Origin of the sequence: Oerskovia douganii, from assembly GCF_015142735.1 — a bacterium.
Classification (GTDB): domain Bacteria; phylum Actinomycetota; class Actinomycetes; order Actinomycetales; family Cellulomonadaceae; genus Oerskovia; species Oerskovia douganii.
This window is the reverse complement of sequence record NZ_JACSPN010000003.1, coordinates 1-57671: the sequence shown is the minus strand read 5'-3', so window position 1 is coordinate 57671 and position 57671 is coordinate 1. Positions and strand designations below refer to the sequence as shown.

Genomic DNA, 57671 nt, shown 5'->3' with positions numbered 1-57671 from the left:
CCAGGGAGGCGAGCGCCGCGACGGGCACCGAGGTCGGCGTGATCGTGGCCGCGTCCCGCATGCGCCACCCGCTCGACGCCCGCACGCTCGCGCGCCTCGCCGCGCAGTACGTGGGCGACGGCCCGGGCGAGGTGCTGGGCTTCGGGCTGAGCAACGACGAGCGCCGCGGGGACACCGCGGCGTTCGCCCCGGCCTTCGCGATCGCACGCCGTGCAGGCCTCGCGCTCGTCCCGCACGGCGGCGAGCTCCTCGGCCCCGACCACGTGACCGAGGTCCTGACGGACCTGGACCCCGACCGGATCGGGCACGGGGTGCGCTCGGTCGAGGACCCTCGGGTCCTCGAGGAGGTCGTCGCGCGCGGGGTCGCGCTCGAGGTGTGCCCGGCGTCGAACGTGTCGCTCGGGGTGTACGACGACGGCGCCCAGGTCCCGCTCGGGGCCCTCGTCGACGCGGGGGCCCAGGTCGCGCTCGGCGCCGACGACCCGCTGCTGTTCGGGTCACGCCTCGTCGCGCAGTACGAGTCGGCGCGGACCGAGCACGGGTTCTCCGACGAGGAGCTCGCCGACCTCGCCCGGTCCTCGATCCGCGCGAGCCGCGCGGGCGCGAGCACGCGGGCCCGCCTGCTCGGGGGTGTCGACGACTGGCTCGCGCAGGATCCCGCCCCGTGACGTCGGGCGACCACGACCACGGAACGGGTGACACACGCTCTCATTCCCCTCTCATGCGCGCCCGTGATACTCGCGCCATGCGACGGACGACGATGTGGGTGATCGCGCTCGTGGTGGTCGCACTCGGCGCGGGCGCCGGCGCCGTGGCACTGGTCTCGGCGAGCCCGCCCGACCGTGACCTGCGGGGGCTCGTCGTGCTGACCCCCGCCCCGACCCCCGAGGAGACCACCTCGACGCCGCCGGTGCCCACGCTGCCCTCCGACCAGGAGACCGACGAGGAGCCCGGGGCGCCGTCGGACGACGGCGAGCAGGACACGCCGAGCGCACCCCTGGTGCCCGTGCAGCCCGCCCCGCCGCGGATCGGGAGCGACACGGTGGACAAGACCCCCGAGCCGCCGTACGACGACGGCATGTACCACCCCGGGGACGAGTACGACGACGGCATGTACCGGCCGTCCGACGAGTACGACGACGGCATGTGGACGCCGGACACGGGGAACGGCTGATGGCTCACCACGGCCAGGGGACCGGTGCCGCCCCCCGTCGCGCCCCCTCCCGCCTCCAGACCGTCCGGGCCCGGATCCTCGGGGCCGTCCTCGCCCTCGCCGCCCTCGGCCTGATCATCGCGGGCGGCGTCGCCTACACCGCTCAGCGCGCGCACGTCGACGACCGGATGGACCAGTCCCTCACGCGCTCGCTCGAGGAGTTCGAGGCCCTCGCCCACGACGGAGTGCACCCCTCGACCGGGGAGCGGTTCACCTCGTCGGACGACCTCGTCAACACCGCCATGCGGCAGACCGTGCCCGCACCGCACGAGGGCATGGTCGGCTTCCGTGGAGGCCGCACCCAGTGGATCGCGGCCACGCCCGTGCCGCTGCGCCTCGAGGACGACGAGGCCCTCATGGAGGAGCTCGAGCCCTACACGACGGGGCGGGTGGTCGTGCTCCGCCAGATCACGACCCCCGAGACGAGCTACCGGGTCCTCGTCATCCCCGTGACCGACGGCGACGTCCCCTCCGCGCTCGTGCTGGCCTTCGACCGCAGCGCGGAGCACGCCGAGTTCGACCAGGTGTTCCGGACCTACGCGATCATCGCCGTGGTCGCGCTCCTCCTGATCGCGGCGGTGGGCTGGCTGGTCGCCGGTCGGCTCCTGCGCCCGGTCCGCCTCCTCGGCCAGACCGCCCGGCGCATCAGCGACACCCACACGTCCGAGCGGCTCCCCGTCACCGGCAACGACGACGTCTCGGACCTCACGCACGCGTTCAACGAGATGCTGGACCGTCTCGCGGCGGCGTTCGACGCCGAGCACGAGCTCCTCGACGACGTCGGCCACGAGCTGCGCACCCCCCTCACGATCGTGCGGGGGCACCTCGAGCTCATGGACCCGGAGGACCCCGAGGACGCCGGGAGCACGCGCGACCTCGCGCTGGACGAGCTCGACCGGATGCACCGGCTCGTCGACGACCTCATGACGCTCGCGACGGCCGGCAGCCCGGGGTTCGTCCGGCTCGAGGAGACGGACCTCGGCCGGCTCACCGACGACATCCTCGACAAGGCCCGCCTCCTGGGCGACCGTCGGTGGACCGTGGACGCCAGGACCGGGGCCACGGCGAACGTCGACGAGCAACGACTGACGCAGGCGTGGTTGCAGCTCGCGTCCAACGCGGTGAAGTTCTCCGCCCCGGGCTCGAAGATCACGCTGGGGTCCGCGGTCCGCGACGGGCGGATCCGCCTCTGGGTCCGCGACGAGGGCATCGGCGTCTCCCCCGACCAGCTCGAACGCATCTTCGTCCGCTTCGCCCAGGCCGAGCGGGACCCCGCCTTCCGGGACGGAGCGGGGCTCGGCCTCGCGATCGTCAGCGCGATCGCGGGCGGTCACGAGGGCCGGGTCGAGGTCTCCTCGACCCGGGGCTTCGGTTCGACCTTCACCCTGGACCTCCCGCTCGAGCCCGGCCCGAACCCTCCCGCCCACGAACCCGACGACCTGTCGGGCGCGAGCGGCAGCCCGCTCGCGCCCAGGTCCTCCCCGGGCGTCGTGGCGGAGACCCCGCTCACCATGGAGATACCTGTCGACTCTCGGGCGCGCCTGGGTGAAAGGACGTCGTCGTGAGCCAGATCCTCGTCGTCGAGGACGAGACCCGCATCTCGTCGTTCGTGACCAAGGGGCTGCGCGCCGCAGGCTATGCGAGCGTCGCCGTGACCACCGGGAGGGAGGGCTACGACCTGGCCCAGACCGGCGACTACGACCTGATGGTCCTCGACCTGGGGCTGCCCGACCAGGACGGGTTCACCGTCCTGCGGCGCCTGCGCTCGGCCCGCAGCACCATCCCGGTCATCATCCTCACGGCCCGCTCGTCCGTGACGGACACGGTCGCCGGCCTCGAGGGGGGCGCCGACGACTACATGATCAAGCCGTTCCGGTTCGAGGAGCTCCTGGCCCGGATCCGGCTGCGCCTGCGGACGGAGCCCGCCGGGGAGGTCACGGTCCTCACGCACGGCTCCCTGAGCCTCGACCTGCGCACCCGCAGGGCCCGCACGCAGGACCGGGAGGTCGATCTCTCGGCCCGGGAGTTCGCGCTCGCCGAGACGTTCCTGCGCAACCCGGGCCAGGTGCTGAGCCGCGAGCAGCTGCTCTCCCGGGTGTGGGGGTACGACTTCGACCCGGGTTCCAACGTCGTGGACGTGTACGTGCGCTACCTGCGCAACAAGCTCGGCCCCGAGCGCGTGGTCACCGTCCGCGGCATGGGGTACCGGCTGGCGGACCCCGCGGCCTGAGCCGGTCGGCAGGGCCGACCCCACGTCGTACGACGTACGACGGGTGCGGTCCCGGAGTGTCGACAACCTCGGGCATGGTCCGGCACGGCCCGTGCGGCGGGGCTCGACGGCTCGACGAGAGGGCGGAGGCCCGTGTGCCTCCGCCCTCTCCGTGCGGCCGGTGACGCGCCGACCGCCGAGTCGCCCCGTCAGGGCACCCGCCCCCTAGGGGGTGGCTGCCGACGGGGACGTCTGCGCCGAGACCGGGCTCAGCGGGCTCACCGAGCTTGCCGCGGTCCGGGCGGTGTTCGTGGAGACCGTCGTCGTGGAGGTCGTCGGGTCGACGTCCGACGGGCTCGGCACGACGCCCGCCCCCCGTGCGGTCGACGCCGCCGAGCGCTCGTCGACGGTCACGACGGTCGGGCCTTCGGCGCCCGCGCGGACGTGCGCTGTGGCCACCGTCGCGCCGAGCCCGGCGCCGAGCACGCCGAGCGTGCCCGTGGCGATCCAGATCCTCCGTGCGTCCATGTCCTGCCTCCTCAGACGGTGGGCGGCACGTTCGCCGCCCCGTCGACCCGAGCCTCGTCGCGCCGGATGAGAGCAGCAGGAGCCTGGCGTGAGAGGACTCTCAGACGGGCCTCGGCCCCGGCGAGGAGTTCCTCGGCGACGGAGAGCCAGGCCTCTGCGAGGGCGTCGCGCGGGGCCCCGGGCAGCAGGGAGAGCACGACGGCGGCGCTGCGCGCGCGCAGGCCCACCGGGTCGGTGGCTTCGCCGAAGGCCGCGAGGCAGCGGTCGACCAGGCCGGCGACGCCCGGGTAGACCTGGGGGGCGAGCGTCTCCAGCACCGCGAGGTGCCCGGTCATGCAGGCCAGGTCGTCGATGCGGTGACCTGGGCCCAGGGTGTCGACGTCGAGGACCGCGGCCACCCGTCGGCAGCCCGCCCCGCCCACCAGGAGGACGTTGGCCTCGTAGAAGTCGCCGTGCGTCGCGACGACGGGCCCCGGGTCGCGGACGGCCACGATCCTGCGGACCGAGCGCTCGAGGGCAACGATCCGGTCCGCACGGCCCGGCAGGCGCCCGACGGCGGCGCGCGCGTAGTGCTCCGAGCGGTCGGCCCAGGCGGCCCGGTGGTCGAGCAGGACGGCGTCCTGCGGGAGCGCGCACAACGCCCTGAGCAGCTCGCGCGGGTCGATCGTCAGGGGCTGCTCGTGCCGGGGCGTCGAGGCGATCGCGGAGGCCAGCGTCTCCTCCGGCCGGGCCGCGAGCACGAGGATGCCCTCGCCGAGGGAGGCGAGCACGCGGGGCGCGGCCGGCGGGGCCGTGAGCGCATAGCCCATGGGAGCCGCCTCCGCGACGCGGAAGAGGTCGTGGCGGATGCGGAGGTCCGTGACGCGGTCGGGCCGGACGACCTTGAGGTAGACGTCGCCGTCCGTGGTCCGCGCGCGCAGGACGGCACGTCGCAGGGGCCGGTAGGTCACGAGGTCGAGCCCCAGGACGAGCGGGGCGTGCGGGTCGAGCGAGCGCCACCGGTCGGTGAGGGCCGCGGCGTCGCAGGCCGTGGCCAGCCCGGGCAGCAGGGGGTCGACGGGGTGGCGCCAGACGTGCACGGTCTGCTCACCGTCGCCGAGCCGCAGGATCCCGCGTCGTTCGACGACGTCCGCCGGGAGGTCCGCGGTCGTGGCCACGAGGTACTCGGGCCGTCCGGTCGGCGTCCGGGCGCCGCCGGGACCGCTGCGGACCGTGACCTCGTACCCGACGCTGACCTCGGCGCCGGGGCGGGCGTGCACCTGGTGCACGCGCCACGACCCGAGGGCGACGTGGTCCACCGCGAGCGCCGCCTCGAGGAGGTCGCCCGCCCGTGGTCCGGTGAGGAGCTGCGTGGCGGTGTCCATGGCCAGAGGGAACCGTCCGGTCGTGACGTGCACATGAGGACTGCGTGAGAGTCCTCTCACGCAGTCGTTGACAGCCCGCCCCGCCCCTGCCATTGTATCGACATGGCGATACAAAGTCTCCGCACGGAGCTGTTCATGCCCCCTCTCTACGACCTCGCCTGGTCGGTCGTCTTCCTGCTCGCCCCGCTGCTCGTCGTGATCGGTGCGACCGCCGCCGTGACCCTCGCGCTCACGAGGGGCGCGACCCGCCGTCGGGCCGCGGAGTCCGCGACGCCGGTCGCGGCGGCGACGGTCGTGGCCCGAGCGCGCGCCACGACGACGCACGTCGCCGCCTGGGTCGTCGCGCTCCTGGTCACCCCGGTGCTCCTGTCCGTCGGAGCGATCGCCTCCGGCGCCCACCTCGCGCCCCGCTTCGCGGACTACGCCCCCGACACCGACTACTGGATGACCACGTGGAACCCCGTGCCGCTGGCCGTCGCCCCGGTCGGGATCACCATCGCCTACCTCGCCGTCCTCCTCGTCGGCGAGGCCACCTGGCGCGCCGCCGACGGGACGGTCCGCCGAGCAGGGCTCGCGGCCCGCAGCACGGACCTCATCGCACCGAGGTCCCTGCGCAGGGCCACCTGGGCCTGGTCAGCACTCCTCGTCGTCGCAGCCCTGTTCGGAGGACTCACGGCGACCCGCACGGGGACGCTCCAGCGCAGCACGGTCTCCTCCCGGCCCGGGCGGGAGAACCTCGTCGAGCTGGTCACCGCGACGCCCTACCCGTCCTGGGAGGCGGCCGTCCCCCTCGCCGTCGGCGCTCTGGTCCTGGTGATCGCGGTCGAGCTCGTCCTGCGCCGCGTCACGAACAGGCCCGTGATCGACGCGGTCGACCCCGCCTGGGACATGGCGCTGCGCCGCCTGACCGCACGCCGCGTCCTGCGTCTGCCGCAGCTCCTCGCCGGGCTGACGCTCTGCGTCGTCCTCGTCTGGATCGGGCGCTCGTTCCTGACCGTCGAGGAGCCCGTGACCGGGTGGGTGCTCGTCGCGCTGGGGTCCGCGGCGGGCCTGGTCGCGCTCGTCCTCGCGGTCGTGCCCGGGCGCCTGCTGCCGCTCGTCGGGCCGGACGTCGCCCCCGCGGTGGAGCCGGTCACCGCTCCTCGGAGGGCCTGAGGTGGCCGGGACAGAGCGGCCCCCCGTGGGCGGGGGCCTGCACCTCGAGATCGACCTCTCGTCGGGCGTCCCTCCCTACGAGCAGATCCGCTCCCAGGTCGTGGCGCACGTCGCGTCCGAGCGCCTCCTGGTCGGCGACCGGCTCCCGACGATCCGCGCGCTCGCGGCCGACCTCGGCCTCGCGGCCGGCACCGTCGCGCGCGCCTACCGCGAGCTCGAGGCCGCGGGGGTCACCACGACGAACCGGCGGGCGGGCACGGTCGTGTCCGACGGCGTGGCCCCGGCCGACGTCGTCGCCCGGCAGGCGGCGAGCGCGTTCGTCGCGTCCGTGCGCGAGGCGGGCCTCGACGACGAAGCGATCCTCGACCTCGTCCGCGGAGAGCTCCTGCGCCGGCACGACGGCTGACCGCAGCAGGCCCGTCGGTGTCCGCCCGGACCCCGGACCTCCGCACGCTTCACAACGATTGCGCAACCTGTCGCCACCCGGTGTGTGGTGCACCGGGCCGGCGTGGGACGGTGGGACGACGGGGTTCCACCGAGGAACCCGACGGCGAGGGGCGCGTGCATGACCGATCGACCGAACCGACGGGTCCTGGCGGCCGCGACGGCCGCCCTGCTCTCGTTCGTCCTCGTGGCGGGCTGCGACGCACCCGACCCCCAGGCCGGCAGCGGTCCGGGGGGCTCGGCGTCAGCGGAGAGCTCCCCGCGCGCGACGCCGAGCCCCTCCACGTCGCCCACACCCACGCCGGCACAGACACCGCCCCCTTCCCCGACCCCCGAACCCCCCGCTCCGACCCCGGAACCCCCTGCCCCGACGCCCGTGCCTCCGGCCGAGCCCCTGCCCGTCGAGCCGCCCGCACCCACCCCGGACCCGGCGACCGTCGAGCTGGCCCGCGGGAGCACGGGCGACCGCGTCGTCGCGCTCCAGCAGCGGCTCGTCGACCTCGGGTACTGGGGTGCGTCCCCCGACGGCGTGTTCGGCCCGGGCACGCAGCAGGCCGTCTGGGCGCTCCAGAAGGCCGCGGGCCTCAGCCGCGACGGCCGCGTCGGCCCTCTGACCCAGGCCGCCCTGGACCAGGGGGTCCGGCCTGCCGCCCGGAGCACGTCGGGGCACGTGATCGAGATCGACATCGACCGACAGCTGGTCGTGGCCGTCGACGACGGGCAGGTCACCAAGATCTTCAACGCCTCGTCGGGCAACGGCGAACGGTACGAGGCCAAGGGCAGGACGTACGTCGCCCGGACGCCGCGCGGCTCGTTCCAGGTGGGCCGACAGGTCGATGCGAACTACGAGTCGTCGCTCGAGCTGGGCAGCATGTGGCGCCCCAAGTTCTTCACGGGCGGGATCGCCCTGCACGGTTCCGGCTCGGTGCCGCCGAGCCCCGCGTCGCACGGGTGCGTGCGCGTGACGAATGCCGCGATGAACTGGATCTGGGACGTGTGGGGTGCCCCTGCGGGGACGACCGTGCTCGTGTACTGACGCGTCCGGCCGCCCGCACGGTGGGGCCTGCCGGGCCGCCGCACCCGCGCGCGGGCGCCCTCAGAGCGCGACGCCCACCAGCACGGGCTCGGGCACGAGCTCGATCCCGTAGGCGTCGAGCACGCCGTCGCGCACCGTGCGGGCGAGCTCGACGATCTCCGCCGCGCTGGCGCCACCTCGGTTGGTGAGCGCGAGCGTGTGCTTGGTCGAGAGCGTCGCGGCGCTCGACGGCCCGTGCACCCCGTAGCCCTTGGTGAAGCCCGCGTGCTCGATGAGCCAGGCGGCCGACGTCTTGACCAGCGTCGGGTCGATCTCGCCCAGGCTGGGGCCCGTGGTGCGGGACGGGAGCGGGGAGCGGACGGGGAAGCGCGGTGCGTCGGGCGGCAGCAGGTCGGCCTGGTCCGCGGCGACGACCGGGTTCGTGAAGAAGGACCCGGCGCTCCAGCGGTCGTGGTCGGGGGCGGCGGGGTCGTCGAGCAGCATGCCCTTGCCGCCCCGCAGCTCGAGGACCGCGGCCCGGACGTCGGTGCTCGGTGCGCGGTCCCCGACCTGCACACCGAGGCGGCGGGCGAGCTCGGGGTAGGCGACGGGCGCGGACAGGGTCCCGAGCCGCATCTGGAAGCTGACCTCGAGCACGACGTAGCGCGGTGACGGGTACCAGATGTCGCCGCCGTCGGGCGACGCGTGCATGCTCCGCTTGAGGAGCGAGGTGCGGTAGCCGAACTGGAGGTCGATCAGGGCCAGGGTGCGGATGCGGGCCTGCTCGCGGTCCCACACGCGCACCGAGGCGACGGCTCCGGCGACCTCCTGGCCGTAGGCGCCGATGTTCTGGACGGGGGCCGCGCCGACGGTGCCGGGGATGCCCGACAGCGCCTCGACGCCGACCCACTCCTGGGCCACGGCCTGCTCGACGAGCCGGTCCCAGTCCTGCCCCGCGGTCACGGTCATGCTGCCGCCGCCGCACGTGTCCTCGGCGTCGATCCGGATCTCGGCGCGCACGTCGCGCACCACGACGCCGCCGAAGCCCTCGTCGCTCACGAGCAGGTTGGACCCGCCGCCGAGCACGAGGAGGGGTTCCCCCGCGTCGTCGGCCGCACGGACGGCGTCGACGAGCTCGGCCTCGGTCGTGGCCTCGACGTAGGCGTCCGCCGGACCGCCGACACGCAGCGTCGTGAGCTCGGCGAGGGTGGGCTGCTCGAGCGGCCCGTCCGGTCCGGGCGCGGCGGCCTCGGTGACGTCGACGGCGGACACGCGGCGTGAAGGGGTGGCGGTCATGGGTCCAGCCTAGTTCGCGGGCCGGTCTGCTCAGCGGGTGGGGCCGCCCGTACCGGCTGCGGTCGGCAGCGGCCTGGCCGCGTCGACCACGAGGAGCCCGATCACGAGCGGCACCGCGATGACGAGCAGCGCGGGACGGTACCCGCCGATGTGCTCGGCGAGGAACCCGATGAGCGGGGGCCCGACGAAGAACGCCGAGTACCCGATGGTCGACACGACGCTGACCCGGACCGCGGCGTGTGCCGGGTCGTCCGAGGCTGCGCTCATCCCGACGGGGAAGCCGAGCGCTGCGCCCATGCCCCACAGGACGACGCCGACGAGCGCGACCCACAGGTTGGGCACGAGCGTGAAGACGAGCAGCCCCACGAACGCGAGCCCCGCCGAGATCCGCAGCACGGCGACGCGCCCGAACCGGTCGAGCAGGCCCGTCCCCAGCAGGCGCATCCCGGTCATCGCGGTGAGGAAGATCCCCAGGCCCACGGCCCCCATCGCGTCGGACGTCCCGAACCCGTCGACGACCGCGAGCCCGACCCAGTCGTTGGCCGCGCCCTCGGTCAGCGCCGCGGCGAGGACCACGAGGCCGATCAGCAGCGTCCTGGGCTCCTTCCACGCGGCGAGCGCGCCGCGCGCGCCCTTGTTCCCGTGCACGGCGGTCGCGGGGTCCTCCCCCGCGGGGTCCTCGGCACCGCCCGACGGCGTCGCACCGGTCCGGTCGTCGACCGCGCCCGCGGGGAGGAAGGACCGCACGCACCACACCACGCCCAGGAGGCTGAGCGCGAGCGCGACCGCGAGGTGCCACTGGACGGGGACGGCCGCGAGCGCGGCGAGGGCCCCGACGCCTGCACCGGCCATGGTCCCGAACGAGAAGCCCGCGTGGAAGCGCGGCATGATCGCCTTGCCGAGCCTCTGCTCGACCGCTGCCCCCTCGATGTTCATCGCCGCGTCCCAGACGCCGGTGCCGATCCCGAACAGGAACAGGCCGACGCGCACGACGTCGACCGAGCCCTGGGCGACCCCCGTGACGGCGACCACGAGGCCGGTCACGTTGACGGCGGCGAAGAGCAGGACCGCGCGCGCGGCTCCGATGCGCTGGACGACCATGCCGGAGAGCGGGAGCGCGAGGAGGGACCCGACCGCGGCGAAGAGGAGGAGGAACCCCATGCTGCCCTCGCTGAGCCCGAGCGCGTCGCGCACCGCGGGCAGGCGTGAGGCCCAGCTCGCGAAGTTGAACCCGTTGAGGAAGAACACCGCGAACACGGACCAGGTCGCGACCTGGAGGGCTCGGGAGGCGCTCACGGCGCCCGGGCCGCGAGGGGTCGGGGGCGGGGTGGTCATGCGGAGGTCTCCTCGCGTCGGTGGGAGGTGGAGCTGGTGGGTGCCGGCAGGACCGGCGGTGCGGTGTCCGCGGTGCGCCGACGGGCAGACCGGCGGCGACGGGTGCGCACAGACGACGGTACCGGCTGATTGCTTACCAGGCGGTCAGCCTCTTCGTGCTGGACACCCGGGGCCCCGTCGCCCTCCCCGACCGTCCGCACGACGCGGCCCGCCGCACCCGCGGGGGCTCCGCCGTCGGGCAGGGGACGCGCGACGGGCGCCGCGGCGAGCGGCGCGACCTTCGCGGACAGCAGCACGCTCACGACCATCGCGACCACGATGAGCACGAGCGCGTGCCGCGCCCCCATGGCCTCGGCCGCGATCCCGAGCAGCGGCGGCGCGGCGAGCGAGGCCATCGACGAGAACGCCGAGACGACCGAGACGCGGCTCGCCGCCTGCAGCGGCTCGTCCGACGCGGCCGCGATGCCGATGGGCACCGCGAGAGCCGCTCCCATGCCCCAGGCGAGCACACCGACCCCTGCGAGCGGCAGGTTGGGCGCGAAGCCGAACAGCAGGAGACCGCCGATCGACGCGACCCCCGAGACCCGCAGCACCGCGACGCGGCCGTAGCGGTCGATGAGGCGCGTGCCCAGCAGGCGCATGACCGTCATGGCTCCGACGAACGCACCGAAGACCACGGCCCCGACGGCCTCGGTCTGCTCGAACCCGTCGACCACCGCGAGCGAGAGCCAGTCGTTGGCCGAGCCCTCGGACAGCGCGGCCGCCATGATGACCAGGCCGATCAGCAGCGTCCGCGGCTCGCGCCAGGCGCTCAGCGCTGCCCCGAGGCGCACACGGCGCGAACGCGGGTGCAGGACCGCCGCGGCCTCGACCCCCTCGACGGTCGCCTCGCCCAGGTGACCTTCGACGCGAGGGCGCGGGGGTGTGGCGTGGATGAACATCGGGATGCTCACGAGCCGCCAGACCGTCGCGACGACCGCGGTGCCCGCGAACTGGACCAGGACCGGGACGTCGCCCGCCGCGCAGGCGGCACCGACGAGCGAGCCGACCACGGCACCGACGCTGAACGCCGCGTGGAACTGCGGCAGGATCGTGCGCCCGGTGCGACGCTCGACGCTCGCGCTCTCGACGTTCATGGGGACGTTGGCGAGCGAGAAGGCCACTCCGTTGAGGAAGATGCCCGCGGCCAGCAGGGCGACCGAGCCCGTCGCCGGGCCCACCCCGAGGAGCACGAAGGCCGCGGCGAAGAACGCGGTCGAGGCGAGCATCGTGACCTTGCCACCGAACCGGTTGACGACGGGACCCGCGAGCGTCACGGTCAGCAGAGCCCCGACCGCGCCCGCGAGGAGCACGAAGCCCAGGTCCTTGGGGGTCATGCCGAGCGCGTCGCGGATCGACGGGATGCGGGCGAGCCAGCTCGACATGGCGATGCCGTTGAGGAGGAAGATCCCGAGGAGGGACCAGCGGGCGCGGGAGAGGCCGGGGTCGAGCACGGGTCGAATCGATTCGATTCCTGCGTCGGGGGTGGCCTTCGAAACGATTCGAGACATGGGCACAATTCTGCGGGTAGTCTGGCCGCGCCGTCAACAACCGTTCCGCGCGCCACGCCGGGACCGAGAACGTCGACCAGACCGGCAGAGGGGCAACGATGACCGAGACCGAGCAGGCACCCAGGCCGCCAGGCCGCCCGACCCTCGCCCGCGTGGCTGCGCTCGCCGGGGTCTCGGTGTCCACCGCGTCCCTCGCCTTCTCGGGCGCCGGGCCCATCACCCCCGAGACGCGCGACCGCGTCATGGCCGCGGCCGACGAGCTCGGCTACACCGGACCCAACCCCCTCGGGCGCCAGCTGCGCTCCGGGAAGTCCGGGATCGTCGGCGTCGTGATCGGCGACCAGCTCAAGCGCGCGTTCCGCGACCCCGTGGCCGTCCAGGTGCTCGACGGGCTGGTCTCCACGCTCGGGACCAGCGGGCTCGGCGTGCTCCTCATCCCCGGCATCCCCTCGGACGACCCGTCCCGCGCGGTCGACCCGCTCATCGAGAGCGCCGCGATGGACGTCGCGGTGCTCGTCTGGGGCGTCGGGACCGACGACGCGACCCTCGCTGCCCTGCAGCGCCGCGGCGTCCCCGTGGTGATCGGCGAGGGGCACCCCGTCCCCGGCACGCCCCTCGTCGGCATCGAGGACCGACGCGGCACGGCGGACGCCGTCCGCCACCTCGTCGGTCTCGGCCACACGCGCATCGCCGAGATCACGCTCCCCCTCGACAACTCGCGCCGCAGCGGCATCATCGACGCCGAGCGCCTCGCCCAGGCCGACCGCACCCCCACGCTCAACCGGCTCGCCGGGGTGCGCGACGTCGTCGAGCCCCTCATCTCCTGGGAGACCGAGGCCTCGCTCGTCGAGCACGGGCACGCCGCCGCGGTCCAGATCCTCGGGACCTGGGTCCCGGCGGACGAGCGCCCGACGGCGATCATCGCCCACTCCGACCTGCTCGCCGCGGGAGCGGTCCTGGGCGCCAAGGAGCTCGGGCTGCGCGTGCCCGAGGACCTGTCGGTCGCCGGGTTCGACGGGCTCGACCTGCCCTGGCTCAGCCCCGACACCCTCACGAGCGTCCACCAGCCCCTCGCCGAGAAGGGGTCCCAGCTCGGGGACGCCGTCGTCGGCCTCCTCGCGGGCAAGGAGCCGGAGACCGTCATGCTCGACGTGGAGCTCGTGATCGGCACCACGACCGGCCCCGCGCCCGGCGCCTGACCGGGACCTCCCTCGGGAGGGCACGGACGCACGAAGGGCGCCGCTCCGGCGGGAGAGGCGCCCTTCGACGCACCGTGGGACGGAAGGCCCTAGAGGCGGACGACCGCCTGCGCCTTCATGAGGACCTTCGCGCCCTCGAACGTGACCGTGAGGTCGACGCGGACCGTCCGGGCCTCGAGGTCGATCGCGCCGATCGCCCCCGACACCGAGATCACGGCCTCGCCCGGGTTCGGCACGGGGACGGGGCGCGTGAAGCGCGTCTGGTAGTCCACGACCGCGCCGGGGTCCCCGGCCCAGTCCTCGACCAGCGCGACGGCCGCACCCATGGTGAACATGCCGTGCGCGATCACGCCCGGCAGGTCCACGCTCTGCGCGAAGACGTCGTTCCAGTGGATCGGGTTGAAGTCGCCGCTCGCGCCGGCGTAGCGGACCAGGCGGGCCCGGTCCACGAGGACCTCACGGGTCCCGACGACATCGCCCACCGCGAGCGCGGCGAGGTCCGGGCGCGGGGTGCTCACCGTGGGCGCTGCGTGCTCGGTCATGCGTCCTCCCCGCGGACGACGAGGCTCGACGTGACGGTCGCGACGGGCTCGACGGCTCCGGAGCCGTCAGCCGCCAGGGCGCCGATCTCGGCGCGGGTCGTGACCATCGAGATGCCCGCCCGCTGCGTGACCGAGTCGACGTGCAGCACCGTCACGAGCTCGTCGCCGGCGACGATCGGACGGCGGTGCACGAACCGCTCGTCGGCGTGGACGACTCGCGTGAAGTCGATCCCGGCCGCGGGGTCCTGGACGAACGGGGCCTCCGCACGCTGCGCGACGATCACCGCGAACGTGGGCGGTGCAATCAGGTCCGGATAGCCCAAACCCCGCGCAGTGGCCACATCGTGGTGCGCGGGGTGGGACGAACCGACAGCAGAGGCGAACTCGCGGATCTTCTCGCGGCCGACCGAGTACGGGGCGGTCGCCGGGTACTCGCGACCGGCGTAGTCAGCGTTGATCGCCATGCGTACGGGAGCTGCTCAGCAGAGCCGCTGGATCAGCGGGTCTCGCGGTGAGCGGTGTGCTTGCCGCAACGCGGGCAGAACTTCGCCAGCTCGAGACGGTCGGGGTCGTTGCGGCGGTTCTTCTTGGTGATGTAGTTCCGCTCCTTGCAGTCCACGCATGCGAGCGTGATCTTCGGGCGAACGTCTGAGCTCTTGCTTGCCACGGTAGTGCCACCTCTCGCGCCTCCGGAGGGCGCTACGTGCTTGCTAGGCCGCACGGCGCCGGCCGCCGTACGGTGTGTTGTCAGGAAGTGGTAGCGGGGGCGGGGCTCGAACCCGCGACCTCACGATTATGAGCCGTGCGCTCTGACCAGCTGAGCTACCCCGCCGCGTGATGAACGCGGGGTCGTGTCGCCAACATTGTAGCGAGACGACCCCACGTCACTTCACAGAGCCCCGAAAGGGAATCGAACCCTTGACCTTCTCCTTACCATGGAGACGCTCTGCCGACTGAGCTATCGGGGCAGCGGTGAAAAGATTACACGGGTTCCGGCCTCGTGCGAAATCGACTCCTGCGACCACCCGAAACCCCAGTGATCAGGCCGATCCTGCCCCCTCGCCGCGCTGGGCCCCGCGAGCGTGTCGACCCCCGCGCAGGACGCCGGGAGCGCCCGACATGTCGTGAAGCGGGTGCATGTCACACCCGGGTCGCCCTGCCGGCTCGTCCCCTGTCGGCTCGCGAGCCCCGGACGAGCCCGTGGCGCCCTCGAGCGGACCGCGGCGAGCTCCGGCGTCGGGTCGGGGCGAGCAGCAACACGAGGGCGCGTGCACCGGGCACCGGCTCGACCCGGTCGCACCACGCGAACGAGGCGCCACCCCGGGGGGTGGCGCCTCGTCGAGGTGCGTGGCAGGTGAGGGATTCGAACCCACGAAGGCTATGCCGTCTGATTTACAGTCAGATCCCTTTGGCCGCTCGGGCAACCTGCCATGTTCTGTTGTTCACTCTCGTCGGACGTCCGCACCCAGGCTGCGCCGAGGCGCAACCGCAGGACGCTTCCGAACTGCGGGAGCGTGGCAACAGTACAACCGATCGGGCTCCGGTGGAAAATCGACCCCTCCCTGATCGCCCTCGGACGCCTACAGTGAACCGTGAGCCACTCCCCTCGACCCTCCACGGACGACCTCTCCGCGGCCACCGGCGCCCCGAGCCCCACCGCCCCGGACACCCCCGGCGGCCCCGCCCCGGTCGACCGCCTGGGCCTGACCCTCGGCGCGAGCGCCTACGTCCTGTGGGGCGCCATGCCCCTCTTCTTCCCCCTGCTCAAGCCCGCCGGTCCGCTCGAGATCATCGGGCACCGCGTGGTCTGGAGCCTGCTCTTCTGCCTGCTCCTGCTCGTCGTGATGCGCCAGCTCCCCGCCTACCGCGCGGCGTTCCGCTCGCGCCGGACGGTCGGTCTGCTCGCCATCGCCTCGGTGCTCGTCGCCACGAACTGGACGGTCTACGTGTACGGCGTGCTCTCCGGGCACGTGCTCGACGCCGCACTGGGCTACTTCATCAACCCGCTCGTCACGGTGCTGCTCGCGGTGGTCGTCCTCAAGGAGCGCCTGCGCCCCGCGCAGTGGGTCGCGCTCGGGATCGGGACCGCGGCCGTGGTCGTCCTCACGTTCGGCGTCGGCCGGCTGCCGTGGATCGCGCTGACCCTCGCGACCTCGTTCGGGCTGTACGGGCTCGTCAAGAACCGGGTCGGCCGCGACGTCGAGGCCCTGCCCGGCCTCGCGGTCGAGACCACCCTGCTGTTCCCCGTGGCGCTCGGCTACCTGGTCTACCTGGGGGTCACGGGCGTCGGCACGTTCGCCACCGAGGGCCCCGGGCACGCGCTCCTGCTCGCGTCGAGCGGCGTCGTCACGGCCCTGCCCCTGCTGCTGTTCGGCTCCGCGGCCCGCCGCCTGCCGCTGAGCCTCGTGGGCATGCTCCAGTACCTCGCGCCCGTGCTGCAGTTCCTCGTCGGCCTGCTCGTGTTCCACGAGACCATGCCGCCCGCCCGGTGGGCCGGCTTCTCGCTCGTGTGGCTCGCGCTGATCGTGCTCAGCGTCGACGCCCTGCGGTCGATGCGCGTGTCCCGGCTCGCGGCCCGCTGACGGCGGACCCGTGGCGGGCGGGCCGCGTGCGGCAGCGCCCGTCCGCGCGGCGCACCCGACCACGACCCGAGGCGACGCCCCGGGCGCCCGCGCACTACCGTGGACCCCAGACCACCCCCACCTACCGCGTCAGGAGAGCACCGTGGCCGATTCATCGATGGACATCGTCAGCAAGGTCGACCGCCAGGAGGTCGACAACGCCCTCAACCAGGCCGTCAAGGAGATCGCGACCCGCTACGACTTCAAGAACATCGGCGCGTCGATCGCCTGGAGCGGCGAGAAGATCGTGATGGTCGCGAACTCCGAGGAGCGCGTGCTCGCGATCCTCGACGTGTTCCAGACCAAGCTCATCAAGCGCGGCATCTCGCTCAAGGCGTTCGACACGGGGGACAACGAGCCCAAGCTGTCGGGCAAGGAGTACCGCCTCGAGGGCGTGCTCAAGGAGGGCCTCGCGGGCGAGAACGCCAAGAAGGTCACCAAGATCATCCGTGAGGAAGGCCCCAAGGGCGTCAAGACCCAGATCACGGGCGACGAGGTCCGCGCGACGAGCAAGTCGCGCGACGACCTCCAGGCGGTCCAGGCGCTGCTCAAGGGAGCGGACCTGGACTTCGCGGTGCAGTTCACGAACTACCGCTGACCAGCTCCTGACGGGCGCGTCGCCGGCCGGGCTCCTGCCCGACGGCGGCGCGCCCGTCGGCGTTCTCGGGCAGGTCTGGCGTCGGCCCCGCCCGCGGGTGGGCGTGTCGCCCGCCCGCCCGACCTACACTCACGGCGTGGACACTCACCGGCTCCCGTCGCCCGACGCTCTTGCGTGGGCCGGGCGCGGGCAAGGAGCCTCTGCATGACCGCCTCCCCCCGTGTGGTCGCGACCGACCTGGACGGGACGCTCCTGCGCTCCGACGGCACGGTCTCGGACCGGACGCGTGACGTCCTCAGGGCCCTGGACGAGGGCGGGACGCACGTCGTGTTCGTCACGGCCCGCCCGCCGCGCTGGCTCGGGGAGGTCGGGCGCCTGGTCGGTGGGCACGGCGTCATCATCTGCCTGGGCGGGGCGTGCGTGTACGACGTCGGCACGCGCCAGGTCGTCGAGTCGAGGGGGTTCGCGCCCCTCGCCCTGCGCGACGTGGTCCGTGACCTGCGTGCGGCGGTCCAGGGGGTCGCGCTCGCCGTCGAGCAGGTCGAGGGCCCGGTGTTCGACCCGGAGTTCCGTCACGACGAGGACATGCCGGACTCGTGGCGCGGGCCGGTCGAGCGCGCTCTCGACGCCCCGGTCGCCAAGCTGCTCGCGCGCACCGACGACCTGGGCCAGGACGCGTTCTTCGAGCAGGTGCTCGACACCGTGGACGACCGGGCCCTGCTCGCGTTCTCGGGGGCCGAGGGGCTCGCGGAGCTGCTGCCCCCGGACGTCACCAAGGCGGGCGCGCTGGCTGCCTGGTGCGCCTCGCACGGCATCGACGCCGACGAGGTGTGGGCGTTCGGCGACATGCCGAACGATCTGCCGATGCTCGCCTGGGCAGGAACCTCGTACGCCGTAGCCAACGCGCACCCCGAGGTCCTCGCGGCCGCGACCCACGTGACGGCGTCGAACGACGACGACGGGGTCGCGGTCGCCCTGGAGCGGCTGCTCGACGGGGCGGCACCGCGTCCGGCCCCGCCGATGGACGGTCGCGAACGGTGATGCGCTCGCACCGGACGGCCGGGCAGGTCCCCCGCTCCCGTCGCCGCCTCGTGGGGGTCGCGCTGGCGATGTCCCTCACCGTGGCCTCCGCGGGGTGCACAGCCCCCACGCCCCCCGACTCAGGCACGTCGACCCGGCCCGGCGCGTCACCCCGACCGGTCGAGCCCGACGACGCGACGCTCACCACCTTCGCCTACGGACCACGTCCCGCCCAGGCGGCCGACCTGATCCTGCCTGCCGCTCTCGCCGGAGCGTTCGAGGAACGGCGTACGCCGTCCGATGTCGCGCCCGCGCCGCCGCCGGACGGTGGTGGTCAGGTCGTCGACGTCGTCGTCCTGGTCCACGGCGGCGGCTGGGACGCCTCGTACGACCGCTTCTCCGAGACGGCCGTCGCCCGGGACCTGACCGACGACGGCGTCGTGGTGTGGAACCTCGACTACCGCGGCGTGGGAGCGCCCGACCCCGCCGACGACGGGGGCTGGCCCGGGACGTTCGAGGACGTCGCCGCCGGCCTCGACCTGCTCCCCGAGGCGCTCGGGAGCGTGGGCCTGACGCCCGGGCGCGTGGCCGTCGTCGGGCACTCCGCCGGCGGGACCCTGGCCCTGTGGCTCGCCGCCCGGCACACCCTGCCCGACGGCGCCCCGGGCGCGAGCCCGGTCGTCCGACCGGACCTCGTGGTCACCCAGGCCGGGGTCAACGACCTGGTGGCGGCCGGGGCGGCGAGCGGGAACCGAGGGGCGGTCGAGGCCCTCATGGGAGGGACGACGAGCGAGGTCTCCGACGACCGGTACGACCTCGCCTCCCCCACGGCCCGGCTCCCGCTCGGGGTCCCGACGCTCGTGCTGACCGGCGACCTGGACGCCGTGGTCCTCCCGTCGGTGGCCACGGACTACGCCGCGGCGGCGCAGGCAGCCGGTGACGACGCGACCCTCGCCGTCGTCCCCGGCGACGACCACCTGTCGCCCCAGAACCCCCGCTCGGCCTCGTGGGCCACGGTGCGCGGCTGGCTGGCCGACCGCGGGATCTCGCCGAGCGCCCCGGCGACGTAGGCGCGAGGGGTCGAGGCGGGGGAACCTCGGCATCGACCGCGGGGCTCCCGGTCGTCAGTACCGCGTGATGCCGCCCTGCTGGCCCGCCATGCGCTCGAGGCGCTGGATGCGGTCGGCCATGGGCGGGTGCGTCGCGAACATCTTCGCGACGCCCGCCCCGCGGAACGGGTTGGCGATCATGAGGTGCGAGACGTCGACCAGGTCCCTGTTCTGCGGCAGCGGGGCCCGCGCGGTCCCCTGCTCGAGCTTGCGCAGCGCCGAGGCGAGCGCGAGCGGGTCGCCCGTGAGCTTCGCGCCGTCCTCGTCGGCGTCGTACTCGCGCGTCCGGGAGATCGCGAGCTGGATCACCATCGCGGCGACGGGCGCGAGCAGCGCCATCGCGATCGCCGCGAGCGGGTTGCCGCCCCGGTCGCGGTTGCCGCCGAAGATCAGCAGGAACTGCGCGAGCGACGTGATGACGCCGGCCATGGCGCTCGCGACCGACGAGGTGAGGATGTCGCGGTTGTACACGTGCATGAGCTCGTGGCCCAGGACCCCCCGCAGCTCGCGCTCGTCGAGCAGCGTGAGGATCCCCTCGGTGCAGCACACCGCAGCGTTCTTGGGGTTGCGCCCCGTCGCGAACGCGTTGGGCGCCTGCGTGGGCGACACGTACAGCTTGGGCATGGGCTGACGTGCGGCGGTCGAGAGCTCGCGCACGATCCGGTACATCGCGGGCTGCTCGAGCTCGCTCACAGGCCGCGCGTGCATGGCCCGGATCGCGATCTTGTCCGAGTTCCAGTAGCCGTAGGCCGTGGTCACGAGGCCGACCGCGACGAAGATCCACAACGTGCTGGCCGACCGACCGAACACGGCCCAGAGGCCAAGGATCACGACCCACATGACGCCGAAGAGCCCCGCGGTCTTCAGTCCGTTGAAATGCTGGTGACCCACCTCAGTCCTTCCGTCGAGCGCAGGATGCCGTGGTGCGAGCATCCACCGGGAGAACGCTCGGTGCACCCGGAGCGTTCCCGTCGTCCGCGCGGCGGCGCCAGGACGGAGGCATGGTGCCCCGAGCACGACGACGGCGCCCCCACCCGGGTAGGTGGGGGCGCCGTCGTGTGGTGCGTGCGTCAGTCGGGCGGGGTCAGAGCGTGTCGTCCTGCGTGGCTGCCTGGGTCTGACGGCGGGCGATGCGGAGCATGTCCTCGCGGGGCACGACCTTGATGCGCTCACGCCCGTGCGGCTCGCCCAGGGTGCGCTCGTGGGCGTCCAGGACCTCCCAGTCGGCCCACTGCACCACGTCGACACCGCGCTCGGCCAAGAACTCCAGCACGGCCTCGGGCGAACCGTGCGGCGCGACGCGACCGGCTTCGACGTCTCCCTCGACCGCCTCGCCACCCTCGCTCGCCGGGACCGCGCCGGTCACGTCCTCGACGAGGTGGCGGACGGTCTCGGACGCGTCGGACTTGGTGTGCCCGATCAACCCGACCGGGCCACGCTTGATCCACCCCGTGGCATACACCCCCGGGATCTGCTCACCATCGATGTCGATCACCCGACCCTCCCGGTTGGGGATCACACCCTTGAGATCATCGAACGGGATCTCCGGCAACGGCGACCCGAAGTACCCCACGGCACGGTAGACCGCCTGCACGGGCCACTCGTGGAACTCGCCGGTCCCACTCACGGTCCCGTCCCCGTTCAACCGGGTCCGCTCGGTGCGCAGCCCCTCGACCTTGCCCTGCCCCAGCACCGCGACCGGCGCGTGCAGGAAGTGCAGGTGCAACCGGCGCGAAGCCGTGAACTGCGACGGATCCTTCAACGTCCAGTCCGTCAACGTCTTGACGACCTGCTTCGTCTGGTTCGACGAGTTGATCGCGGCCATCGACCCCTCGTCGAACTCGAAGTCCTCCGGATACACGATCACGTCGACGTCGGGCACGTGACCGAGCTCGCGCAGCTCCAACGGCGAGAACTTCGCCTGCGCCGGACCACGACGCGCGAACACGTGCACATCCGTGACCGGGGAGTCCTTCAACCCCTGGTAGACGTTGTCCGGGATCTCCGTGGGCAACAGGTCATCGGCGTGCTTGGCCAGCACCCGCGCCACGTCCAACGCCACGTTCCCCGCCCCCAGCACCGCGACCTGCCGGGCCTCGAGCGGCCACGTACGTGGCACGTCCGGATGCCCGTCGTACCACGACACGAAATCAGCCGCCCCGAACGACCCCGGCAGATCGATCCCCTCGATCGGCAGAGCCGCATCCCGGATGGACCCCGTCGAGAAGATCACCGCGTCATAGAACTGCCGCAGATCATCCAGCTTCAGATCAACCCCGTACTCCACGTTCGCCAACAACCGCACGTCACCCCGAGCCAACACCTTGTGCAACGCCACGATGATCGCCTTGATACGCGGATGGTCCGGCGCCACCCCATACCGGACGAGCCCGAACGGCGCGGGAAGACGCTCGAACAGGTCGATACTCACCTCGACACCCGTCTTCGACAGGATGTCCGCCGCATAGATCCCAGCCGGACCAGCACCGACGATGGCCACACGCAAAGGACGAGAGCTGCTCACAGGAAAGAACGCCTTCCGGTCGAGGAGGGGAGGTCGAGCCGCAGGACTGGGCGGACCGGTCGCCCGGGGCTGTCCGGGAGTTCCACGGCTGCCAACGGGAGAACTCGATTGTACGACTCAGGTGCATCTCCACACTGACAGCGGATCTCGCCAGGTGGAATCACGTCTCAGGATCCGGCCGAATGTTACGAGCGAGGGCACAGTCACGGACCGAGCCCCGGCCGCCTCCTGGCGGTGCCGTGGGGCGCTCACACGGCGATGCTCAGGCTGTCCTGGATCGTACGGATCTCCGGCAGGGTGCTCTGCATCTGCGCGCCGGTGCACGAGCCCGTCACCTGCACCAGGTCCTTGACCGGCCCCCGGTCCACGAGGACGATCCGCACGGCCTGGACGAGCATGCCGAGCGTGGGCTCCGCGAAGATCCCCTCGATCCGAAACCCGCCGTGCCCCTGCACCTCGATCTCCGCCCGCCCGAGCTCCTGGTACTGCGGGAGCCCGGTGAGCCGCGCGACGACCTCTCCGACGGCCTGGTCGAGCGAGTGCTCGGCCCGGACCCTGTTGAGCACCGTGATGACGTTCGCGCGAAACTCGCCGTCGGCGGCGTCCTTCGCGAGGGCGAGCGGCAGGCCCACCTCCGGCAGGGGCTGCCACCCCTCGGGCTGCACGAGACCCACCCCGGGATAGCCAGGGAACTGCTCGCTCGGGAACTGCAGGATCGACGGCACGGTCACTCCTCCTCGGGGGTCCACAGGGCCAGAACAGTCTAGGCGGCGCGTGTCTCGCGCCGCGGCGAGCCCCCGGATCTCGGGAACGCGCCGGACCCGCCCTTCCAGATCGCCGTCCGCAGGTCATGGCGTGCCCGCTCGCGCTGGTCCCACGAGCCACCCACCAGAACCTTCGTCGAGCGGTACGCCGGGACGAGGGCAGCGACCAAAGCCCCGTCCTGGTCCCATACCCCGACTGCCTGGACCTTCCGCGGCCCGTAGCGTCCCGACAGGTTCGCCACCGCGCCGACCGCGGCGAGCGGGATCGTCCACCGCGGACTCGAGGCGTTCCCCGCCCAGACCTCGAGGTCCGCCGAGGTCACGGCGAGCGCCACAGGCTGCCCACCCTGCAGAGCCCATGGCCTCCGGGGCACCCCACGGTCGCGAGCGACCGCGACCATCACCGCGACGACGCATCCCGGGACGACGACCGCACCAGGGCGCGCCGCGGCGACGCGCCGCCTGAGCAGACCGACACGCAGCACCATCCACACCAGCACGGCGCCGACGAGAACGCCCGCCGCTCCGGACACGACCAGCACGACGGATCCCGCAGTCTCCCCGGCTCGGACGAGGACCACGACGCGGACGACGGCCAGCACCGTGAAGACCGCGAGCCCGACGACGAACAGGGGCCAGCCGGCCCACCGGTCCGAACGCTCTTCAGCGGCCCGCGCGAGGATCACGACGAGACGTCCGGTCGCGTGAGCTCGAAGAGGGCGACCTGCGCGTCGTAGACCGCCATCGCCGAGTCCTCGACCTGTTCCGTCATGACCCTCACACCCCCGCCGAGGAGGATCACGACGCCGAGTCCGCCCGCGGCGACCAGAGCGAACGTCCGGACCGCCCCCTGAGGGTCAGCCGTGCTGGCGTACCACCGCGCGCCCCCGACCAGAACCGTCACCACGACCAGGCACACGACCGCCGCCAGGACGATCGTGACGAGGGTCAGCCCTGGCCAGACGGACTGCGGCGGGACGTACGACGGGGCATCCGTCGCTGCCAGCGTCCCTGACGCGTAGGCGGTCTCCACGTCACTCTCGAAAGCCGACCACTGCGACCGGGCAGCCCGCTCGTCGAGCTCGCTCACCGCGAGGACGCCGCCGGCGAGCAGCACGGCCGGGACGAGGGCGAGGAGAGACCCCTTCAGATGTCCTCGCGGACCACGCATCGCCCGGAACCAGCGTCGCCCCCAGAGCACCACCACCAGGTAGCCCAGGAGGGACGCCACGGCGAGCAGGAACAGGGCCGCGGGAACCGTGCCCGTGTACTCAGCCGGCACGCGCACGTCCTGGACCGCCCCCATCACCACGCCCACCTCCCCGGTCAGGGATCGAGCACCACTCATGAGACCTCCTCCTGGGAGTGATCGAGGCATCGCAGAGAGGCGACGACCGCGTCGAAGACTGGCACCAGCCCCTCCCGCAGTGGAACGAGAGGGGAGGTGATCACGATGTAGAGGAGAGTCCCCAGGCCGTGCAGGTCCACCCAGTAGTCGAGCCGCAGCTCTGGGAGCAACGGCTGACCGTCGGGCCCCGTGCGGTGGATGTCCGATGCCGTGACCGACCGTACGACGTGAGCGAGCGCTCCGTCGACCACCAGGACGTCCTCCGGGACCGTGACCCTGGCCTCCGCCGCCCTCCGGGCGGCGCGAAGGTCATGGCCGTCGCGCGCGATCTCATAGACCACCATCGTCCCCGTGACGGGGATGTCGGCGACCTCCATGGTGATCACCACGAGCAGCGACCCGCCGAGTTCCGCGCTCTGTTCCGCGACGGCCCCGAGGTCCGCCCGCAGCCTCCGACGGTCCGTGGCCCGCTCGTCGGACGGACCGAGCCGACGATCGACGAGCTCGGCGACGGACGACTCCCGCACCCCCTTGTCCCGGAGCGGGATCCGCCACCAGGAATCCGGGAGAACCATGACCCATCGGGCCGGCTGTGGTCGTCCCGTGGAGCTCACGCGACGCCCTCGTAGGTGAGCTGTCCGACGATCTGAACGAGCTCGTCGGACAGCTCGTCCTCGACGTCGAGGTGAACGGTCTCGAAGTCGAGCACCACCACCTCCTGGACGTGGTGCGGGAAGACCGTGAACCTCGACGTCTGGGTCACCGTGAAGTCCGGACCGGACGAGGTGTCGAGGCACTGCAGGAACGCCGGGCCGAGATCGCTGTCGACCTCGATCCCGCTGTAGGCCAGCACCGTCAGACCTGAAAGACGGGGAACGGCAGCGAGGTCGCGGGCGAACCGGCGAGCAAGTCGGCGGGCCGGTCGGTCCGCCGACATGATCCGCACGACCACGCTGGCCCGCGCCTGGTGCTCCGCGCTCCGCGGGAACCACAGTCCCGCCGTCCAGACGTCGCCGGCGGCGACCGCCTGCGCGTCGACGGATCGGACGGCGTCGAGCCCGCTGATGCTGTTCCCCCCGTCCCCGGGGATCTGGCGCCCCACCTCGACCAGCTCTGCGTCGGACAGCCCGGCGCCCCACAGGACCCAGTCATCGAGGACGGGTATCCGGAGCCTGGACATGACGGGCCCCGTCACTTCTGCCCCTCGGACACGTGGGCCCTCACCTGGTTCGCCACCCAAGCGCCGGGGCCGACGACCAGGCTCGTGGCCGCTCCCCCGGCGTACTGCACCCCGACGCGCGAGAGGCCGGAGAGCGCCAGCGGGGCGGCCGTCCCGTTTCTGGCGAAGGCCGCGACGGCCTGCGCGTTCCGTAGCGCCTGCGACGCCTGAGCAGCCCCGCCCAAGCCGAGGAAGTTCAGCGCCCACGACCTGCCGGTCAGTCCGCGGAAGGACCTTGCCCCCTGGTTGAACCAGGTGTTCCATGACGTTGGCTCGAACCAGCGGGCGCCCGAGCTGCGCAGCGCCGGCGAGACCGGCGGGAAGAGTCCCCGGACCACCCGCCGGTTGGCTGGGCTGCCCAGGCGCTGCGCGATCCGCTGGGACCGGGCGGCCCCCTGCACGAGGCCGGTGCGCGCCAGGGTCCTGGCGCTCCGAGCGAGGGCAGTGCCGACTCCGAAGGTCAGCAGACCCGCAGCGCCGAGCAGGACCGCGCCCAGCGAGCCCTCGCCGGAGGCCCACAGGGCGAGGTCCGCGACGAACGCGATCGCACCCGCCACCACGGCTGCGATCGCGAGCACCTGTCCCAGGACGGGCACCCACGCCAGCACGAGCGCCAGCACCCCGAGCACGGCGGCGATCGCGCCGAAGACCTCTGAGAGCCAGCTCGCGGCGCCCGATCCCCACTTCTCCCACCAGCCGTCGTTGAGCCCGTCCGACTCCACGACGCGGTCCACGACCGTCCGGGCCGCCGACGCCGCGGCCCGCCACGCCTCGATCACCCCGGGGAGCTCTCCCTTGACGGTAGCCAGCGACGCCGCCGCGTCCGCGTGCGCGGAGTCGGCGTTGCGGGCGGCGGTCTCGACCCAGGAATCGACGGGTTCACCGCCTTGCTGGGACGTGGTCCGCGCCTCGTCGAGCCGCTCGTTCGCCCGGAAGCGCGCCAGCCGGCTTGAGTCGACGGCCTGCTGCGCGGACACCGCACGGTTCAGGAGATCGCGAGCCTGCGCCTGCGCCTCACCGTGCTTCTCGGCGTACGTGACCAGCGCGTCGCCCACGTCCTGATACCTGTCCTTGGCCTTGATGACCTCGGCGCGGATCTGCTCGGCCTTCTCGCGCAGCTCGTCGATGGCGTCCGAGGTCTGCGAGTCGTATCTCGCGATCTTCCCGAGCGACGCGTGCGCGTCAGCCATCGCCTCGCCGACCCGCTGCATGCGTTGCCCGCCGGTTCGCACGAGGTCGGGGTCTCCGGGAACCGGGTCGGCGTCCGTCAGGGGATACCAGCTCACGACTCGGACTCCAACGCTGAGGCAAGCTCGCCGTCCGCCTCGGTGAAGCTGTCGGCGACGGCTCGCGTCAGCTCGTACAGGTCGTCGATTCCCTCGCGCATCTTCTCCCGACGGTTGCTCCAACTCGTCGAGAATCCCCGGACGGCTTCGGCCAGACCGGCGTCGCCGACTGCATCGGCGATGCCGTCGGCGCGGGCATCCGCCTGCGCGAACTCCCGCGAGACCGTCCCCAGATCGCTCGCGGCGCTCTCGAGAAGGTCGCCGTCCACCTTCAGGAAAAGGCTCATCGCAGCTCCTCAGTTCAGTTGGTGACGAGCGAAAGGGTGGCCACGGTTCCCGTGGCCACCCCGTCAGGAGTGCTCGTTCGTCAGCCGCGGATGCCCTGCGCGAGCTGGGCGTCCGTCTGCTGCAGCGTGTCAGCAGCGGTGACCAGGTAGGTCGCCATCCCGTCGAGGCCCTCGAGGACCTGCGCGGCACCCGTGGCGAACTGCTCGTAGGACGCCTGGAAGGCACCCGACGCCTGGTCGGTCACGAAGCCGCTCGAGACCAGGGCGTCGACCTGGGACTTGAGCTCGACCAGCAGGATCCGGGTGGCGTCCTCCTGGCCCTGGCGGAGGCGGGTCGCGGCGTCGCGCATCTCGTCGAACGTCACGTTCACGTTGGCCATGGTGTTCCCCTTAAGTTCGTGGAGCCCGCTCGTCCGCCGGGCTCGTCGTGCCCTGCGGGCCTGTCGTTGCGGCATCACCCTAGCGGGACCCCCAGGGCGGGCGAAATGGGGAGATGTCCCCATCAGCCCGTCATGCAGGCATCAACGGCAGCTGGACCCGGGCGGCGGTCCCGCGAGCGACGTAGACCCCCCGACCGGGCGGGAACTCGGACCTCTGCGCCCGGGCTGTGGGTGTCTTGAGGAGCAGCTCGCTCTCGGCGCCGTCCGGCTGGAGGATGAGGCCTCGACGCGCATTCTTGAACTCGGTCATGAGCGGCCAGGCCGAGCTCCACCCGGAGGACTCCGCCTCGGCGACGACCAGGTGCCCGTGCCGCTTGATCGTCTTGACGAGCTCCACGAGCGGAGCATCGGCCGGCGACTGGAGATAGTCGTTGATCCCCTCGACGAAGACCGCGACCCGCTCCCCCTCGGCGCCCTCGGCGACCCGGGCCGAGATCCGCTTCGCGAGCGCCACGGTGTCGTCGGTCGAGAGCGCCACCTCGGTCCAGCCGGGCGCGCCTGCGAGCGGCGACCGCGGGTTGCTGACCAGATAGGTCTGCACCCCCGGATCGGCGCGACGGACGGCGCTCACGACCGCCGCCAGAGCATTGGTCCGTCCCGATCCGGGAGATCCCGCGATCAGGCAGGACCCGGTGGGCTCGAACCCGAGCGGGGCGAGGTCCGCGTCGCCGAGCCCCAGCACGGGGTAGCCCTGGAGCGCGTCCGGCAGGACCTCGGGCCCGTACTCCTTGGGCAGCGACTCGATGCGCGGTGCCGCACGGACGCCCGCCTCGACCATCGCTCGCGCCAGCCGCTTCGTCGCGAGCGACTGGTCGGCGACCACGCGACTGCCCCCGATGATCGCGACCTGAGCCTCCGAACCATCGACGATCGCACGACCGGGGGGCGAGGACGGCCCGAGGATGTCGCCCGGGACGTCGAACAGCCCGTAGCTGTCGTCGGCGAGGCGCAGGACGATGTTCCGCTGCACGTTGGACCGTACCGACGACGGCACGGCTCCTGACCGGTCCGCCGTGAAGGCCACGTGGATGCCGAGGCCGCGCCCGTCCGTGAGGACGTCCCGGAACACGTCGTACCAGGCGGCGCGCCCGGCCCCGACCTCGAAGTCCTCGCGGAACGTCGGGAACCCGTCGACGAGGAGCAGGATGCGCGGCTCGTCCGGGACGTTCGCCAGCTTGCGGTACTCGGTGATCGACGCGGCGGAGACCTGGGCGTAGGCCTCGCCCCGACGGTCGAGCTCGTGGCGCACCATGCGCAGCGTCCGCACGACCCGCTCGACGTCGTCGGAGCCGACGACCGCCCCGACGTGCGGGAGCACCTCGAGCATCCTCAGCCCGCCCGCGGCGAAGTCGAGCGCGTAGACGTGCACGGGCCCGCTGCGCGGTGTGATGCCGGCCGCGATCCCCAGGGTCCGCAGCGTCGTGCTCTTGCCGGACCCGCCGGTGCCGTAGACGGCCACGTGCCCGTCGACGTCGGGCTCGAAGTAGACGGGCGTCTGCACCTGGCGCTCGGGGACGTCGCCGACCCCGATCAGGAGCTCGGTGTCCGTCCGCTGGCGCAGCCTCGAGAGGTCGTAGGTCGTCGCGAGCTCGTCGAGCCACGGGCGGCGCGGGCTCGGGATCTCCGCGCGCCGGCTCGCGGCCCCGATGCACGCCACGAGGCGCTGCTGGTCGTTGGGCCCCAGGTCCTTCTCCTCGGGCACCACCGCCGGCTGCGGGGCGTCCCAGAGGATCTCCCCGCCGAACCTGAGCGCCGCGACCTCGATGCGCAGCGGCTGCGCCTCGTCGGAGGTCCACCCCCCGGCGTAGGCCGACTGGAACGGACGGACCCGGCCGGGTCCCGTCTTCGCCAGCCCGCGACCCGGTAGCCCGGGATCGAAGTGCGCCGCATCGGGGGTCCCCACGACGTCGGACGAGTCGGACTCGTCGGCCATGCGCAGCGCGACCCGGAGGTTCGTGTTGGCGCGCAGGTTGTCCCGGATGACCCCGGCCGGACGCTGGGTCGCCATGATGAGGTGGATGCCGAGCGAGCGCCCGCGCTGCGCGATGTCCACGACGCCGTCCACGAAGTCGGGGACGTCCGAGACGAGCGCCGCGAACTCGTCGATGACGATCACGAGGGCGGGAGGCGTGTCCACGTCCCCGCGCTTCTCGAGCTCGAGGATGTCCTTGGCCTTCTTCCGGTTGAACAGGTGCTCGCGGTGGTGGAGCTCTGCTCGCAGGCTCGTCAGGGCACGCCGCACGAGGTGCTGCGAGAGGTCCGTCACGAGGCCGACGCAGTGCGGGAGCTGGACGCAGTCCGCGAACGCCGACCCGCCCTTGTAGTCGACGAACAGGAACGTGACCCTGTCCGGGCTGTACTCGGCAGCCATCCCCAGCACCCATGCCTGGAGGAACTCGCTCTTGCCCGAACCCGTCGTCCCGCCCACGAGGGCGTGCGGCCCGTGCGTGCGCAGATCGAGCTGCATCGCGTCGGACCCGGCCGAGCCGACGAGCGCGCGGAGTCCCCCGGCGCGCCGACGCCTCGGGACGGCTCCGGGGGTGCGGTCCGTGATCGAGAGGTTCTGGTTCCAGCGGTCGATCACGGCGTCGCTCGAGACGGCCATGTCCGTACCCAGCAGGGTCAGCAGGGAGACGGTGCGCGGCAGGTCGCTCGCGTCCTCGTCGACCACCCCGGCGTCGAACACGGGCGCCATGCGGCGGCCGTACTCGACCGCGGAGGGTGCGTCGACCGTCTCGAGCTCCACGTCGTCCACCGTCAAGCCGAGGCGGACCATGCCGACCGTCGCGCGGTCGGGCTCGACCTCGACGTAGGTGCGGCACGTGGCGGGAAGCCCCCGCACGGCGTCGGCGACCCAGACGGGAAAGACCCCCGCGTCGGGCCCCGTCTCCGCGAGCTGCGCCAGCCGTGCACGGTCGACGTCGGCCTCGGAGGACACCAGGACCACGACCGCGGGGAGCGGCGAGCTCGTCCCCTCGACGGCGACGCCCCCGCTCTCCCCGACGCTCGCGCCGCGCTCGAGGGCCGCGTCCCGTGTCCGGGCCGCTCCCCGCCGCGTGACCCGATCCCGCTTCTCGGCGAGCCGGCTACGGATCAGCTCCTCGAGCTGGGCCAGGAGGACAGCACCGCTGCTGGCGCTGTCGGCGAGGTGGTTGCCGTCGATCGGGCTCGTCGTCGTCGACGTGTGCGGCATCCACTTGAGCCACTCGAGCGACCGCGACCAGGTCGGTGTCACGAGCGAGCAGACCACGAGGTCCGCGGGCGAGTGCAGCACCGTGAGCTGGACGAGCACCGAGTTCAGGACCGGCTCGACCAGGTTCTTCGGCCCGGCCAGCCCGAGCGCGCCCGCGTCGTGCAGGTTCTCGACCACGGGGACGCCCGCGACGCGTCGGTGCTGGTCGACCAACGTGTCCAGGCGCTCCTGGAACTCGGGGAGCATCTCGCCGCGCCCGGGGAGCTCGACCTCGTTGCGCGAGGGCATCGAGCCGAGCCCGAGCCGGACGTTGAGGAAGGACCAGTGCTCCGGGCGGCGCGTCCAGAGCAACGGACCGCGCCGCAGCCCTTCTGCCAGGGTGAGCGGCGTCGCCGGCGCCTCCTGGAGCCGCGCGGCACGCTCGGCCACCTCTTCGTCGCGCAGGGCGGTGCGCAACCCGTCGAGCCGCTCGTCGAACCGCTTGACGTCCCGTTCCCGGCGGCGGCGGCGACGCTTGCGCTCGGTCACGTAGTTGCCGATGAGCATGAGGGGGCTCATGAGGATGAACAGCAGCGCGGTCGGCCGCTGCGTGACGAAGTACATGGCGAGGCCCAGCACGACCGGAGCGATGAGTGCGAGGACGGGGAAGGTCTGCGGCTCCTCCTCCTGCGGGGCCGTCGGCGCCGCGAACTTCTCCCCGGCATAGCGCGGCTCGACCTTGGGCGACCGGTTGAAGGGCACCGGGCCCGCGACGGGGCCGCCCACCGCGCTGCCGAGCGGTTCGACGACGAGGACGGAGTCACCCAGGACCATGGTCTGCGGCCGGTCGACCCGCAACCGGTTCACGAGGCCCCCGTCGACGACGATGCCGTTCGCGGAGCCCAGGTCGACGACCTCCGTGCGGTCCGAGGCGTCGATCCTGGCGTGCTTCTTCGAGACCAGGGGGTCCGACAGCACGAGGTCGCACCCCGCCGCCCGACCGACCGTGTAGCGGCCGGCGACGAGATCGCGTCGCAGCCCGGTGTCGGGCCCAGCGACGACCTGGACGCGGGCCATGACGTTCTGGACGTCGCCCGTGGACCCGGCGGCGCGAGCCGCGTCGAGGAGGTGCACGACGGCTCCCGAACCGAGCCATGCCTCCCCGATGGGGATGTCCGGTTCCAGCACGACGGACTGCTCCTGGCCGGGAAGCTGGGCCCGCAGCGTGAGCGGGGGAACGTCCACCAGCGAGCCCATGTTCCTGGGGTCCCGTACGGCGATCGCCCGGGCGACATCGCCCACCGAGCTCCCGGCGTCGGCCGTGACGACGATGTCGTCGGTCGTGCCGTCGTGGCGCACCAGGGTCATCTTCAGACGCACAGGGCCTCTTCTTCGTCGCGGGGTTCGTGGAGCAGGTCAGGCGGTCTCGTCGACCAGGTCGAGCAGGGGCAGGTCCTGGGCGGTGACCAGGCGGGACGCGACCGCGTACTCGACGAGGCGTGCTCGCCGGTTGGTGGCGAGCGCCCCGACTCCCCCGCGCAGGCCCTTGACGCCCATGCGGTCGAGCTTCTCGCACACGTTGTCGAGCTTGCGGTTGAAGCGCGTGGTCGCCCACCCGAGCCTGCGGGCCGCGTCGGCCGAGGTCGGGATCTCGGAGAGTCCCGTCCCGTCGCGGCGCAGGACCGACTCCGCGAGTGCCAGGACGAGCTGCTTCTGGGTCGTCGTGAAGGCGACGGCGCCGATCGTCGTGGCGCCGTCCGGGGTCTCCGCGGAGCGGATCTCCTGGTAGGGCGCACCCTGGAGCTGGACCAGGAGCTCGTAGGTGGTCGGCCCGGCGGTGAAGACGACGGACATCGAGGGGAACACGAGGGGCAGCCGGTTGCCGGGTGACAGCCACGACTGCACTCCACCACCGGTGTCGCAGACCGTCGCGGAGATCAGCGAGCCCACGTTCGCGAGCCACCAGATGCCGCTCTCGTGCGTGACCCGCAGGAAGTGACGGTGCAGGTAGGGGTTGTCCTCGATCTCGAGGTCACCGTCCCGCCCGATGTCGAACGTCCCGCCCTTGGCGGGCCGGAACCACTCGCCGCAGAACTCGATCGCAAGGTCGCTCATGGGTTGTTCACACATTCCTGGACGGGTTCCGACGGTCTGCCGTCCTGCACGGCGCGGACGGCGACACAGACGGTCTCGGTCGCGCCGGCGGGGATCTCCAGCGACGACGTGCCGGCGGGCAGGGGGACGGGGACGGTCTCCTTGGTCACGTCGAGGCGTTGCCAGGCGTAGGAGAGGTCGGCTGCGGCTCCCTCGGGCGGCTCCCACGTGAAGACCGCGTTGCCCGCGGCCTCGTCGTAGCGGGACTGCATGTCCTGGGGAAGCGGCACCAGGTCGCCGAGGTTGTCGTTGGGGGGCGGCACGAGGTCGGGCTCCTCGACTGCGGTCGTACCTGGTGCGCCGGGCCCGGCCCCCTCGCCCGTGAGGAGCGCGACGGCTCCGACGATCACGAGCAGCACCACCCCGAGCCCCCCGAGGAGAGGCCAGAGCGCGCGCCTGTGCGTCCGCGGGGCCGGCTCGGCGGTCGGTGCTGCCTCGGGGGCGCGATGCACGGTGTCGTCGGCGGGCGGGCCCCACGGGGCGACGGGCGCGAGCCCTGTCCCGGCATGGCCGGACCCCCGTGCGTCGGGCCGCGGCGGGGCGTACCCGGTGCCCGACGAGGCCGCACGGGTCGGGTGCGCAGGTGCCGGGCCGAGGAGCACGGCCGGGGCGGCGTCGGCGAGACGCCCGGGCCCCGCGGACGCGTCGGGTGCGAGGCTCCCTCGGACCGCTGCCGCGGCGGGGACGCCAGGGTCGTGGCGGACGACGGGGGCCGTGCCGCTCGTCGTCGACGCACCGCCGGCAGGAAGTCTGCCGCCGAGGCCGGGACCGCGCGGGTCGATCGACACGACGGCACGCAGCCGCGTACCTCCGTCGTCGTCGACCTCCTCCTCCTGCGCGAGCCCCGAGTCGGCGAGGACGTCGAGCGGGGTGACCGCCAGCGAGAGCTCGTTCTGGACCTGCTGGAGCGCTCGCGCGAAGGCGAGCATGGTGGGGTAGCGCGAGGCCGGGCTCTTCGCCATGGCCGTCCCGAGGACCCGCTCCAGGGAGGCGGGGACGTCGGTCCGGCCCGTCGGGACGAGCGGCGTCGACTCGATCCGGGTGATGAGGCTCGCGCTCGAGTTGGACCCGCCGGGGAGCTCGAACGGCGCCCGCCCCGCGAGGAGCGTGTAGGTCGTGGCCGCGAGCGCCCAGACATCGGTCTCCTTGCCCGCCCACGGGTCGTCGGCGAAGGACTCCGGGGGGGACCACGGGATCGACATGCCCTCGGCACGGGAGGCGTCGTCCATGGTCGAGGAGATGCCGAAGTCCGTGAGAGCCGGGTGCCCGTACTCGGTCACGAGGATGTTCGCCGGCTTGATGTCGCGGTGCAGGATCCCGGCGCGGTGCGCCGTCTCGACCGCACCGGCGATCTGCACCGCGATGCGCAGCGCCTCGGCGACGCTGAGCCGCTCCGACCGGTAGCGGGCGCCGAGGTTCGGCCTGGAGCAGTACTCCATCGCGAGGTACGGGCGGCCGTCCTCGGCGACGTCGGCCTCGTACATGGTGACGATCGACGGGTGGGTCGACAACGTGGCCATGAGGTCCGCCTCGACGTCGAACGCCGCGCGCTGCGACTCGCTCGACCACTCGTGCAGGAGGACCTTGACCGCGACCCGACGTCGAGGGCGCTGCTGCTGGTAGAGGAAGACGTCGGAGAAACCCCCGGACCCGATGACCGACACGTACTCGTAGCCGTCGATCAGCGGTGGCGCAGACGGCGCACGCTTGCTGCTCACAGCAACCCCTCGAGGACGAACGTGACGCCGTCACCGACGTCCACGACGTCGTGCGACGCGACCATGGTGGGCTCCCCCGGGTGCAGACGCCGGGGCGGCTGGCCTGGACGCAGCAGCGTGGTGCCGTTGGTCGTGCTGAGGTCGCAGACCAGCACGTGCCATCCCTCGAGCTGGATCTCCAGGTGCGAGCGGGAGATGTCCTGCTCCGGGCTGGGGACCGCGACCAGACGGGGAAGGTCGTTGCTCTGTGCTCGGGTGGTGCGCGGTCTGCGCCCGAGCACCACCGGCCGGTCGAGCTCGACCACCTGGCCGGTGGACAGCACGATGCGCCCCAAGGAGGGTCGGGTCACCAGCCGGGCGTCGCCATGGAGAGGGGCGCCGCACACCCCGCAGACGTCCCGCGACGGAGGGTTCGGGTGATCGTCCGGGCACGCACGGGCCAGGATCTGCTGCGCCCCTGGCGGCGGGGGTGGGGTGAAGGTCGGACCGACCGGCGGCGGGACGGGATTCGGGACCCCGGCGACCTGGGCCCGGAGATCGGCGATCACGGACGAGAAGACGGTGTGGCCGTCGTGGTCGACGGTGTCGGTCACGCCGTCCACCGGCAGCTCTGCGGCGCCGTCGCTCTCGACCGGGCCGTGGACGTCGCCGCCCACGGAGACCGGCACGGGATCGCCGGACGTCCCAGCCCACTCGCGGGGGATCCCGTCGATCAGGGTCGTGCACGAGGCGGCCGTCTCGACGACCTGCGCGGGCGGCTCGACCGGCGCTGCCGGCGAGACCGACGCTGCCGCCTCGGTCACCGGTGCGGGGGCGAGGGCGCCCGGGGTCGCGTGCTCCTCGTCCTCGTCCTCGTCGATGCGCACGGCCGCGTCCTCGACGGCCCGCAGGACCGTCGACTCCCACAGGTGACCGTAGCCGTCCTCGACCGCCTCGGCCGCCCCGCGGGCGCCGTCGGGCGCGACCGTGCGCTCGAGAGCCGTGTCGAGCGAGATGATCGTCTCGACCGCCCCGAAGGACGCCCCGAACGACTCGGTCGACAGGCGGGGGTCCGGCTGCGGCGGCGCGGGCTCACCGTCCTCGGCCGGCACGTGGGCGTCGGGTTGCACGGGCGCGGGGTCGCCGTCCGCGAGCGCGACCGGCTCGGACCACGCGACGAGCGCCGGCGTCGTCGACCCGGGCGCGAGGGCCCCGTGCGGGTGGACGGGAGCGGGCGTGGAGGTGCCCGCTGCGGGGGCCGGCTCCGGTCGGCCCAGCTCGTCCGTACCGACCTCGGGCGGGCGCGCCACCGGTGCACCGACGAGATCCCGGAGGATGCGCGAGGCCAGCACGACCCCTTCGTGGAGCGGCAGGCCGACCAGGGCGACCTGCCCCGGGCCCGCCTCGAGCGACGGCGCCTCGTCCACGCCGAGCTGGACGGACACCTCCTCGACGTCCTCGACGAGTCGTTCGGACCATGTGCTCACGTCGTCCCCGTCCACGTGGACGCTCGCTGTGGACGTGCGCAGCGTGACCGAGACCTGGCCGCGGACGGCGACCTGAGCGCGACCCTCGGACGTGACCGCCACCGCGAACGGTGGCATGGTGCGCAGCGTCGCCCCCAGGACGACGGTCAGGAGCTGGATGACCTCGATCACCTCGATCTCCGCCTCGCCCGCCGTGTCGAGACCGTCCCACAGGCGGCCGACCAGCTCGTTCGAGGCGCCCTCCGGAAGGATCACGATCGCACCGCCCCGGACGAAACCGAACGCGCTCCCGGTGTCGTAGCGCAGTCTCACGACCGGTCCCTCCTCTGCAGGTGCAACTCTCGCGGCAAGGTGTCGTCGTCCGTGTGCCCCGTGGTGTCCCGGGGGGTCGTGGAACCGTCGCTGGTGTCCTCCCATGCCCCGGTCGCGTCCACGACGACGACAGTGATGTTATCCCGCCCACCGGCCACGATCGCCTCGTTGACGAGGTGGTCGGCTGCGACCTGGGGATCGGGTTGAGCGAGCAGGATCTCGGTGATGCGCTCGTCCGAGAGCTCGCCCGTCAGGCCGTCGGAGCAGACGAGCATCCGGTCCCTGGACTCGATCGGGATCCAGCAGAAGTCGGGCTCGGGCGGGAGCGACGCCCCGACTGCGCGCGTGACGACGTGGCGCCGCGGGTGGGTCACCGCCTCGGTCGCCGTGAGGGTGCCCGCGTCGACCATCTCCTGGACCTCCGAGTGGTCCACGCTCAGCTGTTCGAGCGTGCCGCGGGACATCTGGTAGGTGCGGGAGTCGCCGATGTTGACCACGAGCCAGTACGGCATTCCCTCCATCTGGGCGACGACGACGCCCGTGACCGTCGTCCCGGCGCCCCGACCCGGCTCCGTGCTGATGGCCCGGACGTCGTCCTGAGCCACGACGAGCCGACCGCGCACGTCCTCGGGCGAGACGGTCGTCAGCTCCCCGAGGGGCCTGAGCGCGTCGATCGCCGCAGCGCTCGCGACCTCTCCGGCGTCGTGCCCACCCATGCCGTCGGCGACGAAGAACACCGAGCGGTCCGCGAGGAAGCTGTCCTCGTTGAGGAGCCGCCGCACCCCACGGTGCGAGCTCGCTCCCCACGCGAGCCGCAGCCCGGTGCCCGCCCGGTTCATGCGGGTCGACCAGGATGCACGACGATGCGCCGGTCGCCGACCTGGATCACGGATCCCACAGGTACGGGAACACGGACGCCCGCCTCGAGCACGACCGGGGAGGCGTCCGGCCGGGCAAGGACCGTGCCGTTCGTCGACCCTCGGTCCTGGACCCACAGTCCTGAGGCGTCGAACCCCAGCTCCGCGTGCGTCTTGGAGACCGAGCGCGTCGGGTCGTCGACACGGACGAGCGTGCTCGGGCCCTCGTCCTGCGTCTGCGGGTTGCGTCCCACGAGAGCGGACCCCGAGACCGCGACCCGGAGCCCCGACTCCAGCTCGAGCTCGACGCCGGCGGCGACGGTCGACACTGAACCGCTCTCCCGCCGGAGGTCCTGCGCGCTCAGCCGGGTCGAGTCCCAGTCCGGCTCCTCGACCGGCACGATCGTCGCTGCGAGGGCGGCGGACGCAGCGGCCCGGTCGACCTCGACCCCCGTCGGGGACGCCGCGGACACGTCGGACGCCCCGGTCCCCTGGCGCGCGGGCGGTTCCGCCGGTGCGGCCGGGGTGAAGACGGGGGCCTCGGTCCACGCCGCGCCCTGCGGCAGCGCGGCCACCTCGAGGTCGACCTGCGCCGGAGCCGCTGGTCGTCCGCTCCCGGGCACCCCCGTGATCAAGGGACCGGGGCCGTCCGTGGCGTCCGCACCCGCCTGCGGGAAGGCCCACGGGTCGGGGGACGTGCCCGGAACCGGGACCGGCTCCGCGGGGGCCCGGCCGGAGGGAGCCCACCCCTGCGGCACCGGCTGGGCCGGGGGGTGCGCGGAAGGATGCGGCCCGCGCCCTGCGCTCACCCTCGTCTCGGCAGCCGTTCCGCCGGCCAGCATCCCGTAGGGTCCCGACGCGGCCGCGACCTGCGACGGCTGCGGCCCCTGCGCCCCTCGGGCGTCGAGCACGAGGGCGTCGGCCGCCTTGTCCTGCCAGCCCTGGTTCCGCCGCGCACCGTCGAACGCCGGGGACAGGACCACCAGCAGCTCGCCCACACCGAAGGCGAGCGCGCCGAGGAACGTCAGGATCCACCGGAGCGCCGACCGGCCGAACCCGAGCGGTGCCCGGTCCCCGGCGCGCACCGTCCGGATGCCCGTCACGAGGTTGCCGAGCGTCCTGCCCGTCCGCCCCTCCCAGAACCAGGAGCCGAGCCAGTAGACGAGGCCCAGTCCGCCCGCCACCGCGGACACTGCCACGAGCCCGCCGACCGGGGCCGCCTGCGGAGCCGCCGTCCAGGTCGCGACGTCCGTGGACGAGAGCCCGGTGGCAGCCGCGCCCCCCAGCAGGGCGGCCCCCACGACCAGGAGGGACGCGGTGCGGTCGACGAGGTACGCCACGAACCGGCGCCCCGTCCCCGCGAGCGGGGCGCGGTCGAGCACCCCGGGCAGCTCGGCGACGCCGGATGCCCGGAGCACCGTCGCCCCGGCGCGCTGGGTCGCGGCCGCGACCTCTCGCTCGGTCGTGATCGCGATCGCCGGCTCACGGACCGGCACCGGTCCGGCAGCCGCAGGGCCCGCGCCGGGCAGGGGGGTCGTGCCCGGCAGCTTCGTGCCGCACACCGCGCAGAACGCGGATCCCCCCGGCTGCGACGTCCCGCAGGCGCTGCAGATCGTGACCTCGGACATCAGGAGTCTCCTGGTTTCGTGACGGGGCCGGGCGGCGGCGTGCTCGCGGTCCGCCCGGATGGTCGGGGATGCCGCAGCCGGGCAGGGAGCCAGGCAGGGAGCGCACCCCGCAAGGATCGTAGTGACAGCGCAGCCCGGACCCGCCGGCGACGGGGCAAGGTGGCACGCATCCCCTGCACGAGGGAGTCGACCCCGGTCCAGTAGGCGTCGACGTCCTGCGGGCTCGGGTCGCCCGCGCCGAAGACCGTGGCGTCGGCCGTGCGCGCGAGCCCGACCGTGGGCGTCGCGGCCGCAGGGAACGACTCCGTCAAGGTTCTCGCGCTCTCGCGCCTCGTGGCGCCCGAGGTGACCGGCGCACCCAGGTCCGTGGCGACGTCGAGCACCTCGCGCCACCCGCCGCTGATCCGGTCGACGGGACGCGGTGCCTCGCGCCGCCTCCTGCGCCGTCTCGCCTTGAGGGCCAGGATCAGCACGAGCGGCAGGGCGAGCAGGGCCAGAGGGATCGCGACCGAGGCGACGACGACGGCCGCCAGGCCCCAGTCGAAGCCCTTCGACTCGGCGTCGTCCTTCTTCTCGTCCTCGTCGACCTCGCCGGCGTCGGCGTCGGCGGGCTCCTCGGGCGGCTCGGGGTCCTCGAGCACGGGCGGCTTGGGGACCTGGTCGCTCTTGGGCTCGGGCTTGATCTTGTTGTCCTCCTCCGGGATCGCGTCGACCGCGACCCAGCCGTAGCCCGCGAACGGGACCTCGACCCAGGCGTGCACGTCGGCCCCCGTCGCGACGAAGGGTGTGCCCTCCTCCCAGCCCTCGGGCGGGTAGAACCCCATCACGACCCGTGCAGGGATCCCTGCCGAGCGTGCCATGAGCGCGAGAGCCACCGCGAACTGCTCGTCGTCGCCGACCATCTCGTCCGCAGCGAGCAAGGTGTCGATCCGCTCCGCGGAGTGGCCGGGGCGGGACGGGAGCTGGGTCTCGAGCCCGCTCGAGAAGATGCCGCTCGCGACGAGCCCGGTCCGCAGGTTGTCGAGCCGCACGACGGGATCCGTCTCCTCGGCCATGAACTGCGCGGCCTTGGCGGCCACCGAGTCCGGGACCTGGGTCCACGCGGGCAGCTTCTCGTCCTCGATCCTCGACGATCGCAGCGCGTCCTCGGACGGCGCAGGGGCGACGACCGCGTCGAGCCGGTACGAGTCGCCCCGCCCCAGCCCGGCGGTGACGACGCCGGTCCCCGTCGTCGAGTTGTAGTACGTGGTCGAGCCCAGCGCCTCGGTGCGCGCACCCGCGTACTCGACGCCCGCGAGCGCCCCGACGGCGGGGACCCACACGCCGCCGTAGGCGCCGATCGTGACCGTCAGATCGGTCGGTGTGCCCTGGGCGACCGTGGCGATCTGGTCCCCCGCCCGGGTGAAGACACCCGAGCCCGCGCCGGTCGACGCGTTGAAGACGACCCCGTCGTAGGCGTCGAGCGTCGCGAGCCGCACGCGCGCCCCCGCGGGCAGACCGTCGACCGTGAACAGCTCCTCCTCCGTCATCTCCTTGGCGTACTTGCGGAACGAGGCGAGCGGACTGACGTACTCGTGCAGGTCGAGCGGGGGGACGATCTGCTCACGCAGGACCACGCGCTCGGTCGCCGGCGTCACCACGGGCACCAGGACGACGGCGACGACGGCACCGAGCGCCAGCATCATCGCGCCACCGCGGGCGCGGTGCCAGCGCAGTCGCCGGGTCGCGACGATGCTCGCCGCGGTGGCGACCTGGCGCTCGCCCAGCCGTGCCTCGGTCGCGCGCCACGCACCCCACAGCAGCCCGACGACCACGAGCACCAGGCCCTGCACCACGGGGACCGCGGGGAGGATGCTGCCGAGGAGGATGACCGCGACGAACGCGACGGTGACGGGCACGAGGGCCCAGTGCGCGTCCCGCACCCGCCAGGCGAGGGTCCCTGCGCCGAGCGCCGTGACGTACAGCAGCAGGAACGGGACGACGCCGAGCTCGGGGAAGGACTGCAGCGGCAGGGCCGTCGTGACGAACTCCTTCCACCCGGTCACGGCCCCCAGCAGGAGGCCGCGGACGGTCTCGAGGGTGGGCAGCACCCCGCCGACCGTCGTCGCAGGCAGTGCGAAGGGCCCGCCCAGCAGCACGTACACCGTGATCGCGACGGCGGTGACGGTCAGGAGGTTCCATCGCCGCCAGGCGCCGCACCAGGCGACCGCGAGCCCGAGGACCGCGCCACCGACGGCGGGCAGCAGGTACGTCCAGGACCCCCATGCGGGACCGAAGCCGAGGAGCGCGGCACCGAGCATCACGACGAGCGCGAGCGCGTCGACCGCTCCGGTCGCCCGCAGGGCGCGTGGCGCGTCGGCGCCGCGTCGACGGGTCGTCGAGCGGGCCGTCGTCCCGGCGGAGCGGGTGCCCGTCCCTGTCGACGACGCCGTGCTGTGGCCTGCAGCGCTGCCGGAGTCGCCGGGCGGTGCCATCCGGCCCCGCGTGTCGTTCCCGGTCATCAGTCGTCCAGCCTCCGCAGCGCGAGGGGGAGGTCGCCCAGCTCCCCGATGGTGAGCACGACGAGCTCAGCGATCCGGTGGCGACTGACCTTCGCCCCCGGGATGCACTGGATCGCCATGACGCGGACGTCCTGCGGCAGCCGTGCCGAGGCGGCACGCAGCTCGGTGGGCGACACGACGCTGCCCACGACGAGCGCCACGACCGACGCGTCCGTGACGCTCGCGGCCGCGACGCGCGCAAGGTCGATGAGGTTCGTCCGTAGCGGGCGCGCCTCGATGCGCGCCAGGTCGTCGAGGAGCCGCACCCGGTTGTCACCGCGCAGGCTGCCGTCGTTGACGAGGACCGTGAGGCCACGATCCTCCTTGATCGCCTGGAGCCCGAGCGACCCGCACGAGCTGACCGCGAGCTCGAACTCGTCGGGGTGCCCGTAGTCCTCGGCCCTCGTCGAGAGCACGACGGCGAGGTGCGAGCGCCGCGTCTCCTCGAACTGGCGGACCATGAGCTGCCCGGTGCGGGCGGTGGTCTTCCAGTGGATGTGCCGGCGGTCGTCGCCCGGGACGTAGTCCCGCAGGGCGTGGAACGACACGTCGGAGTTGGAGATGTCCTGCGTGACGCGCCCCTCCAGGTCGCGCAGGAACCCCGTCGACGACCCGGTCAGGTTCTTGGTCCGCGGGTGGACGTACAGCTCCTCGGGCTCGGTCCACACGACCTGGCGACGCAGCAGTCCCAGAGGGTCGGCGCGCACCGAGCGCACGGGCCCGACGGGAATGACCGACCGCCGGTGCGTCGGGATCGTGAAGATCTCCTCGTGGGTCGCCCCTGTCCGCAGGCGCGGCACGGGGAACGTCGCCAGGCCCGCCCCCACGGGCAGCTCCATCACGGCGGGCAGCAGGGGGCGCTGCGACTGGTTGCTCACCTCGAGCGTGCCCACGGCCCGGTCCCCCACCGTGACGCGCCGCTGTCCCAGGTCGAGGTTCACGGTGTACCGGAACGTCCCACGGACGAAGGCGATCGCCGCGAGCGTGACGACGGTCGCGACGGTCGCGACCGCGAGCAGCTCGACCCAGGACAGGACGAGGCCGGCCCACCACGCCGCGACGACCCCCAGGAGCACGGCCCGCCCGAACGGGCTGACGACCGAGACGGCTGCAGCCGCACCCGTCCTGACCGCCGTGACCCGGGGTGCGACGAGCGCACGCAGGCGTTCGACCCGTCCCTCCGCGCCCGACGGCGTCACGAACCCGGGACGTCCGGGCCCGGCCCGGCGCGGGCCCGTCGCGGGCCGGAGACGGTCGAGCAGCCGCGGACGCGCGCCGGCGCGCTGACCCGTGCCAGCCGGGGGGACGGGAGAAGGCGCGGGGGCCTGCCCAGGGGGCGGCGCCGTCGGGCCGGGCGGGTTGCGGCGTGCGGAAGCCGCGTCGCCCGCTCCGGGCGGGTTGCCACGGGTGGCGACGGGAGAATCGGTCGAGGTCATCGCGTCAGGCCGACCGGCGTTCCTGCGGTGCGGCGACGTCCGCGAGGACGCGCGCGAGGACGCCCTCGGCGGTCGCTCCCGCGAACTCGGCCTCGGGGTCGAGGACCAGTCGGTGCGCCCACGCGGGCTGAGCGAGCTCCTTGACGTCGTCCGGGAGCACGTAGTTGCGGCCGTGCGCTGCGGCCCACACCTTGGCGCACCGCACCAGGGCCAGCGCACCACGGACCGAGACGCCGACCCGGCTCTCGGCCGCGTTGCGCGTCTCCTCGGCGAGCCGGGAGACGTACTCGAGCACGGCACCGTCGACATGGACGCTCGCCGCGAGGTCGGCCATCTCCGCGACGGCCTGGGTCGTGATGAGGGCCTGCAGGGTCGAGCTGCGGTCGCGCACCGAGGCTCCCTGAAGGATCTCGACGGTCGCGGCGTGGTCCGGATAGCCCAGCGAGGTCTTCATGAGGAAGCGGTCGAGCTGGGCCTCGGGCAACCGGTACGTGCCGGCCTGCTCGATCGGGTTCTGGGTCGCGATGACCATGAACGGGCGGCCGACCGGGTGCGTCACGCCGTCGACCGTGATCTGCCCCTCCTCCATGACCTCGAGGAGCGCGGACTGGGTCTTGGGCGAGGCGCGGTTGATCTCGTCAGCAAGGACGATCGACGCGAAGATCGGCCCCTGGTGGAACTCGAACTTCGCCGTCTTCTGGTCGTAGATCGTCACCCCCGTCACGTCGGAGGGCAGCAGGTCCGGCGTGAACTGGATGCGGTTCTGCGTGCCCTGCACGCTCGCGGCGAGCGCCCGGGCCAACGACGTCTTGCCCGTGCCGGGCGCGTCCTCGAGCAGGATGTGTCCTTCGGAGAGCATGCAGGTGAGCACGAGGCGCACCACGCCGGCCTTGCCGAGCACGGCCTGGCCCACGTTGCTCACGAGTCGTTCGAAGGTCTGAGCGAACCAGGCGGCCTGCTCGGGGGTCATGGTGGTCATGTGTCCTAGTCCTCAGTCCTACCAACGCACGGCGTTGGATTGATAGCTCTGCCCGTTGATCGTGACCCACGCGGAATACCCTCTGTTGCCCGACCCGAGGTAGCAGTACAGCTGGACGCTGCCGCTGGTGGGGAAGCTGACCGTGCCCGTGGAGAAGCTCCCGTTCCCCGGCGAGTCGCTGTTGCACACGTAGGTCTGGTTGCCCGTGTCGACGAACTCCTGCGTGGTGACGACGAACTTGTAGCACGTGCCGTCGTTGCACCGGTTGTTGCTGACGTACTCGCCCTTGCTGACGGTCGCCTGCGGGTTGTACGTCGCTCCCGAGGCCGAGACCCATCCGGAGCAGCCGGCGGCGTTGCAGGCCCGAGCCTGCACCGTATAGCTCTTGCGGATGCCCCCACCGACGTCGACCCGTCCTGCGGAGGTCCCGCTCCCCGACTCGGAGCCGCTGAGCTGCCACTCCACGTGCCCGACGTTGCCCTGCCAGCTGCCGGGGTCACCGACCGCGAAGTACCCGTCGGTGCCCGACCCGTCCCTCGACCACGAGACGGTCGGAGCCGTCGGTGCCTCGTAGACGGGCACCTCGCCCGACGACGCGCTGGCGTCGGAGGTCCCGCCCTCGTTGGTCGCCGTGACCGTGAACGAGTACGACGACCCGGCGTTGAGACCCGTGAACGCGACCGAGGTGCCGGTCACGGTCTTCGAACCACCGCCACCGCTCGCCGTGACCGTGTAGCTGGTGACAGGGCTGCCGTTGTCGTCGGGCGGGTTCCACGCGACCTGGGGCACGCCCTGGGCGTCCGTGGCGCGGACGTCCGTGGGCGCCTCGGGCCGGGCGAACGGCGTCTGGGCGTTCGAGGCCGCGCTGGCTTCACCGACGCCGGCCTTGTTCTCCCCGGTGATCGTGAACGTGTACGACGCCGCGTTGTCCAGACCGGTCGCCCGGTGGCTCGTGCCGGCGACCTTGAGGGCCGAGCCGTCGGCGGCTCCACCCTTGAACCGCTGGACCCAGTAGGTCCCGGTGTCGTCACCGTTCCACTGCTCGGCCGAGAGCGCGCCCCACGTGACGTCGATGACGCCACCGTTGATCGCGGAGTCCGCCGAGCGCTGCGCGCGGGGTGCCGACGGCGCAGCAGGCTTGCCCGCAGGCACCATGCCGTCCGACCAGCCGCCGAACTCCGACGGGTCCGGCGCCAGGTTGACCGCCTGCACCCGGACCTTGTAGTCCACGCCGTTCTTCAGTCCGGTCCACACGTACTGGGTTCCCGTGACGTCCGTCTTCTGGACTGCTCCGCCCGGCGGGGCGGGGGAGATCTCGAGGTTGACGCTCTCGATCGCGGAGCGGTCCGTGTACGTCGCGTTGACCCACGTGATGGCCAACGACTGGTCGCCGAACGCGAGCGTCGGCGGTGCCGGGGGGTCGGGCTTCTCGTCGGGGCGAGCGTCGGCCGACGGCGGCGACGGGTCCGAGTCCCCGACCTCGTTGGTCGCGGTGACCGAGAAGTTGTAGGTGACGTTGTTCGTCAGACCGTCGAGCGTGCAGGTCGTGGTCGCGCACGCCTTCTCGTACCCGTCGGCCGAGCGGACCGTGTATCCCGTGATGTCCGCACCGTTGTTGACCGGAGGAGCCCACGACAGCACGACGGTCTTCGACCGCACCTCCTCCACCTGCGGGACGCTCGGGGTGTCGGGCCGACCCTGGACCGTGACCTGGATGCGGCCCTCGACCTGACGGTCGGGGTCTCCCGTCGCGTCCTGGACCCGGTAACGCACGACCATGACGCCCACGAACGACTCGTCGGGCGTCGCCACCACCCGGGCCCCCGAGACCGTCGCGGTCCCCGAGCCAGTCTCGACCGAGCTGCTCACGACCTCGAGCGGCGTCTCCGGGAACGGGTTCGAGTCGTTCGCGAGCACGTCGACCTCGACCGCCTTCCCCTGGTGGGCCTTGTCGACGGTGTCCTCGTTGGCCTTGGCCAGCGGACGGGTCGATGCCACGACCGTGACCGTGAGCACCCCCTCGACCGGCGGGTGCTCGCCGTCGGTCGCGGTGATCGGGACGGGAAGGACGGAACCCTTGGGTACCTCCGGGGTCGCCTGCACGGTCGCCGTGGTCCCACTGATCGCGACCGAGATCCCGGCCGGCACGCCGCCCGACACCTTGAAGGTCACCGGGTCGCCGTCGGGGTCCTCGACGAAGCGCGCGAGGTCGACGGCGCCCTCGTCGCCCGCCGCGACGTCGACGGCGGCCGCTGACAGCACAGGAGGGAGGTTCTTGGGGGCCCGGACCACGATCGGCAACGTCAGCAGCGCCTCGTGCCCGTCCGGGTCCTCGGGTCCGGAGCCGTCGGTCACCTCGAACGACAGGGCCGCGGAGCCCGCGTAGTCGACGCGGGGCGTGTAGGTCACGTTCGTGGCGTCGGTCACGGCGACCGTGCCCTCGAGCGCCGAGACCTTCGACTCGTCCGTCAGCCGCGGGGTACGCCCCTCGAGGACCAGGACGTAGTCGGTGATGTCCACCTGCAACGACTCCCCGGCGTACACCTCCAGCGGCGCGATCCCCGGCCGGAGCTGAGGGACCTGCTCGGTCAGGCCCGGGACCTTGACGAAGGCCTTGGAGGTCAGACCGTCGACGTCCGTCACGGTGTACGTGATGACCTGGCGCTCCTGCGTGAGAGCGATCGAGAGGACACCGTCCGCGCCGACGCGCACGCCCGGCGCGTCGGTCGTCACGGTGAGCTCGGTCGCGGCGCCGTCGGGGTCGTCGTCGTTGTCCAGGACCGGGACGTCGACGCTCGTCCTGCCGAGGATCGACCCCACCTGCACCGAGTCGTCACGGGCGACGGGCGAGAGCAGGGGCGCCTCCTGGTCGACCTTCACGGTGATCGAGGCCGCTGCCCGGGCTCCCGGTGCGTCCTCGATCCCGTAGTAGAACGAGGACGTGCCCGCCTCTGCGGGGCTCGTGAGGACCACGCGGTCGCCGACGACCTCCGCCTCGAACGAGTCGTCCGCCTCCAGCCCTGCGGGCCGCAGGGCGATCTGGTCGCCGTCGGGGTCGGTGTCGTTCGCGAGCGCCGCGACCGAGACCGTGCGTGCGGGACGCACGGTGACCGTGTCGTCCATCGCGACGGGCGGCTGGTTCTTCGCCGGGGGGCGGGAGATCCCGACCCTCACCGCGCCCGTGGCGATCTCGCCGCGCGCGTCCTGCACCGAGTACGAGAACGAGTCCGCGCCGGTCGCCCGGTCCGAGGCCGTGTAGACGATGTACCCGTCCTCGACCGTCGCGGTGCCCTTGGACGGCGACGACGCGATCCCGGTGAGCTGGACCGAGTCGCCGTCCGGGTCGATCCCGTCGAGCGGCACGGCCGTACGGACGCTCGCACCGGTCAGGACCCGCATCTCGACGGGCAGGGGGCGGGGCGCGGAGTTCTCCTCGCCGTCACGGATGTGGATCGTGACCTGCGCCGAGTCCTCCTGGCCGTTCTTGTCCCGGACACGGTAGATCGCGTAGGCCGTCCCGGGCTTCGAGCCGGCCTTGGGCCGGACGTTCCCCTCCGAGACGAAGAGCTCGCCCTGCTCCGGGTCGATGCCCTGCTCGAACTCGTCCTGGAGGAACAGCTCGAGCCCGTCGGGGTGCGTGTCGTTCCTCAGGACGGGGATCGTCACCACGTCGCCGACCCGGACGGTCGCCTCGTCGGGCGCGGCGTTCGGCGGCTGCAGCTTGACCGGGGCGGGGACCGGGATGACCCGGACCTGTCCGACCGTGGTCTGGGTGCCGTTCGAGACCTTGTACTCGATGGTCACGGGGGCGTCGAGGCGACGGATCTCGGTGATACGGAGCATCTGGTGGGCGAGCACCGCGACGGAGACGCCGGCGTCGTCGGGCACCGTGACCGACTGGACGACGAGGACACCACCCGCAGGGTCCGTGTCGTTGGCCAGCACGTCGACGAGCGCGCTGCCTCCCGAGGGGAGCAGTGCCGTGTCGGAGACCACGATCGGCGCGCCCTCGGCGGCCGAGGCCGGCAGGACGTCGACGCGGACCAGGCCTGTCGTGGCGTTCGGACCGTCCGAGACCTGGTACGTCAGGTCGTACGAACGCGGCTCGTTGGAGAAGAACTGGAACGTGCCCGCGTCGTAGTTCGGCGTGATCTGGGCGGGGGCGGACTCGGCGACCGTGGTCAGTCGCAGCTCGTCGCCGTTGGCGTCGTAGTCGTTGTGCAGCGGCTCGACGGTGACCGGCTGCCCCGCGGGCACCACGACGTGGTCCGCGACCGCGACCGGGGGCAGCTGGCCCGCACCGGACACGTCGACGTGGAGGACGCCCTCGTAGATCTCGCCCTGCCCGTCGGCCACCATGACCTTGACGGTCTTGCGGCCCGTCGACGTGCCGCCGTCCCGGAACTCGACCGTCCCGTCGGGGCGGGTCCGCACGTCGTCCCCGGCCGACGTGGCCGAGGCCGCCGCGAGGTAGAGGTCGTCCCCGTCCGGGTCACGGAAGTACGGGAGCACCTTGATCTGGGCCGACCTGCCCTGCTCGACGACGAGGACCGGCTCTCCGGTCTGCACGGGCGCGGCGTTCTCGCCCCAGGGCGAGACCTGCAGCTGCACGCCGGCCTCCGCCGTGCCGCCTCGACCGTCGCTCACCGAGTACCGGAACGACGACCGGCCCTTCACCGCGTCGGCAGGCACCACGGCCTGGAGGGCCGCACCACCGAGGACGGACTGGACCTCGGCGTTGCCCGGCCCCCTGCCGGCCAGCGTCGCCGTCATGACGTCCCCGTCGGGGTCCACGTCGTTCCCGAGCACGGGCAGGAGCGTGGTCCGACCGGGACGCATCCCGAACACGTCGTCCTGAGGCTGCGGGGGCTGGTTGGGCTGGGTGCGGTCGAGGACGAACTGGTCGACCTGCTCGGGCGTCGTGAGCTCGGCGTCCGACTCCTCGCCCTCCGACTGCTCGGGCAGGACGAGCTCCCAGTCGTCGACCTTCTCGTACTCGTCCGCAGCCATCCACAGCGTCCCTGCCGACAGGTCGTTGAGGACGATGGCCTTGCGGTTGACCCGGTACTCGAGCCGGTTCTGCGGGTCCACCCCGTCGAGGCGGCGGTCGACGTCGTTGTCGGTCCCCTCGCAGTCGCGGATCACCTGGCCGGTCTGCGACCACGCGCCGTACGTGCACCCACCCAGCTGCACGGGCGGCGACGGCGTCCCGGACGCCGCACGGGTCACCGCGTCGCCGCCGCCCAGGGGTTGGAGGACGAGTCCCGAGGACGTCGCGACGGCGACGTCGGCCGTCGCCGCGCCGGGCTGCTGGAGCCGCGCGGCAGACCCGTCGGCGAGCGGCACGCTCTTGCCTCCCGGCAGGACGAGGCGGGACGCCGTCCGGTCGAGCACGACCACGTCGGCACCGACCGTCGTGATCTCGACGTCGTCGCCGTCGTCGATCGGCAGGTCCGTGGTCGTGACCCCCTGGACCTCGCCGCCCGCCGAGGTGGCGACCTTGGTCAGCCTGCCGGTCGTGGGGACTGCGACGTACGTCGTCCCGTCCTGAGCCACCTGGAGCGCGCCGTCGTCACCGACCTCCGCGGTGGGTTCCGTGGACTCGGGGTCGAAGCCCTGCGCGCTCGAGAACGGCATGACCCACAGGAGGCCTTCCTCGCCGTCGAGGATCGCGACGGTCGAGCCGCCCATCGCGACCGTCGCTCCCACGGGCGGGCGCACGGAGCCGTCCAGCTTGAGCCGTGCCACGTCGACCGGGCTGGCCGATCCCGAACCGTCGTCGACGAGGAGGACCCGTCCCGCGCTCTGTCGGACGTCGAACGAGGCAGATCCCGCGAGCAGCGACCCGTCGAGCGCCTGGGACTCCGAGTTGAACCGTCCCAGCACGCCGCCCGAGGTCCGCGTGACCCACACGCCGGAGTCGTTGAGCTCGACGTCGGCGGTCGCCTGGCCGTCGTACGTGATCGCGAACGCCACCAGTGCGGTCGAGAAGATCGACACGGTGCTCACCGATGCGATCGCACGCCGCTTGCCGTGGAGCCGGGAAAGGAAGGTCACTGATCCTCCGTGGATGCGGGTGGTGCCACCGGCGTCCCGGGCCCGACCTGAGCGGGCCCCTCTCCCGTAGCGGGTAGAAGGATAGCGGCAGGTGAGCACAGCCTTGTCATCCACCAGATGGGGAGACCTCCCCATGGTGTTACTGACAGTAGTGTCGGCGGGCGTCCCCGCAGGCCGCAGCGGTGCAGTGTGCGTCCGGAGAGCCGGGGGCGAACCGGGGAGGGGTCCACGGGGCGAGACGCCGGGCGGACGAGCCCGGACGACCCGTCGAGGCTCGGGGCCCTGGTCACACCTGCCCGACAGGGCGGCCGGTCGGACCCCAGGCCGCTGACGAGAGCGGGGCGGCGCCGGAGCCCGCGGGCCCGGCACCGCCCCGCAGCGCGTGGAGCAGGCTCAGGCCGCGCGGTCCGCCAGCGCCTGGGCGAACGAGACGAGCGCCTCCTTGACCGGTCCTGCCGGGAGGGGCTCGAGCTCGGCGATCGCCGCCTGCGCCCACCCGACGGCGAGCGCCCGGGTCTCGCCCAGGACCTGGTGCGCGCGGAGCGCCGAGACCGCGGACGCGAGCTCCTCGTCCCCCGACAGGTCGGAGTCGAGCAGGTCGACGAGCTCCGCGTCGGCCGCGGTGCCCGTTCCCGCCGCGACCCGGGCGCGCAGCAGCAGGGCCGGCATGGTCGGCACCTTCTCCCGCAGGTCCGTGCCCGGCGTCTTGCCGGACTCGGCCCCCGAGGACGCGAGGTCGAGCACGTCGTCGGCGAGCTGGAACGCGACGCCCAGCTTCTCGCCGTACTCCGCGACGACCTCGACCACCGACGCGTCGCAGCCGCCGAACATGGCGCCGAGGCGGGCCGACGTCGCGAGCAGCGACGCGGTCTTGTCCGCGAGGACGCCCAGGTAGTGCTCGACGGGGTCGTCGGACCCCGAGGGGCCCGTCGTCTCGTGGAGCTGGCCCAGGCACAGCCGCTCGAAGGTCCGCGCCTGGATGAGCACGGCCTCCGGTCCCAGCGCGGCGACCGTCGACGCCGCGCGGGCGAACAGCAGGTCGCCGATGAGGATCGCGACGGAGTTGCCCCACACGGCGTGCGCCGACGGAGCCCCGCGCCGCACGGGCGCCGAGTCCATGACGTCGTCGTGGTAGAGCGAGGCCAGGTGGGTGAGCTCGACGACGACCGCCGCCTCCACCACCTCGGGCCGGTCGCCGTCGCCCAGCTCCGCGCACAGCAGTGCGAGGAGAGGACGCAGGCGCTTGCCGCCGGCGTTCACGAGGTGGCGGGACGCGGAGTCCGCGAGCCCGTCGGACTGCGCGACGGCGTCGCTCAACCTCGCCTCGACAGTCGTGAGGCGTGCGGTGAGCGTCGCGGCGAGCTCCGGATCGGTCAGGGGGATCGCCGTCGTGGAGACGGGTGGCACAGTGGTCACGGTCTGAACTTAGCCGCCTCGAAGGCAAGATCGAGAACCGAGGAGGGCAAAACGCCGAGAAGGATGACGCCGATCACACAGATCGCGATGGCGACCGTGGTGAATCCCTCCGACCTCACGACCGTGACCCGGCTCGTGAGCGCCGCGACCGGGCTCGTCCCGCCACCCGTCGACGACGCACCGTCGGGCGCCGTCCCCGGGCCGCCCGCAGCCTGCGGCGTGGGCGTGGGCGTGGGCGTGGGCGTGAAGAACATCAGCACGATGATGCGCACGTAGAAGAAGACCGCGACGGCCGAGGCCAGCACGCCGATCAGCGCCAGCGGCCAGGCCCCCACCGCGACCGCCGACTGGAACGCGGTGAACTTCGCGATGAAGCCGGCCGTGAGCGGGATCCCGGCCATCGAGAGGAGGAAGAGCGCGAACGCCCCCGCGAGCCACGGGCTGCGCCTGCCGAGCCCGGCCCACTCGCTGAGGTGCGTGGCCTCGCCGAGGACCGCTCCGGCGTCGGGCACGTCCGACCCGGCGGACGCCGCCGTGCCGGAGGTCCCCGCGCCTGCCCCGGCGCCCACCGTGGCGAGGTCCGCCTCCGCGGGGACCACGACCGGCTGCGGTGCGCGCTCCCGCACGAGCGTCACGACCGCGAACGCGCCGATCGTCGCCAGGCCGTACGCGAGCAGGTAGAACAGCAGCGCCCGGACGCCGAACCCGCTCAGCTCGCCGAAGCCGACGAGGGCCACGATCAGGAAGCCCGCGTGCGCGATCGAGGAGTACGCGAGCAGGCGCTTCATGTCCGTCTGGACGACGCCGATCACGGTCCCGACGACCATCGTCAGGATCGCGACGACCCACAGCGCGACCACGAGCTTCTCCTGGAGGTCGGGCGGCAGGGCCTGCCCGACGACGTACAGCACCCTCAGGAGCGCCCCGAAGGCCGCCGCCTTGGTGCAGGCCGCCATGAAGCCCGTGATGGGCGTGGGGGCCCCCTGGTAGACGTCAGGGGTCCACGAGTGGAAGGGCGCCGCCCCCACCTTGAACAGCAGCCCGGTGAGCACCATCACGAGGCCGAGCAGCACGAGGCTCGTCATGCCGTCGAGGCCCGTGCCCCCCAGCAGCGCGCCGCGGACCTCCGCGAGCTGCACCGAGCCCGCGAAGCCGTAGACGAGCGCGACCCCGAAGATGAAGATCGCGGACGCGAACGCCCCCAGCAGGAAGTACTTGAACGAGGCCTCCTGCGACAGGAGCCGACGGCGGCGCGCGAGCGCCGTGAGCACGTACAGCGGGAGCGAGAGCACCTCGAGCGCGACGAACATCGTGAGCAGGTCGCCCGTCGCCGGGAAGATCATCATGCCGCCGACCGCGAAGAGCACGAGCGGGTAGACCTCGGTCTGCTCCAGGCCGCGGCGCCGGGCCAGGTCCTCGTACGCCGAGCCGGGCACGGCGGCCCCCGTGGGGGCGAACGCGTCCTGCTTGGTCGAGGTGCGGTCCGCGACCACGAGCGTCGCGAGGAGCGCGAGGACCACCACGATGCCCTGCACCGCGAGGCCGAACGGGTCGACGACGAGCGCACCGCCCAGGACCCGCACGCCGTTGCGCTCGAGCACGTCGGGCCACAGCAGGACGATCGACGTGAGCGCCCCGGCCAGGGCGCCGAGCGCCAGCACGAGCTGCACCGCCCGGCGCGCCCGGTCCGGCACGAAGGCCTCGACGAGCACGCCGACCACGCCGGCGACCAGGACGACGATCACCGGGACCAGGTAGGCCCACTCGATCGTGGGGGCCACGAAGGCGGCTGCGGGGGTCACGAGTCGCTCCCTTCAACGCTGAGGAGATCGGGGGTGGTGGCCGGGTCCTCGAGCCCCACGGCCGTCATGGTCGCCTGCGCGGGCTCGCGCACGAGGTCCAGCGCGGGAGCCGGGTAGAAGCCCAGGGCCAGCAGAGCGACGATCAGCGGCGCGACGACCCACTTCTCGCGCGCCCCGAGGTCCGGGGTACCCACGAGGTCGTGCGGGGCCTTGCCCGTGAAGACCTTCTGGTAGGTCAGCAGGACGTACAGGGCCGCGAGGACCACGCCGAGGACGGCCACGAGAGCGGCCGGGTGGCTCCGGGAGAACGTCCCGACGAGCACCATGATCTCGGACACGAAGGTCGAGAGCCCGGGCAGCGACAGGGCCGAGAGACCCGCCACGAGGAACGTCCCCGCGAGGACCGGCGTGACCCGCTGGAGCCCGCCGTAGTCCGCGAGCCGGCGCGAGCGCGTCGGGTGCCGCGCGACCAGGAACCCGGCGAGCAGGAACAACGCACCCGTCGAGATCCCGTGGTTGAACATGTAGAACGACGCCCCGGACACGCTCAGCGACGTGAACGAGAAGATCCCGAGGACGATGAACCCGAAGTGCGACACCGACGTGTACGCGATGAGCCGCATGATGTCGCTCTGGCCGATCGCCATGAGCGCGCCGTAGAGGATCGACACCACCGCGAGCACCACGACGACGGGCGCCGCCCACTGGCTCGCGTGCGGGAACAGCGGCAGGCACAGCGTCAGCATCCCGAACGTCCCCACCTTGTCCAGGACGCCCACGAGCAGCGTCGAGGTGCCCGCAGGGGCGTGCTCGGCGGCGTCGGGCAACCAGGTGTGGACGGGGAAGAGGGGCGCCTTGATCGCGAAGGCCAGGAAGAAGCCCAGGAACAGCAGGCGCTCCACGCTGACCGGCAGCGGGTTCGCCGCGAAGTGGTCCACCAGGTTCTGGGTCAGGAAGCCCTGCTCGCCCCCCGGACCGTTGAGGTACAGCGCGATCACGGCGACGAGCATGACGAGCCCGCCCGCGAGCGAGAAGAGCAGGAACTTCACGGCCGCGTACCGCCGCTGGGCGCCACCCCCGAAGCCGCCGATCATGAAGTAGACCGGGATCAGCATGGCCTCGAAGAGCACGTAGAAGAAGAACACGTCGCGGGCCACGAAGACCGCGACCATGAACGCCTCCAGGAGCAGCACGAGCCCCAGGTAGTGGCGGAGCTTGGCGAGGTCGCCGTCCTGCTCGCGCCACGCGGCCAGGATCACGAGCGGGACCAGCAGGACGGACAGCCCGACCAGCAGGAGCGCGACGCCGTCGGCCCCCACCGCGTAGCTCACGCCGAGCTGCGGGATCCAGGCGTGCGTCTCGGTCAGCTGGACCGTGCCCGCGTCGGACGTGTCGAACGCGCTGATCGCCAGGCCCAGCAGCACCAGCTCGGCGAGCCCGAACACCACGGCCACGGTCCGCAGGTGCTTGCGCGCGGACGTCGCGCCCAGGCCCCAGACGGCCGCCGCACCGACGAGCGGCAGGGCGATCAGGAGCGTCAGCCAGGGAATCTCGGTGGTCATCGTTCCCTCAGCTCCCTGTTCCGGTGGTCACGGCGAGGACCACCGCGACGATCACGATCAGACCGGCGAGCATCGTCGCCGCGTACGACCTGACGAATCCGTTCTGCATGCCGCGCAACTTCTCCCCCGTCGCTCCGACGAGACCGGCCAGACCCATCCAGCCGCCGTCGACCATCTGCCGGTCCCCGTAGACGAGGGACCGCGTGAGGTACTGCCCGGGCCGCATGAACACGGCCTCGTTGACCTGGTCCTGGTACAGGTCCTTGCGTGCTGCCCGCGTGAGGACCGAGCCGCGCGGCGGGACGATCGGCACGCGGGAGACCGCGAACTGGCGCCAGGCCAGCAGCACGCCCAGCAGGACGAGCACCAGGGTCAGCGTGACGAGGGCCCACACCGGGAGCACCGGGTCGGCGTGCTCGACGTGCCCCGTGACGGGCGAGAGCCAGTCGACGAACCCGTTGCCGAACGCCAGGAGGCCACCGAGGGCCACCGACCCGACCGCGAGGACGACCATGGGGGCCGTCATGAGCAGGGGGGACTCGTGCGGGTGCTGCACGGGTCCGTCGGTCGAGAGCGGCCCCGTGGGGCTCCCTGACCCGTCGTTCCAGCGCTTGTGCCCGTGGAAGGTCATGAAGAACAGGCGCGACATGTAGAACGCCGTGATCCCTGCCCCCAGCAGCGCGACGCCGCCGAAGACCCAAGCGCGCCACTCCTGCCCGTCGATCGGCACGAACGCCGCCTCGATGATCTTGTCCTTCGACCAGAACCCGGAGAACGGCGGGATGCCCAGGATCGCGAGCCAGCCGAGGCCGAACGTGATCCACGTGACCTTCATGTACCGCGACAGCGCACCGAAGCGCCGCATGTCGACCCCGTCGTTCATGCCGTGCATGACCGAGCCCGCCCCGAGGAACATCCCGGCCTTGAAGAAGCCGTGCGTCACGAGGTGGAAGATCGCGAACGCGTACCCGATCGGCCCCAGGCCCGCCGCGAGGATCATGTAGCCGATCTGCGACATGGTCGAGGCCGCCAGCGCCTTCTTGATGTCGTCCTTGGCGCAGCCGATGATCGCCCCGAACAGGAGCGTGACCGCACCGACGACGACCACGACGAGCTGCGCCGTCGGGGCCCCCTCGTAGATGGGCGCCGAGCGGACCACCAGGTAGACGCCCGCGGTGACCATCGTGGCCGCGTGGATCAGGGCCGAGACGGGCGTGGGGCCGGCCATGGCGTCACCGAGCCACGCCTGGAGCGGGAACTGCGCCGACTTGCCGCACGCGGCGACCAGGAGCGCCAGACCGATCGCGGTCAGCAGGGCGGTGCCCGCCTCCGGCGCGTCGGCGAAGACCGTCGCGAAGTCGACCGCGCCGAAGCCCGCGAACATGAGCATGAGCGCCACGATCAGCCCGAGGTCGCCCACGCGGTTCATGATGAACGCCTTCTTGGCGGCCACCGCGTTCTCCCGCTCGTGGTTCCAGAACCCGATGAGCAGGTAGGACGCCAGGCCCACGCCCTCCCAGCCGACGAAGAGCACCAGGTACGAGTCCGCGAGGACCAGGACCAGCATGGCCGCGACGAACAGGTTCAGGTACGCGAAGAACCGCCGCCTGTCCTTGTCGTGCTCCATGTACGCGACCGCGTACACGTGGATGAGCGTGCCGACGAACGTCACCAGCAGCACGAACGTCACGGACAGCGGGTCGAGCCGCAGGCCCACGCCCACGTCGAGCCCGCCGGCCGCGATCCAGTCGAAGAGCCGGTGGTCGACCACCCGCTCGTCCGGCGGCAGGCTCAGCATCGAGAGGAACACGACGAGCGCGACCACGAACGACGCCGCGGACATGAGCACCCCGAACCACGCGCCCCAGCGGTCGCTGCGCCGCCCCACGAGGAGCAGGACCGCGGCCCCCAGCAGGGGCAGCAGGATCAGCAGCGGGGCCAGCAGGAACGGCCCGGGAACGACGGTCGTGGCAGGGACGACCTCCTGTGCCGACAGCGCGGCCGGCAGTGTCGCCGGCAGCAGCGCGCCGAGCTCACCGACGTGCGCGAGGGCAGGAAGCAGAGTCACCGTTGGCATGCCTGCCCTCTCAGTTCTTCAGCAGGTTGACGTCGTCGACCGAGGCCGAGCGGCGGGTACGGAAGATGGCCACGATGATCGCGAGACCCACGACGACCTCGGCCGCGGCCACCACCATCACGAAGAAGGCGATGACCTGGCCGTGCAGGTCGCCGTGCATGCGGGCGAACGTCACGAACGTCAGGTTCGTGGCGTTGAGCATGAGCTCGATGCCCATGAAGACGATGATCGCGTTGCGTCGCAGCAGCACGGTCGTGGCGCCGATCGCGAAGAGGATCGCGGCGAGGACCAGGTAGTTGGTCAGCTCCATGTCAGCTCTCCTTCCCGTGCTCGGTCGTCGGTCCGGCGGGACCTGCCGACTCCGCGGCGCCGACCGACCTGTCCGGTCCGGTCGAGCGGGCGGTCGTGTCGGTCGGGAACGCTCCCTGCTCGGGCGCGGGTGTCGTGGCCTGCCCCGAGAGGTCCGCGGCGACCTCCTCGTCGGTGGGCGCCGAGAGCTCGGGGAACCGCCTGCTCGTCAGCTCGGGCTCGTGCTCGAGGAGCACGGCCCGCTCCGTGGCGAGGATGCGGCCCGCGGACCGCTCCTGGCCCCGGATGCGCAGGATGCGCGAGACCGAGTGCTCGATGGGCCGCCCCTGCGGGTCGAGCGCGGGGGTGTCCATGGCGTTGTTCTGCGCGTAGACGCCCGGCGCCGGGAGGGGCGTGAGGAGGCCGCCCTCGGCGAGCGCGGCGACCTTGGCGTCGGAGATCTGCCGCTGCCCCACGCGCGGGACCAGCCGGCGGCGGTGCGTCAGGACCAGGGCCGCGATGGCTGCGGTCACGAGCAGGATGCCGACGACCTCGAGCGCGAACACGTAGTCGGCGAACAGGATGCGGGCGAGCGCGACGGGGTTGCTCTCGGCGTTGGCCGCGGTCAGTCCCACCGAGGGCGGGAACGTCGACTGCGCGATCACCCCGACGAGCACCGAGACGAGGCCCAGGCCCAGCAGCCACCCGATGATGCGCTGGCCGCGGATGGTCTCGACGAGCGAGTCCGAGGCGTCGACGCCCACGAGCATGAGCACGAACAGGAACAGCATCATCACGGCGCCCGTGTAGACCACGATCTGCACGACGCCCAGGAACGCCGCCTCCTGCGCGATGTAGAGGATCGCGAGGCTGATCATGACGAACACGACGCAAACCGCTGCGTGCACGGCCTTGCGGGCGAACAGCAGGCCGAGCGCGGCCAGGACCATGAGGGGGGCGAGGACCCAGAACAGGACGGTCTCTCCCCCGCTGACGGTCACCGGACCACCTTGCGGACCTCGGGGCGCCGCGCGGTCGCGGGGTCCTCGACGGGCGGGAGGGTCGGGTCGTCGGGCCGGTGCTCGCGCACCCAGTCGATCTGCTCGGGCACGGGCCCGGTCACCTCTCCCCGGTAGTAGTC

The 57671-nt window shown here is 72.8% G+C and carries 46 protein-coding genes and 3 tRNA genes (1 of these 49 running past the window's edge); 12 read left to right on the top strand and 37 right to left on the bottom strand.

Annotated elements, in window-relative coordinates; translation table 11 throughout:
• The 4 genes from H9623_RS03255 to H9623_RS03240 all read left to right on the top strand — a co-directional run.
• Positions 1 to 668, top strand: the 3' portion of a protein-coding gene (locus tag H9623_RS03255) for an adenosine deaminase (RefSeq protein WP_193718661.1). 361 nt of this gene lie to the left of the window's left edge; 668 of the gene's 1029 nt are visible here — the last part of the coding sequence; its start codon lies beyond the left edge, outside the window; its stop codon occupies positions 666 to 668.
• A 77-nt stretch (positions 669 to 745) separates the two neighbouring features.
• Positions 746 to 1174: a hypothetical protein gene (locus H9623_RS03250; protein WP_193718660.1), complete on the top strand. Its 429-nt coding sequence runs from the start codon at positions 746 to 748 to the stop codon at positions 1172 to 1174.
• On the top strand, positions 1174 to 2778 hold the full coding sequence (locus H9623_RS03245) for a sensor histidine kinase (RefSeq protein WP_193718659.1): 1605 nt from the start codon (positions 1174 to 1176) through the stop codon (positions 2776 to 2778). The genes H9623_RS03250 and H9623_RS03245 overlap by 1 nt, the downstream gene beginning before the upstream one ends.
• On the top strand, positions 2775 to 3443 hold the full coding sequence (locus H9623_RS03240) for a response regulator transcription factor (RefSeq protein WP_193718658.1): 669 nt from the start codon (positions 2775 to 2777) through the stop codon (positions 3441 to 3443). Before H9623_RS03245 ends, H9623_RS03240 begins: the two co-directional genes overlap by 4 nt.
• Before the next feature lie 204 nt (positions 3444 to 3647).
• Here H9623_RS03240 and H9623_RS03235 read toward each other — a convergent pair whose 3' ends face one another.
• Both H9623_RS03235 and H9623_RS03230 read right to left on the bottom strand, forming a co-directional pair.
• Entirely contained in the window at positions 3648 to 3950 is a 303-nt protein-coding gene (locus H9623_RS03235) for a hypothetical protein (protein WP_193718657.1), read from the bottom strand.
• Between the two features lie 11 nt (positions 3951 to 3961).
• Positions 3962 to 5314, bottom strand: a complete 1353-nt coding sequence (locus H9623_RS03230) for a phosphotransferase family protein (RefSeq protein ID WP_193718656.1) — start codon at positions 5312 to 5314, stop codon at positions 3962 to 3964.
• Positions 5315 to 5449: 135 nt separating this feature from the next.
• Here H9623_RS03230 and H9623_RS03225 point away from each other — a divergent pair, with 135 nt between their 5' ends.
• From H9623_RS03225 to H9623_RS03215, 3 genes are all read left to right on the top strand, one after another.
• Positions 5450 to 6469 (top strand): hypothetical protein, encoded by a 1020-nt coding sequence (locus H9623_RS03225; protein WP_193718655.1) that lies wholly within the window; start codon positions 5450 to 5452, stop codon positions 6467 to 6469.
• A gap of 1 nt (position 6470) precedes the next feature.
• Complete coding sequence (locus tag H9623_RS03220; protein ID WP_321575262.1) at positions 6471 to 6875, top strand: GntR family transcriptional regulator; 405 nt, start codon at positions 6471 to 6473, stop codon at positions 6873 to 6875.
• A gap of 159 nt (positions 6876 to 7034) precedes the next feature.
• Positions 7035 to 7949 carry a L,D-transpeptidase family protein gene (locus H9623_RS03215; RefSeq protein WP_193718654.1) on the top strand — a complete coding sequence of 305 codons (915 nt, stop codon included), beginning with the start codon at positions 7035 to 7037 and terminating at the stop codon, positions 7947 to 7949.
• 60 nt (positions 7950 to 8009) lie between these two features.
• Here the strand turns inward: H9623_RS03215 and H9623_RS03210 are convergent, their stop codons facing one another.
• Genes H9623_RS03210 through H9623_RS03200 form a run of 3 tightly spaced genes read right to left on the bottom strand, consistent with a single transcriptional unit; the run spans position 8010 to position 12109 of the window.
• Entirely contained in the window at positions 8010 to 9224 is a 1215-nt protein-coding gene (locus H9623_RS03210; protein WP_193718653.1) for a UDP-N-acetylmuramate dehydrogenase, read from the bottom strand.
• A gap of 30 nt (positions 9225 to 9254) precedes the next feature.
• Positions 9255 to 10559: an MFS transporter gene (locus H9623_RS03205; protein ID WP_193718652.1), complete on the bottom strand. Its 1305-nt coding sequence runs from the start codon at positions 10557 to 10559 to the stop codon at positions 9255 to 9257.
• Complete coding sequence (locus H9623_RS03200) at positions 10556 to 12109, bottom strand: MFS transporter (RefSeq protein ID WP_193718651.1); 1554 nt, start codon at positions 12107 to 12109, stop codon at positions 10556 to 10558. Before H9623_RS03200 ends, H9623_RS03205 begins: the two co-directional genes overlap by 4 nt.
• 98 nt (positions 12110 to 12207) lie before the next feature.
• On the opposite strand from H9623_RS03200, the gene H9623_RS03195 reads away from it, so the two are divergent.
• Entirely contained in the window at positions 12208 to 13308 is a 1101-nt protein-coding gene (locus H9623_RS03195) for a LacI family DNA-binding transcriptional regulator (protein WP_193718650.1), read from the top strand.
• Between the two features lie 89 nt (positions 13309 to 13397).
• Here the strand turns inward: H9623_RS03195 and H9623_RS03190 are convergent, their stop codons facing one another.
• From H9623_RS03190 to H9623_RS03165, 6 genes are all read right to left on the bottom strand, one after another.
• Complete coding sequence (locus H9623_RS03190) at positions 13398 to 13850, bottom strand: MaoC family dehydratase (protein ID WP_193718649.1); 453 nt, start codon at positions 13848 to 13850, stop codon at positions 13398 to 13400.
• Positions 13847 to 14314, bottom strand: a complete 468-nt coding sequence (locus tag H9623_RS03185) for an FAS1-like dehydratase domain-containing protein (protein WP_193718648.1) — start codon at positions 14312 to 14314, stop codon at positions 13847 to 13849. The genes H9623_RS03190 and H9623_RS03185 overlap by 4 nt, the downstream gene beginning before the upstream one ends.
• Positions 14315 to 14346: 32 nt before the next feature.
• Positions 14347 to 14517, bottom strand: a complete 171-nt coding sequence (gene rpmG, locus H9623_RS03180) for a 50S ribosomal protein L33 (protein WP_030151977.1) — start codon at positions 14515 to 14517, stop codon at positions 14347 to 14349.
• A gap of 88 nt (positions 14518 to 14605) precedes the next feature.
• A tRNA-Met gene (locus H9623_RS03175) sits at positions 14606 to 14682 on the bottom strand.
• Positions 14683 to 14745: 63 nt separating this feature from the next.
• Positions 14746 to 14818, bottom strand: a tRNA-Thr gene (locus H9623_RS03170).
• A 380-nt stretch (positions 14819 to 15198) separates the two neighbouring features.
• Positions 15199 to 15280 (bottom strand) — tRNA-Tyr (locus tag H9623_RS03165).
• A gap of 162 nt (positions 15281 to 15442) precedes the next feature.
• Between H9623_RS03165 and rarD the strand changes: the two genes are divergently transcribed.
• From rarD to H9623_RS03145, 4 genes are all read left to right on the top strand, one after another.
• Entirely contained in the window at positions 15443 to 16432 is a 990-nt protein-coding gene (gene rarD / locus H9623_RS03160) for an EamA family transporter RarD (protein WP_321575261.1), read from the top strand.
• Between the two features lie 142 nt (positions 16433 to 16574).
• Positions 16575 to 17069 (top strand): YajQ family cyclic di-GMP-binding protein, encoded by a 495-nt coding sequence (locus tag H9623_RS03155; RefSeq protein WP_193718647.1) that lies wholly within the window; start codon positions 16575 to 16577, stop codon positions 17067 to 17069.
• Positions 17070 to 17273: 204 nt separating this feature from the next.
• Entirely contained in the window at positions 17274 to 18110 is an 837-nt protein-coding gene (locus H9623_RS03150) for an HAD family hydrolase (protein ID WP_193718646.1), read from the top strand.
• Positions 18110 to 19159, top strand: coding sequence for an alpha/beta hydrolase family protein (locus H9623_RS03145; protein ID WP_227748101.1), 1050 nt, complete (start codon positions 18110 to 18112; stop codon positions 19157 to 19159). The genes H9623_RS03150 and H9623_RS03145 overlap by 1 nt, the downstream gene beginning before the upstream one ends.
• Before the next feature lie 54 nt (positions 19160 to 19213).
• On the opposite strand, the gene htpX is transcribed toward H9623_RS03145, so the two are convergent.
• The 26 genes from htpX to H9623_RS03015 form a co-directional block, all read right to left on the bottom strand.
• Positions 19214 to 20131 (bottom strand): zinc metalloprotease HtpX, encoded by a 918-nt coding sequence (htpX, locus tag H9623_RS03140; RefSeq protein ID WP_193718644.1) that lies wholly within the window; start codon positions 20129 to 20131, stop codon positions 19214 to 19216.
• A gap of 151 nt (positions 20132 to 20282) precedes the next feature.
• Positions 20283 to 21722, bottom strand: coding sequence for an FAD-dependent oxidoreductase (locus H9623_RS03135; RefSeq protein ID WP_193718643.1), 1440 nt, complete (start codon positions 21720 to 21722; stop codon positions 20283 to 20285).
• Positions 21723 to 21970: 248 nt separating this feature from the next.
• Positions 21971 to 22447: an LpqN/LpqT family lipoprotein gene (locus H9623_RS03130; protein WP_193718642.1), complete on the bottom strand. Its 477-nt coding sequence runs from the start codon at positions 22445 to 22447 to the stop codon at positions 21971 to 21973.
• A gap of 38 nt (positions 22448 to 22485) precedes the next feature.
• Positions 22486 to 23172, bottom strand: coding sequence for a hypothetical protein (locus H9623_RS03125; RefSeq protein WP_193718641.1), 687 nt, complete (start codon positions 23170 to 23172; stop codon positions 22486 to 22488).
• Positions 23169 to 23834: a hypothetical protein gene (locus H9623_RS03120; protein ID WP_193718640.1), complete on the bottom strand. Its 666-nt coding sequence runs from the start codon at positions 23832 to 23834 to the stop codon at positions 23169 to 23171. Before H9623_RS03120 ends, H9623_RS03125 begins: the two co-directional genes overlap by 4 nt.
• Positions 23831 to 24409 carry a hypothetical protein gene (locus H9623_RS03115; RefSeq protein WP_193718639.1) on the bottom strand — a complete coding sequence of 193 codons (579 nt, stop codon included), beginning with the start codon at positions 24407 to 24409 and terminating at the stop codon, positions 23831 to 23833. Before H9623_RS03115 ends, H9623_RS03120 begins: the two co-directional genes overlap by 4 nt.
• A 35-nt stretch (positions 24410 to 24444) precedes the next feature.
• Entirely contained in the window at positions 24445 to 25014 is a 570-nt protein-coding gene (locus tag H9623_RS03110; protein WP_193718638.1) for a hypothetical protein, read from the bottom strand.
• Positions 25015 to 25025: 11 nt separating this feature from the next.
• Positions 25026 to 26339, bottom strand: coding sequence for a hypothetical protein (locus H9623_RS03105; RefSeq protein ID WP_193718637.1), 1314 nt, complete (start codon positions 26337 to 26339; stop codon positions 25026 to 25028).
• Entirely contained in the window at positions 26336 to 26626 is a 291-nt protein-coding gene (locus H9623_RS03100) for a type VII secretion target (RefSeq protein WP_193718636.1), read from the bottom strand. The genes H9623_RS03105 and H9623_RS03100 overlap by 4 nt, the downstream gene beginning before the upstream one ends.
• Positions 26627 to 26706: 80 nt before the next feature.
• Positions 26707 to 27006 carry a WXG100 family type VII secretion target gene (locus tag H9623_RS03095; protein ID WP_193718635.1) on the bottom strand — a complete coding sequence of 100 codons (300 nt, stop codon included), beginning with the start codon at positions 27004 to 27006 and terminating at the stop codon, positions 26707 to 26709.
• 130 nt (positions 27007 to 27136) lie between these two features.
• Positions 27137 to 31618 (bottom strand): FtsK/SpoIIIE domain-containing protein, encoded by a 4482-nt coding sequence (locus H9623_RS03090; RefSeq protein ID WP_193718634.1) that lies wholly within the window; start codon positions 31616 to 31618, stop codon positions 27137 to 27139.
• 36 nt (positions 31619 to 31654) lie between these two features.
• On the bottom strand, positions 31655 to 32353 hold the full coding sequence (locus H9623_RS03085) for an FHA domain-containing protein (protein WP_193718633.1): 699 nt from the start codon (positions 32351 to 32353) through the stop codon (positions 31655 to 31657).
• A complete protein-coding gene (locus H9623_RS03080) occupies positions 32350 to 34110 on the bottom strand; it encodes a serine/threonine-protein kinase (RefSeq protein WP_193718632.1) in 1761 nt (586 codons plus the stop codon). The genes H9623_RS03085 and H9623_RS03080 overlap by 4 nt, the downstream gene beginning before the upstream one ends.
• Positions 34107 to 35888 carry an FHA domain-containing protein gene (locus tag H9623_RS03075; protein WP_193718631.1) on the bottom strand — a complete coding sequence of 594 codons (1782 nt, stop codon included), beginning with the start codon at positions 35886 to 35888 and terminating at the stop codon, positions 34107 to 34109. The genes H9623_RS03080 and H9623_RS03075 overlap by 4 nt, the downstream gene beginning before the upstream one ends.
• Positions 35885 to 36727: a PP2C family protein-serine/threonine phosphatase gene (locus H9623_RS03070; protein WP_193718630.1), complete on the bottom strand. Its 843-nt coding sequence runs from the start codon at positions 36725 to 36727 to the stop codon at positions 35885 to 35887. The genes H9623_RS03075 and H9623_RS03070 overlap by 4 nt, the downstream gene beginning before the upstream one ends.
• Entirely contained in the window at positions 36724 to 38373 is a 1650-nt protein-coding gene (locus H9623_RS03065) for an RDD family protein (RefSeq protein WP_193718629.1), read from the bottom strand. Before H9623_RS03065 ends, H9623_RS03070 begins: the two co-directional genes overlap by 4 nt.
• Positions 38373 to 40874 carry a transglutaminase-like domain-containing protein gene (locus H9623_RS03060; protein WP_227748100.1) on the bottom strand — a complete coding sequence of 834 codons (2502 nt, stop codon included), beginning with the start codon at positions 40872 to 40874 and terminating at the stop codon, positions 38373 to 38375. The genes H9623_RS03065 and H9623_RS03060 overlap by 1 nt, the downstream gene beginning before the upstream one ends.
• Positions 40874 to 42349 carry a DUF58 domain-containing protein gene (locus H9623_RS03055; RefSeq protein ID WP_227748099.1) on the bottom strand — a complete coding sequence of 492 codons (1476 nt, stop codon included), beginning with the start codon at positions 42347 to 42349 and terminating at the stop codon, positions 40874 to 40876. Before H9623_RS03055 ends, H9623_RS03060 begins: the two co-directional genes overlap by 1 nt.
• A gap of 4 nt (positions 42350 to 42353) precedes the next feature.
• Positions 42354 to 43328, bottom strand: coding sequence for an AAA family ATPase (locus H9623_RS03050; protein WP_193718628.1), 975 nt, complete (start codon positions 43326 to 43328; stop codon positions 42354 to 42356).
• 18 nt (positions 43329 to 43346) lie between these two features.
• Positions 43347 to 49385, bottom strand: a complete 6039-nt coding sequence (locus tag H9623_RS03045; protein ID WP_321575259.1) for an Ig-like domain-containing protein — start codon at positions 49383 to 49385, stop codon at positions 43347 to 43349.
• 393 nt (positions 49386 to 49778) lie between these two features.
• Positions 49779 to 50801 carry a polyprenyl synthetase family protein gene (locus H9623_RS03040; protein ID WP_321575258.1) on the bottom strand — a complete coding sequence of 341 codons (1023 nt, stop codon included), beginning with the start codon at positions 50799 to 50801 and terminating at the stop codon, positions 49779 to 49781.
• Positions 50798 to 52603 (bottom strand): NADH-quinone oxidoreductase subunit NuoN, encoded by a 1806-nt coding sequence (gene nuoN / locus H9623_RS03035; RefSeq protein ID WP_193718626.1) that lies wholly within the window; start codon positions 52601 to 52603, stop codon positions 50798 to 50800. Before nuoN ends, H9623_RS03040 begins: the two co-directional genes overlap by 4 nt.
• Positions 52600 to 54165, bottom strand: coding sequence for an NADH-quinone oxidoreductase subunit M (locus H9623_RS03030; RefSeq protein ID WP_193718625.1), 1566 nt, complete (start codon positions 54163 to 54165; stop codon positions 52600 to 52602). Before H9623_RS03030 ends, nuoN begins: the two co-directional genes overlap by 4 nt.
• 7 nt (positions 54166 to 54172) lie before the next feature.
• A complete protein-coding gene (gene nuoL, locus H9623_RS03025; protein ID WP_193718624.1) occupies positions 54173 to 56242 on the bottom strand; it encodes an NADH-quinone oxidoreductase subunit L in 2070 nt (689 codons plus the stop codon).
• 10 nt (positions 56243 to 56252) lie between these two features.
• Positions 56253 to 56552, bottom strand: a complete 300-nt coding sequence (gene nuoK, locus H9623_RS03020) for an NADH-quinone oxidoreductase subunit NuoK (RefSeq protein WP_138825647.1) — start codon at positions 56550 to 56552, stop codon at positions 56253 to 56255.
• Between the two features lies 1 nt (position 56553).
• Positions 56554 to 57531 (bottom strand): NADH-quinone oxidoreductase subunit J, encoded by a 978-nt coding sequence (locus H9623_RS03015; protein ID WP_193718623.1) that lies wholly within the window; start codon positions 57529 to 57531, stop codon positions 56554 to 56556.
• Positions 57532 to 57671: the final 140 nt, after the last annotated feature.

Coding starts and splice junctions, on each gene's coding strand:
- H9623_RS03250 (WP_193718660.1), top strand. CDS start 746: ATGCGACGGACGACGATGTGGGTGATCGCGCTCGTGGTGGTCGCACTC.
- H9623_RS03245 (WP_193718659.1), top strand. CDS start 1,174: ATGGCTCACCACGGCCAGGGGACCGGTGCCGCCCCCCGTCGCGCCCCC.
- H9623_RS03235 (WP_193718657.1), bottom strand. CDS start 3,950: ATGGACGCACGGAGGATCTGGATCGCCACGGGCACGCTCGGCGTGCTC.
- H9623_RS03230 (WP_193718656.1), bottom strand. CDS start 5,314: ATGGACACCGCCACGCAGCTCCTCACCGGACCACGGGCGGGCGACCTC.
- H9623_RS03225 (WP_193718655.1), top strand. CDS start 5,450: ATGCCCCCTCTCTACGACCTCGCCTGGTCGGTCGTCTTCCTGCTCGCC.
- H9623_RS03215 (WP_193718654.1), top strand. CDS start 7,035: ATGACCGATCGACCGAACCGACGGGTCCTGGCGGCCGCGACGGCCGCC.
- H9623_RS03210 (WP_193718653.1), bottom strand. CDS start 9,224: ATGACCGCCACCCCTTCACGCCGCGTGTCCGCCGTCGACGTCACCGAG.
- H9623_RS03205 (WP_193718652.1), bottom strand. CDS start 10,559: ATGACCACCCCGCCCCCGACCCCTCGCGGCCCGGGCGCCGTGAGCGCC.
- H9623_RS03200 (WP_193718651.1), bottom strand. CDS start 12,109: ATGTCTCGAATCGTTTCGAAGGCCACCCCCGACGCAGGAATCGAATCG.
- H9623_RS03195 (WP_193718650.1), top strand. CDS start 12,208: ATGACCGAGACCGAGCAGGCACCCAGGCCGCCAGGCCGCCCGACCCTC.
- H9623_RS03190 (WP_193718649.1), bottom strand. CDS start 13,850: ATGACCGAGCACGCAGCGCCCACGGTGAGCACCCCGCGCCCGGACCTC.
- H9623_RS03185 (WP_193718648.1), bottom strand. CDS start 14,314: ATGGCGATCAACGCTGACTACGCCGGTCGCGAGTACCCGGCGACCGCC.
- H9623_RS03150 (WP_193718646.1), top strand. CDS start 17,274: ATGACCGCCTCCCCCCGTGTGGTCGCGACCGACCTGGACGGGACGCTC.
- H9623_RS03145 (WP_227748101.1), top strand. CDS start 18,110: ATGCGCTCGCACCGGACGGCCGGGCAGGTCCCCCGCTCCCGTCGCCGC.
- htpX (WP_193718644.1), bottom strand. CDS start 20,131: ATGCTCGCACCACGGCATCCTGCGCTCGACGGAAGGACTGAGGTGGGT.
- H9623_RS03120 (WP_193718640.1), bottom strand. CDS start 23,834: ATGAGTGGTGCTCGATCCCTGACCGGGGAGGTGGGCGTGGTGATGGGG.
- H9623_RS03115 (WP_193718639.1), bottom strand. CDS start 24,409: ATGGTTCTCCCGGATTCCTGGTGGCGGATCCCGCTCCGGGACAAGGGG.
- H9623_RS03110 (WP_193718638.1), bottom strand. CDS start 25,014: ATGTCCAGGCTCCGGATACCCGTCCTCGATGACTGGGTCCTGTGGGGC.
- H9623_RS03100 (WP_193718636.1), bottom strand. CDS start 26,626: ATGAGCCTTTTCCTGAAGGTGGACGGCGACCTTCTCGAGAGCGCCGCG.
- H9623_RS03095 (WP_193718635.1), bottom strand. CDS start 27,006: ATGGCCAACGTGAACGTGACGTTCGACGAGATGCGCGACGCCGCGACC.
- H9623_RS03085 (WP_193718633.1), bottom strand. CDS start 32,353: ATGAGCGACCTTGCGATCGAGTTCTGCGGCGAGTGGTTCCGGCCCGCC.
- H9623_RS03070 (WP_193718630.1), bottom strand. CDS start 36,727: ATGAACCGGGCGGGCACCGGGCTGCGGCTCGCGTGGGGAGCGAGCTCG.
- H9623_RS03065 (WP_193718629.1), bottom strand. CDS start 38,373: ATGTCCGAGGTCACGATCTGCAGCGCCTGCGGGACGTCGCAGCCGGGG.
- H9623_RS03060 (WP_227748100.1), bottom strand. CDS start 40,874: ATGACCGGGAACGACACGCGGGGCCGGATGGCACCGCCCGGCGACTCC.
- H9623_RS03055 (WP_227748099.1), bottom strand. CDS start 42,349: ATGACCTCGACCGATTCTCCCGTCGCCACCCGTGGCAACCCGCCCGGA.
- H9623_RS03050 (WP_193718628.1), bottom strand. CDS start 43,328: ATGACCACCATGACCCCCGAGCAGGCCGCCTGGTTCGCTCAGACCTTC.
- H9623_RS03030 (WP_193718625.1), bottom strand. CDS start 54,165: ATGACCACCGAGATTCCCTGGCTGACGCTCCTGATCGCCCTGCCGCTC.
- nuoL (WP_193718624.1), bottom strand. CDS start 56,242: ATGCCAACGGTGACTCTGCTTCCTGCCCTCGCGCACGTCGGTGAGCTC.
- nuoK (WP_138825647.1), bottom strand. CDS start 56,552: ATGGAGCTGACCAACTACCTGGTCCTCGCCGCGATCCTCTTCGCGATC.